38 protein-coding genes are annotated in these 46,166 nt (G+C 53.2%); 11 read left to right on the forward strand and 27 right to left on the reverse strand.

Features of this window, described 5'->3' with window-relative positions; genetic code table 11:
• From ACI2I2_RS22040 to gss, 15 genes are all read right to left on the reverse strand, one after another.
• On the reverse strand, positions 1 to 662 hold a 662-nt coding region (locus ACI2I2_RS22040), incomplete at its 3' end, for a DUF6708 domain-containing protein (protein WP_404659904.1).
• 83 nt (positions 663 to 745) lie between these two features.
• The gene (locus ACI2I2_RS22045) at positions 746 to 1,795 is read right to left on the reverse strand and encodes a DUF6708 domain-containing protein (protein WP_404659905.1); all 1,050 of its coding nucleotides are present in this window, start codon (positions 1,793 to 1,795) and stop codon (positions 746 to 748) included.
• A gap of 89 nt (positions 1,796 to 1,884) precedes the next feature.
• The gene (locus ACI2I2_RS22050) at positions 1,885 to 2,934 is read right to left on the reverse strand and encodes a DUF6708 domain-containing protein (protein ID WP_404659906.1); all 1,050 of its coding nucleotides are present in this window, start codon (positions 2,932 to 2,934) and stop codon (positions 1,885 to 1,887) included.
• On the reverse strand, positions 2,931 to 5,504 hold the full coding sequence (locus ACI2I2_RS22055) for a T6SS effector BTH_I2691 family protein (protein ID WP_404659907.1): 2,574 nt from the start codon (positions 5,502 to 5,504) through the stop codon (positions 2,931 to 2,933). The genes ACI2I2_RS22050 and ACI2I2_RS22055 overlap by 4 nt, the downstream gene beginning before the upstream one ends.
• Positions 5,482 to 6,372, reverse strand: a complete 891-nt coding sequence (locus ACI2I2_RS22060; protein WP_404659908.1) for a DUF4123 domain-containing protein — start codon at positions 6,370 to 6,372, stop codon at positions 5,482 to 5,484. The genes ACI2I2_RS22055 and ACI2I2_RS22060 overlap by 23 nt, the downstream gene beginning before the upstream one ends.
• Before the next feature lie 10 nt (positions 6,373 to 6,382).
• Positions 6,383 to 8,755, reverse strand: coding sequence for a type VI secretion system Vgr family protein (locus ACI2I2_RS22065; protein ID WP_404659909.1), 2,373 nt, complete (start codon positions 8,753 to 8,755; stop codon positions 6,383 to 6,385).
• Positions 8,755 to 11,418, reverse strand: coding sequence for a type VI secretion system ATPase TssH (gene tssH / locus ACI2I2_RS22070; RefSeq protein ID WP_404659910.1), 2,664 nt, complete (start codon positions 11,416 to 11,418; stop codon positions 8,755 to 8,757). The genes ACI2I2_RS22065 and tssH overlap by 1 nt, the downstream gene beginning before the upstream one ends.
• 163 nt (positions 11,419 to 11,581) lie before the next feature.
• Positions 11,582 to 12,073, reverse strand: coding sequence for a type VI secretion system effector Hcp (gene hcp, locus ACI2I2_RS22075; protein ID WP_404659911.1), 492 nt, complete (start codon positions 12,071 to 12,073; stop codon positions 11,582 to 11,584).
• Positions 12,074 to 12,086: 13 nt separating this feature from the next.
• On the reverse strand, positions 12,087 to 13,790 hold the full coding sequence (locus tag ACI2I2_RS22080) for an OmpA family protein (RefSeq protein WP_404659912.1): 1,704 nt from the start codon (positions 13,788 to 13,790) through the stop codon (positions 12,087 to 12,089).
• A complete protein-coding gene (gene tssL / locus ACI2I2_RS22085) occupies positions 13,787 to 14,476 on the reverse strand; it encodes a type VI secretion system protein TssL, short form (protein ID WP_404659913.1) in 690 nt (229 codons plus the stop codon). The genes ACI2I2_RS22080 and tssL overlap by 4 nt, the downstream gene beginning before the upstream one ends.
• The gene (tssK, locus tag ACI2I2_RS22090; RefSeq protein ID WP_404659914.1) at positions 14,473 to 15,813 is read right to left on the reverse strand and encodes a type VI secretion system baseplate subunit TssK; all 1,341 of its coding nucleotides are present in this window, start codon (positions 15,811 to 15,813) and stop codon (positions 14,473 to 14,475) included. Before tssK ends, tssL begins: the two co-directional genes overlap by 4 nt.
• A 17-nt stretch (positions 15,814 to 15,830) precedes the next feature.
• Complete coding sequence (tssC, locus tag ACI2I2_RS22095; protein WP_404659915.1) at positions 15,831 to 17,381, reverse strand: type VI secretion system contractile sheath large subunit; 1,551 nt, start codon at positions 17,379 to 17,381, stop codon at positions 15,831 to 15,833.
• Between the two features lie 36 nt (positions 17,382 to 17,417).
• A complete protein-coding gene (gene tssB / locus ACI2I2_RS22100) occupies positions 17,418 to 17,915 on the reverse strand; it encodes a type VI secretion system contractile sheath small subunit (protein WP_404659916.1) in 498 nt (165 codons plus the stop codon).
• Between the two features lie 574 nt (positions 17,916 to 18,489).
• Positions 18,490 to 19,359 carry a flagellin gene (locus ACI2I2_RS22105; RefSeq protein ID WP_404659917.1) on the reverse strand — a complete coding sequence of 290 codons (870 nt, stop codon included), beginning with the start codon at positions 19,357 to 19,359 and terminating at the stop codon, positions 18,490 to 18,492.
• A gap of 181 nt (positions 19,360 to 19,540) precedes the next feature.
• A complete protein-coding gene (gene gss, locus ACI2I2_RS22110) occupies positions 19,541 to 21,403 on the reverse strand; it encodes a bifunctional glutathionylspermidine amidase/synthase (RefSeq protein ID WP_404659918.1) in 1,863 nt (620 codons plus the stop codon).
• 153 nt (positions 21,404 to 21,556) lie between these two features.
• Here gss and ACI2I2_RS22115 point away from each other — a divergent pair, with 153 nt between their 5' ends.
• Positions 21,557 to 22,105, forward strand: coding sequence for a DsbA family protein (locus ACI2I2_RS22115; RefSeq protein WP_404659919.1), 549 nt, complete (start codon positions 21,557 to 21,559; stop codon positions 22,103 to 22,105).
• A gap of 49 nt (positions 22,106 to 22,154) precedes the next feature.
• On the opposite strand, the gene ACI2I2_RS22120 is transcribed toward ACI2I2_RS22115, so the two are convergent.
• Positions 22,155 to 23,570, reverse strand: coding sequence for an aldehyde dehydrogenase family protein (locus ACI2I2_RS22120; protein WP_404659920.1), 1,416 nt, complete (start codon positions 23,568 to 23,570; stop codon positions 22,155 to 22,157).
• A 107-nt stretch (positions 23,571 to 23,677) separates the two neighbouring features.
• On the opposite strand from ACI2I2_RS22120, the gene ACI2I2_RS22125 reads away from it, so the two are divergent.
• On the forward strand, positions 23,678 to 24,592 hold the full coding sequence (locus ACI2I2_RS22125; protein ID WP_404659921.1) for a LysR family transcriptional regulator: 915 nt from the start codon (positions 23,678 to 23,680) through the stop codon (positions 24,590 to 24,592).
• A gap of 62 nt (positions 24,593 to 24,654) precedes the next feature.
• On the opposite strand, the gene ACI2I2_RS22130 is transcribed toward ACI2I2_RS22125, so the two are convergent.
• From ACI2I2_RS22130 to ACI2I2_RS22150, 5 genes are all read right to left on the reverse strand, one after another.
• Positions 24,655 to 25,626 carry an ABC transporter ATP-binding protein gene (locus ACI2I2_RS22130; RefSeq protein WP_404659922.1) on the reverse strand — a complete coding sequence of 324 codons (972 nt, stop codon included), beginning with the start codon at positions 25,624 to 25,626 and terminating at the stop codon, positions 24,655 to 24,657.
• A complete protein-coding gene (locus tag ACI2I2_RS22135) occupies positions 25,623 to 26,600 on the reverse strand; it encodes an ABC transporter ATP-binding protein (protein ID WP_404659923.1) in 978 nt (325 codons plus the stop codon). The genes ACI2I2_RS22130 and ACI2I2_RS22135 overlap by 4 nt, the downstream gene beginning before the upstream one ends.
• On the reverse strand, positions 26,593 to 27,438 hold the full coding sequence (locus ACI2I2_RS22140) for an ABC transporter permease (RefSeq protein WP_404659924.1): 846 nt from the start codon (positions 27,436 to 27,438) through the stop codon (positions 26,593 to 26,595). The genes ACI2I2_RS22135 and ACI2I2_RS22140 overlap by 8 nt, the downstream gene beginning before the upstream one ends.
• A gap of 6 nt (positions 27,439 to 27,444) precedes the next feature.
• Positions 27,445 to 28,389, reverse strand: coding sequence for an ABC transporter permease (locus ACI2I2_RS22145; protein ID WP_330984964.1), 945 nt, complete (start codon positions 28,387 to 28,389; stop codon positions 27,445 to 27,447).
• Positions 28,390 to 28,545: 156 nt separating this feature from the next.
• Entirely contained in the window at positions 28,546 to 30,138 is a 1,593-nt protein-coding gene (locus ACI2I2_RS22150) for an ABC transporter substrate-binding protein (RefSeq protein WP_404659925.1), read from the reverse strand.
• Between the two features lie 251 nt (positions 30,139 to 30,389).
• On the opposite strand from ACI2I2_RS22150, the gene yghU reads away from it, so the two are divergent.
• From yghU to ACI2I2_RS22165, 3 genes are all read left to right on the forward strand, one after another.
• Positions 30,390 to 31,259 (forward strand): glutathione-dependent disulfide-bond oxidoreductase, encoded by an 870-nt coding sequence (yghU, locus tag ACI2I2_RS22155; protein WP_404659926.1) that lies wholly within the window; start codon positions 30,390 to 30,392, stop codon positions 31,257 to 31,259.
• A 111-nt stretch (positions 31,260 to 31,370) separates the two neighbouring features.
• A complete protein-coding gene (locus tag ACI2I2_RS22160; RefSeq protein WP_404659927.1) occupies positions 31,371 to 32,342 on the forward strand; it encodes a diguanylate cyclase domain-containing protein in 972 nt (323 codons plus the stop codon).
• Positions 32,343 to 32,466: 124 nt separating this feature from the next.
• The gene (locus ACI2I2_RS22165; RefSeq protein ID WP_404659928.1) at positions 32,467 to 33,507 is read left to right on the forward strand and encodes an aldo/keto reductase; all 1,041 of its coding nucleotides are present in this window, start codon (positions 32,467 to 32,469) and stop codon (positions 33,505 to 33,507) included.
• Positions 33,508 to 33,594: 87 nt separating this feature from the next.
• Here the strand turns inward: ACI2I2_RS22165 and ACI2I2_RS22170 are convergent, their stop codons facing one another.
• Positions 33,595 to 34,098: an ESA_00282 family adhesion-associated protein gene (locus tag ACI2I2_RS22170; RefSeq protein ID WP_404659929.1), complete on the reverse strand. Its 504-nt coding sequence runs from the start codon at positions 34,096 to 34,098 to the stop codon at positions 33,595 to 33,597.
• Between the two features lie 102 nt (positions 34,099 to 34,200).
• On the opposite strand from ACI2I2_RS22170, the gene ACI2I2_RS22175 reads away from it, so the two are divergent.
• Both ACI2I2_RS22175 and ACI2I2_RS22180 read left to right on the forward strand, forming a co-directional pair.
• A complete protein-coding gene (locus tag ACI2I2_RS22175) occupies positions 34,201 to 34,605 on the forward strand; it encodes a hypothetical protein (protein ID WP_404659930.1) in 405 nt (134 codons plus the stop codon).
• A gap of 3 nt (positions 34,606 to 34,608) precedes the next feature.
• On the forward strand, positions 34,609 to 35,037 hold the full coding sequence (locus tag ACI2I2_RS22180; protein WP_404659931.1) for a cytoplasmic protein: 429 nt from the start codon (positions 34,609 to 34,611) through the stop codon (positions 35,035 to 35,037).
• Here ACI2I2_RS22180 and ACI2I2_RS22185 read toward each other — a convergent pair whose 3' ends face one another.
• From ACI2I2_RS22185 to exbB, 3 genes are all read right to left on the reverse strand, one after another.
• Positions 35,038 to 36,492, reverse strand: a complete 1,455-nt coding sequence (locus tag ACI2I2_RS22185; protein WP_404659932.1) for a methyl-accepting chemotaxis protein — start codon at positions 36,490 to 36,492, stop codon at positions 35,038 to 35,040.
• Positions 36,493 to 36,886: 394 nt separating this feature from the next.
• Positions 36,887 to 37,312, reverse strand: a complete 426-nt coding sequence (exbD, locus tag ACI2I2_RS22190) for a TonB system transport protein ExbD (protein WP_404659933.1) — start codon at positions 37,310 to 37,312, stop codon at positions 36,887 to 36,889.
• A 6-nt stretch (positions 37,313 to 37,318) separates the two neighbouring features.
• Entirely contained in the window at positions 37,319 to 38,050 is a 732-nt protein-coding gene (gene exbB / locus ACI2I2_RS22195; RefSeq protein WP_404659934.1) for a tol-pal system-associated acyl-CoA thioesterase, read from the reverse strand.
• A 250-nt stretch (positions 38,051 to 38,300) separates the two neighbouring features.
• Between exbB and metC the strand changes: the two genes are divergently transcribed.
• Positions 38,301 to 39,488, forward strand: a complete 1,188-nt coding sequence (gene metC, locus ACI2I2_RS22200) for a cystathionine beta-lyase (RefSeq protein ID WP_404659935.1) — start codon at positions 38,301 to 38,303, stop codon at positions 39,486 to 39,488.
• A 131-nt stretch (positions 39,489 to 39,619) separates the two neighbouring features.
• Positions 39,620 to 40,279: a DedA family general envelope maintenance protein YghB gene (gene yghB, locus ACI2I2_RS22205; protein ID WP_404659936.1), complete on the forward strand. Its 660-nt coding sequence runs from the start codon at positions 39,620 to 39,622 to the stop codon at positions 40,277 to 40,279.
• 110 nt (positions 40,280 to 40,389) lie between these two features.
• Here the strand turns inward: yghB and ACI2I2_RS22210 are convergent, their stop codons facing one another.
• Positions 40,390 to 41,289 (reverse strand): AraC family transcriptional regulator N-terminal domain-containing protein, encoded by a 900-nt coding sequence (locus tag ACI2I2_RS22210; protein WP_404659937.1) that lies wholly within the window; start codon positions 41,287 to 41,289, stop codon positions 40,390 to 40,392.
• Positions 41,290 to 41,484: 195 nt separating this feature from the next.
• On the opposite strand from ACI2I2_RS22210, the gene yqhD reads away from it, so the two are divergent.
• Both yqhD and dkgA read left to right on the forward strand, forming a co-directional pair.
• On the forward strand, positions 41,485 to 42,648 hold the full coding sequence (gene yqhD, locus ACI2I2_RS22215) for an alcohol dehydrogenase (protein ID WP_404659938.1): 1,164 nt from the start codon (positions 41,485 to 41,487) through the stop codon (positions 42,646 to 42,648).
• 107 nt (positions 42,649 to 42,755) lie between these two features.
• Positions 42,756 to 43,583, forward strand: a complete 828-nt coding sequence (dkgA, locus tag ACI2I2_RS22220) for a 2,5-didehydrogluconate reductase DkgA (protein WP_404659939.1) — start codon at positions 42,756 to 42,758, stop codon at positions 43,581 to 43,583.
• A 39-nt stretch (positions 43,584 to 43,622) separates the two neighbouring features.
• Here the strand turns inward: dkgA and ACI2I2_RS22225 are convergent, their stop codons facing one another.
• Positions 43,623 to 45,854, reverse strand: coding sequence for a YgiQ family radical SAM protein (locus ACI2I2_RS22225; RefSeq protein ID WP_404659940.1), 2,232 nt, complete (start codon positions 45,852 to 45,854; stop codon positions 43,623 to 43,625).
• Positions 45,855 to 46,166 lie beyond the last annotated feature (312 nt).

Consider the following 46,166-nt stretch of genomic DNA (forward strand, 5'->3'; position numbering starts at 1 on the left):
TCCTGCACGCAGTCTTCTTCCATATAGCAACGGATAAACTCCCAGTACTCACCCAGCAGCTTTTTACCTGCCGTTAAAGAGACGGCCAGGCTGAAAGTGTCGAGAACCGTCTCCCCATCGTCTGCCAGAATATGCCCATCAATACCCCATTCGCTCGTTCTCCCCAAAGACTTCGCAGGAGTAAAGAAAATGTCCTTCCAGGGCACACTCAGGATTTCACCGCTGACCTTATAGACATACACCCTCTGGTTAATGCGGTTGAACCTAATTGGATAATGCGTTTTTCTGAACCACTCCTTAGCTAGCAAGCGAACTAAAAAAAATTCAGCCGCCGCCGTGAACACAAAAATCAACAAACCACCAAATAATGGAAAACTTCTATTATTGTGCATAGTTTCTAAAGCTGCGAACCCAAATCCATATGCTACCATCGCAAAAATAAAAAATGACAAAATAAATAACAATGAGCTAGATACCCCAATCCCAGAATAATATTTACAAACAGTTTCCAGATAGGTTGAGTTCATCCTGATAATGGAAGCCTCATCATTAATGTTGTTGACTCTGCGCCGTTTCGCCTGGCAAAAACGCCCCTCTTTTTCTTTTTCGGTTAAAGGACGGTTCAATTTATAGGCAGCATAAAGCCCTGTATAATTCATCATGCCGTAGCGCCTCCTTGTTGCACTTGCTTATAAAGAAATCCATTTCTCTCTGACATCAGTATCGAACTGGCAGACATGCCCTTTCAGACTTTTTCGTAGCGCGCTGCCAGTTTGGCCTTGATTCTCTCATATGCTGCTTTCTGGCGGGCGTAGCGGGCTTCGTACACATCTCGTTTTTCATTGGCCAACACATAGCGCCACAGATGCTCTGGATTGTTCGCTGCGCTGACATTTACCGGGTCATCACCTTCAGGCTGGCAGGCATCCAGCACTTCCTGTGGCCACTGCGGGATTTTGCTGGTTTGCATGGCAATATAGCGAGCAAAACTGGCTAACAAGGCCAGTGGAAATTTTACCGGAAGATGAATCCATTCCAGGCGGGAATCCATTTTCATCAGATATTGCAACCCGAAAACATAGCCTTCCTTCTTATTTTCAATTGGTGGACAGAGAGTCACAATATCAGCAAGATCTTCAACACAGTCGGCCTCCATATAGCAGCGAATGAACTCCCAATACTCACTAAGAAGTACTTTCCCACCCATTACTGAAATAGCGAGGCTAAATGTATTTATAATCGTCTCAGCATCATTAGCCAGAACATGTCCATCTATACCCCATTCAGGCATAGCACCTTTGGAACTGGCTGACGTAAAGAAAATTTGTTCCCAAGGAATAACCAAGACTTCGCCACTAACTTGATAAACATACACCATCTTTTTTTTTCGGTTAAATCGGATAGGATAATGAGTAATTCTAAACCATTCCTTCCGAAGGAGTTTACTGATTAAAAATAGTGAAGCAATGGTAATTAAAATAGAAATAAGACACCCAACAAAACTAAACTGGACACCTTCCATAAAATACTTAAAAACTGACTCAATTAAAACAAACAAGGATATAGAGAGAATCCCAAAAGCTAAAATAAATATCATCGAGCTAGATATTCCAACTCCAGAGTAATACTTGCAAACAGTTTCCATATAGGTTGAGTTCATCCTGATAATGGAAGCCTCATCATTAATAATTTTGACTCTGCGCCGCTTCCCCTGGAAAAAACGCCCCTCTTTTTCTTTTTCGGTTAAAGGACGGTTCAATTTATAGGCGGTATAAAGCCCCGTATAATTCATCATGCCGTAGCGCCTCCCTGTTGCAACTGTTTATAAAGAAATCCCTTTCCAGCTTACTCCGACACCCGTATCGAACTGGCACACTTGCCCATTCAGACTTTTTCGTAGCGCGCAGCCAGTTTGGCCTTGATACGCTCATATGCTGCTTTCTGGCGGGCATAGCGGGCTTCGTAAACATCACGTTTCTCGTTAGCCAGCACATAGCGCCACAGATGCTCTGGGTTGTTCGCTGCACTGACATTTACCGGGTCATCACCTTCAGGCTGGCAGGCATCCAGCACTTCCTGTGACCACTGCGGGATTTTGCTGGTTTGCATGGCAATATAGCGGGCAAAACTGGCAAGGAGATCCAGTGGAAACATCACAGGCAGAAAAATCCATTCCAGACGGGAGTCCATTTTCATCAGATACTGCAGCCCGAAAATATACCCTTCCTTCTGCTTTTCCACCGGAGGGCACAGCGTGACCAGCTCTGAAAGCTCCTGCACGCAGTCTTCTTCCATATAACAACGGATAAATTCCCAGTACTCACCCAGCAGCTTTTTACCTGCCGTTAAAGAGACGGCCAGGCTGAAGGTGTCGAGAACTGTTTCCCCATCTTCTGCCAAAATATGCCCATCAATACCCCATTCGCTGGTTCTCCCCAAAGACTTCGCAGGAGTAAAGAAAATGTCCTTCCAGGGCACACTCAGGATTTCACCATTGACTTTATAAACATACACCATCTGGTTAATGCGGTTGAACCTCATAGGATAATGCGTTTTCCTGAACCATTCTTTTTGTAGTAATTTGCTGATAAAAAATAGTGACACGATAACAACCAAAATTGAAAGAAAAAAACCGACCATGCTGAACTGAGTACCATAAGCAATATAATCAAATATTGGTTCAAAAAACACAAAACAAAAAGATAAAAATATCCCTAAAGCCAAAATAAATATCAAAGAACTAGACACTCCGGTCCCATGATAATATTTACAAACTGTTTCCAGATAAGTTGAGTTCATCCTGATAACGGAAGCCTCATCATTAATGATGTTGACTCTGCGCCGTTTCGCCTGGCAAAAACGCCCCTCTTGTTCTTTTTCGGTTAACGGGCGGTTCAATTTATAGGCAGTATAAAGCCCTGTATAATTCATCATGCCGTAGCCCCTCCCTGCTGCATTAATTTATTAAAGGAATCCATTTCTGCTGTCTCCGGCATGATCGCGGGTATATCTTTATCATCGGCAGGAATGTGACGCCACCACATGGCCGCCAGCCACTTTTGAATCTCATCCTTCTCTTTTGATGCCAGGAAGATCGCCGCACCAAACACAAGAATCAGACAAATAATTATGCCCAACGGGCCTAACGTCAACCACCCCATCGCTGCAACCCAAAGGAAAGATCCACCAATGGCTGATGCAAGGTAAGCAATACCTGAACTAATTTCACCAGCTTCAAATGAAGTGAATACATGCGCTACATCCCACAGTACAGCAACCACCCCAGCCGCCGCACCAATTCGCATCACTCTACGTAATGTGGTTGAAATAAACCGCTCCACCCCAGCGCCGAGCTGTATACGGACAATACCCCGTAAACGAATCGACCTGAAATTTCGCCATATGTTATTCAACACTTCTGCCGAAGCCCCAATAGAGGAAACTATATTGGCGACAAATTTACTTACCCCTTCATAGCCGTCAAGCCCTCCACCGCTGATCACAGCATTCCACTGCAGCGCCATCGACAGCGTGCACCCTGCAAAGGGGATTGAAGTGGTGGCATCGCTTGCCAGCCTGTGGGTGGACATGCCTTTGGCGATCGAAAGCTTATCCCGCCAGTATTTTGGAAAGACCGACTCATTGATTTCTTCAACCGAGTGAATGGTTCTGGCTGCTGCCTGAGCCCGGCCCTCCAGCGGCGTTGAAGCCAACTGTTTTGCTTCATCGGCATCAATCATCACGATAAAGCGGCTTTGCTGTTGTCCATCAACCGCAGCCCCAGAAATGTTCATTCTCCGCATCTCAATGTCGATGTAGTGCCGCAAACGATCTTTGGCTACCCGGTCTTCCTGATCCGTCAATCCTGCCAGTTGTTCCAGCACGGCTTTCACGAAATACTTTCGTTCACCGGTCAGGCTCACTGTTTTCAGGGCATGCCCGGTAGAGGAAGCCAGCGCCACCAGAGCGGGCATCAAAACGCCGTTGACGGATTGACGCGCGACAGCAAGCAATACGCTACTGATCGTACTGAGGTAAGTTTCCATGACTAAATGGATACTTTCTTTCAGATGACCCGCGATGTCTTTGAAGCCATCCGCCAGTTTATCCCAGGGCAGATCATCGTAACGATTGCTCGACAGGGCACTGTTAATTTGCTGTGCCCAGGCTGTGTTGTTCATGACTGTGGCACGCAGCAGGATATTTGTGGCTGTTATCGACACCTGTGCCAACTGCTCAGTGAAATACTCCGATACCCCTTTTTTATCCTGCATGCCGCCCACACAATCCAGCATGGCCTGGATAAAAACGCCGCCGCTTGCGACATCTTCCGGGTCAAAATTGTGATTCAGGTAATCCAGCAAGTTCTGGCTCTTCAACCATCCCAGATACATGACCACCATCGGTGAGACAACTCTCTGATCATAAGCTTCCAGCGCTTTTTTAAAACCATCCAAAAAGGCATTCTGCTGGGCGCGATCAATGTATTTTTCGTAAGGAGACCAACGTTCTGCCACCGTTGATTTTAAAACCTGGTCATTAAGTACCTGCAGATCCTTGGCACGCGATGGCTGAGAGGGGATCATAATCCCTCCGGTGGTTTCCCAGCCGTAGCGTACCTGGTTCTCAATCTTTTCATTCTGCGCCAGCAGGTCGCGTTCGAACTGGGTACACATGGCATCATGAAGTCCTGAAAGAGCAGAGGACAGCGCCAGCCCACGCTTATACTTCGGATTGTTACCGAAGTTTTGATCTAACCGCCAGTTACACAACGAGGAAATTTCCTGGGTTATCGCGACGGGATCCTCCAGCAGGATAATCCCTCCTTTCCCCGGAGATAAAGACTCAGCCGCCATGATCAGATTTTCCCCTTCAGGGGAGAAAACGCTCTTCCAGTAAAGAGGAGTCCATTGTGGGATTTCACTACTTCCTGCACTGACGCTATATTCTGCAACCGTCGTCGATAACCCGGAAATGCTCGTTACGTTTTCCGCTTTGCCGCCGTTGACCCATCCATCCATATCGAAACGCTGCATATATTGGGCACGATACCCGGCATCTTCATGTTTCTTACGCACGGCATCCGTCCACTCAACTTCACTCCATGCGAACCAATACGCACCGTTTTTATAGGGTGGGGGTAAGACAGGCAAAGTAATTAATGACGCGCCAGCAAGTTCCGTAGGCTCAGTAATACATGGACGTGTTTTGCCACTAGCCACAGCAGGGGGAACACTGCCTTCTTCAGGCAAAGGATAATAAAACCCTTCCTGGGTTGTGAAATAATTTATCCAGCTTCCGGCTTGCTCATTCCAGATGTAGAGAAAACCCTCACGCAGAAGCCGTGTGGTGTAAGCAGTTTCCCCTTGCGCAGGCACTGTTGGCGCAGTGAAAGAGGAAGGAAAGTTCGGCGCACTGTCCTCAATGCCCTTGATACCAGCACGGACAGGCAATAGCGCAAGACCGTTGCGACGACAGAAATTACAGCCCTTGCTCTGACTCATAATGAATACCCTTTATTGATATTTTTGCTGTTTCTTCCATGACAAGTAACCACTTTTTCTGATCCCAGCTTCGGGCTATCTGGCAATAGATTCCCGGCGTGTTCTTACTGTCTTCGAGCAAGGTTTTAATAAATGTAGAGTGATAAAAGTTTTTACCATACTGAATGCCATCATAGGCAAACTCGCACAAATCAGCAGCGTGAGTCAGCCAGGTTTCTCCGGCAACTAGCAGTTGGAAAATATCTCTGCTCAGCTGCTGTCGCCGAGAAAAACCCACCGAATGAGAAGTGATGCGAGCCAGAACAACATTTATCAATCCGATTCGCTGAATATCGGAGAACAGTTGGTGTCTGTCTTGTATTACAGGCTCCGGATGCGAGTTGTCACTAAAAGAAAGCGTATGCCATTGCCTGTCGATACAAAACGTCCAGTCGGAGATATCATGTGCATTTAATAAATTAGACAGATTCCACGCATCCATAATCCAGCTAAGATGAAATAGCACTCGTGGATCATAATATCGTAGAATATGTTTTTGACGCTGCGGATCGGTAATGAACAATGCATTGGTCAGGTGATGTCTGACAACAGCTTCCGGTTGCTCACTTTTAAGTAATAGCAAACCTGATGGTTGTTCACTCACAATCGACTGTCGGAATAGATTTTCCACCCAGTCCCATTCGGTTGAAGACAGCGAATTTAATGACAGTAGCCAAGGGTACAGATGAGCCTGAGCACGAGTTAACGGAGTGACCAATTCAATAAGTGGTAAAGTAACAAGTTTATTAGCCACGCGCATCCGATCAATAACCAGATATTGGTGTTCCGTTAGCGTCAAAGCATCATCACGAAAAAAACTAGTTATCATGGTTCAATTCTCAGCTCATTGGAACGGTTGCGCTACCTTGCTCAGAAGCATCCGTTGCTGCATTCTCACAGGCAGTAAATCCAGGGTAAGTCGCATTTAGCGTTGCTGCGCCAGCATAATCAAAATTGGCACTTTTAACTTTGAAATCCCCCCCCGTTCCATTTTCTATTTTTCCGGCATCCAGAGTGATATATGAACCGCCACATTGTAACGTTATCTTCTTTTTGGCTGTGATCAATATTTCATCGTCTGTACTGGTAATTGTGATGCCTTTTTTCGCTGTTATTTCAATAGCGTCTGACTGCGCTTGTATTTCTACCTTGCCTGTTGCAGCAACCAGTTTCATACCCAGTTCGTGAACAAAAAGCACCATGCCACGTTTTGCTGCTAATACCATTCGCTTCAACGAAGAAATTTCTGTATTACCGCCAGCAGTGAGTATCTGATTCTGGTTGGCACTGAGCTGAATTTGCTGTGGGGTTGAAAGTGCAATACCGCCCGGTGCACCTGCGACAATCACTGGTTGCTGTAAAGAAGTAATGTTCTGTTTTAAGAAATTTTGTTGAGTGCTTTTATCAAGAGGATCCAGTTGCGCCGTTTGCATCAGACCAGAGAGTGATTGTGCCAGCGACAAAGCATCAGTCAGTTGCTGCTTAATCTCATCCATACTGAGCTGCTGTGCCATTGCCTTAGGCTGGGCTTGCGAAGTCAGCAAAAGCCCCTTCCCTCCACGGACGGAAACCCAATCGTCTGTGCGAAGCTCAGCCCCTTCCCCGCGCTGTTGTTTCTCGCTGTCCACTAAATGCCCGAGGTTCAGCTGGCTCTTGCCGCCGTACTCGGTGGAGACCTTGATATGCTCCTTGCCGCGCTCATCGTCGAGGCGGATTTTGTTGTTCGCCGGGGTGCGCAGCACGTTGCGTTTGTAGTTGCGGATGGTGACGTGGTCGCCGTGCGCCGAATCATGCAGCACGCCTGCAAGGTATGGCCTGTCAGGGTTACCGTCCTCGAAACCAATCGCCACTTCGGTGCCTGCCAGCAGCGGCAGGTGCAGGCCGTAAGTGTCCCCGGCATACGGGCGGGACTGGCGCACCCACAGGCTCTCGAACCCGGTTTCCCAGTTATCACGGTCAAACAACATATTAACGCGATAGCGGCCGTCCTTGTCGATGTGGCCGTAGGTGTCATTGACAGTGGTGCTCGTGACGCGGGCCGGTAAGGTGCCTGCCATCACCGGACGCTTGCCCGGCTCCGGGCGGAAACCAAAATCAGTGCTGTCCGGCAGGCCACTGAAATGGACCACAAAATCCTTGTCGCGCCTTGCATAGCTGGTCATGCCCGTGATGAGCACGCCCGCGCTGAACACGTCGGCCACTTCGAAGCCGCCGGTGACTTTCAGCACCTGGCCCGGGGACAGCGTCGGGCTACTGGTGATGCCCGCCACCTGCGTCTGACCATTCAGATAACGTTCGTGGCGGATGCGGGCATAGAAAGCCCCCGACTCGGGTGCCGGGTTGTGGTCATAAGCACTGCCCTGCGTCAGGTAGTTGTCCGCGTAATGGTAGGCTTCGCCGTAAGTGGTGCCGTCTCCCCGGGTCGCATCCACCTGGGCATTCATGTCGTCGCTGGCCTGGCGGTAGTTGTAATCGCGGGTGCTGACCTGTTTTTGCACCACATGGTGGTGGCTTTCCATCCCCCACACCGAGTCCACGCCTTTGGAATGCTGGCCTGACAGTGGCACTGACGGCAGGCTCAGGCCCTTTTCATACCCCTGCTGGCTGTCGTAAAACTCGACCACATCAATATGGAGACGAGTGTCTGTCGTGAAACGGAACCAGATACCCACTTCACCCAGCAGACGGGTAATAAAGTGCAGGTCATCTTCCCCGTACTGCATCACCTGTTCACGGCGCGGGTACTCTTTGGTCAGCGAGAAAACAAAATCCTGGCCTTTCAGGCCGTGACGCTCGCGCAGGATTTTCTCCACAATGCCGGGAACTGAAATATCCTGGTAAATCGCGTTCTGGTGCGAACGGTCCAGCAGCGCCAGGCGCGGTGTCAGCGTCAGGGCGTAACGGGTTTCATCCTCCGAGGTGCTGAGACGTTCAAATCCGCTCACCACCCCCTGAATCACCCGCACCGGTTGCTGGATTTTAATCCCGAAGCCCTGGTCTACCGGGGCCTGCAGCGTCAGGGACCCGGCTTTCATCAGCATCATTTCTTTGCTGATGGCATGGTCGGCGCTGGTGAACTCCACCCGATAGCTGAACGGTTTGCTCAGGGCTTCCTGCCCTTCAAAAGCCAGCACATCCAGTTCAGCACTGCTGCCAGAGACTTTCAGCAGATGGTGGTTATGGCTAAATCTGAGTACCGGGTTCGTGCTCATTACGCCTCTCCTGTGGCTATGAATGCTTCGACATCAAATTCAAGCTCAATCCCTTCGTCCTCACTCCAGCCTAATGTTAAAGACTTGGGTTTATTCTGTGCAGCCATGTAGCTAAGAAGTTGCTGGCTCAAAACTGGCAGGATTTGCTGATTGAGTAAGCTGTCGACGTTACGCGCTCCGGTATCAGGCAAAAGACAGGCGGATGTGAGCGCGTCATACAGACTTACGTCAACGTGTGACGTCAACCCGTAATGGCGGTGCAGGCGTTTGCTCACCTGATCGAGTTTCATTTCCACAATTGAGCGCATGGCTTGTTCAGAAAGTGGGCGATAAATCACAGTCTGGAAACGTGCTAACAGTGCTGGCTGGAAGTGATCTCGCAAAATCGGGCGCAGTAATTCGTGTAACTCGCCTTCGCTGGCTGTCGGATTTTCTTCAAGAAACTGCATTAAGTGGTCGCTGCCGAGATTCGAGGTCATCAGAATTACTGTATTTCTGAAGTCAATCTCGCGGCCTTCACCGTCGCGCATGAAGCCACGGTCGAAGACCTGGTAGAACAGGTTCATCACATCGCGGTGCGCTTTTTCCACTTCATCCAGCAGCACCACGCTGTACGGGCGCTTGCGCACGGCTTCGGTCAGAATGCCGCCCTGGCCGTAACCGACGTAGCCCGGAGGGGAACCCTTCAGCTGCGAAACGGTATGCGGCTCCTGGTATTCCGACAGGTTGATGGTAATTAAGGATTTTTCCCCGCCATACAGGGAATCTGCCAGCGCCAGTGCGCTTTCGGTTTTCCCCACGCCGCTTGGGCCAACCAGCAGGAACACGCCCTGCGGTCCGTTTTCAGACGTTAAGCCGGTTTTGGCGGCACGCAGGCGCTGGGCGATGGCTTCAAGCGCCACTTCCTGCCCAACCACGCGTTTGCCAATCTCCTGCTCCAGGCTCAGCAGTTCTGTCTGCTCATCTTTCATCAGCGAAGAAAGCGGCACGCCCGTCCAGTCGGCAATCACTGTCGCGACGGTGCGCACGTCCACATCCACAGAGAGCAGCGGGCTGTTTTGCTGCATGCCACTCAGCTGCTGTTGCAGCGCATTTGTCTCGCTCTGGCGTGAGATATCCTGGCGAGTCTCCAGTAGCTGTTCGGTGAGTTTCAGCTCTTCGCCGTACTGGGTTTCCAGCTTATCCAGCTCAACAATCAGGCTGACTTCTTCCTGCTCGATGACTGACAGGCGTTCACCGTGCGTCTGGCTGCCCAGCGCGATGTCTTCCAGCAGCGCCTGCTTCTCCATCTCAAGCGCGGTGATTTGCGCGCGGATGCGGGTCAGCTGTTCCGGCACGGTATCCAGGCTCATGCGCACGCGGGCGCTCGCGGTGTCCAGCAAATCGACGGCTTTATCCGGCAACTGGCGGCCTGTCAGATAACGACGCGAGAGCGTAACCGCTGCACGCACCGCATCATCGGTAATGTGAACATTGTGGTGCTCAGCGTAGCGGGACTTCAGGCCACGCAGCATCAGGCACGCGGTGTCGTCATCCGGCTCGTCGACTTTTACCATCTGGAAGCGGCGCTCCAGCGCGGCATCGCGTTCAAAATATTGTTTGTATTCGGACCAGGTTGTCGCGGCGATGGTACGCAGTTCTCCACGCGCCAGCGCCGGTTTCAGCAGGTTCGCGGCATCTGCGCCACCCGCCTGATTACCCGCGCCGATAATGGTGTGCGCTTCATCGATAAACAGCAAAATCGGCACTGGTGACTGCTGCACGGCATCGATAACGTTTTTCAGGCGCTGCTCGAACTCACCTTTCACGCCCGCGCCAGCCTGAAGCAGACCGAGGTCAAGCGTGCGCAGAATGACAGGTTTGAGCGATTCCGGCACGTTGCCTTCGGCAATACGCAGCGCCAGGCCTTCTACCAGCGCGGTTTTCCCCACACCCGGTTCGCCGACCAGAATCGGGTTGTTTTTACGACGGCGAGAGAGGATATCGACCATCTGGCGGATTTCGGTATCACGGCCAAAGACCGGGTCGATTTTGCCCTCTTTCGCTTTCGCCGTGACATCCAGGGTGAATTTATCCAGCGCATTTTGCAGGGCCGGGTTGAGCTCGCCCTCTTTCACTTCGCTGCCTGCCGGACGGCCGATCATTTCTACATCGCCGCCCGTCGAAGCAATCAGTTCTTCTTCCAGTTGCAGTTCCGGGCGCTCGTCAGACTGCGCATCCAGCAAAGGACGCAGACGTTCCAGCTGGCTCTGGCCCAGTGTGAACAACGGCCACAGGCCATCGCAGCGGATCAGTTTCGGGCTTTCAATCAGTGCCAGCAGTAAGTGCTGGCTGCGGATTTGCTCTTCGCCCTGCAATGAAGCCGCCATCCACGCCTGTTTCAGTAACTGATTCAGAGACTCCGCCAGTTGAGGACGACCGCGCACGGAACGCGGCAGGTTATCCAGCCAGCCCAGCAGCGCCTGCCACATGCCGTCCATATCCCACTCGTAGCGACGTGCCAGCACGGTGAGATCGCCTTCGCCCTGCTCCAGCAGCTTCAGCAGCCAGTGCTCTGGCAGGATTTCCGCATGCGCACGGGTCTGGCACAGAGAAGCTGCGCCTTCCAGCGCGCGGGCGCAGTAAGGATTGAGTCGGCGTAACAGGACGGCTGAAGTTTCCATTTTTCTCTCTCTTTATTTTTCCCGGGCACGCTACCGCCCATCGCTGTGTACTTACCAAAGCGCATAAGGTCAGGAAGGCAGAGTGTGATTTTTCGCTCAGGGCCTGCGTGGGCAGACGCTCAGCGAAAAACTGCGGACAGGCGCAAGCCTGCCCGCAACGGGATTACGCCGTGGCGCGTTCGTTCCAGGAATCGGAATGAATGATGTTGCCGTCTTTGTAGGTCCAGGTGATTTTTTCGTAACGCAGCTCGATCATTTCGAGGTGGTTGTGCTTCTCGAAAGAAGGGTCTTTGATGTCGTGCATTTTCGGCGCGACTTTCACCACTTTCACGTTCTCGAGTTTGGTGTTGAAGTACTCAACTTCCTGGCCAGCGTCGTTGATTTTGTACCACTTGAATTCCGCAGACTTGAGGGTCTGACCGGTGGTCACAGCCTTGTACAGGTACGGGCTGGAGGAGTCGATTTCCTTGGTGAACAGGAACGGGGTGTGGATACGAGTGCCAGTCAGTTTCCCGGTGTTGTTGTCGGTCGGGATGTACAGGTTGTGTTGCTGAGCGACAACTTCGATGCTGCCTTCGCGATCCTGAACGTCCACAGACCCTTTAATGTCCGCACCGCCATCGTCTTTCAGCCAAAGATAAACTGGAATTGCCATCGGATTTACTCCATTAGTGTTGAGAAACGTCATCATCCTGCGATGACGCTGGGGTTTTGCCTGGTATCTGGCAGGCGTTAGCCTGTGGCACCAGACTGATTTCGACACGGCGGTTAAGCGCTCGCCCTTCCGTGGTGTCATTTGTTGCGACAGGTCGACTTTCGCCATAGCCCTGCACGGCGAAACAGCTTTCCGGCACGTCACCGGTGTCGCGCATCCAGTCACGCACCGCTGCGGCGCGCTTCAAAGACAGCGTCTGGTTCAGTTGAGGATTGCCGGTGTTATCGGTGTGTCCGGCCACCACGATCAGCCAGCCTGGTTTGGCTTTGATGCCCACCAGCGAGTTAATCAGCAGTTTGGTGGAGCCTGATTTCAGTTCGTACTTGCCAGAATCGAACAGCGACATGCTGTCGAGGCGGACAATTTTAGGGACCACTTTCTCCTTCGGCTTTGGAGGCGGAGGCGGAGGCGGCGGGACGTAAGAACGAACGGCATCCAGAACAGGCATGCGCAGACGCTCGCCCTGGTAAAGACCCAGACTCATTCGCAACGGCTCGCCATTTCTGGCCCATTGATCCAATTGCGCGGCATCCTGACGTAACACGTTCACCGCCTCCGCTTTCGGGACGTAATCGTCCATCGAAATTCGGTCATAGTGGTGAATATCAAAGCTGAGATTGTGCAGCAGTTGACGGTTGTTCCAGCCGCTGCTGCAAAGCGCAGCAACGGCTGCCAGCGTGAACATAGACAACCCATAGCGCCAGGTTCGCTGACGTGGCGTCAGGCCTACGCCTTCGGGAAGCAACGGCAGCACAAAGTCCGGAAACAGCGACATGACTGTGCTGTCCGTCCCTACCGGGTGCCACCCTGCAACGTGCTGAATTGCCGTATGGCGTGAAAGCCAGGCTGTCCAGATTGAGGATGAAAGACTACCCGCCAGTATCGGCCCAATGCCCCACAGCACAGCCGTTGGCGCGATCGCAGGAATGTCTGGATTTTCATCCATGAACACCGTTTTGACATGGGTATGGAACCAGGTCATCAGGCTGTTCATCAGCACCTGTTGCTGCATCGCCATCGAGCCACCCGTCGTTACCCACGCGGCAATAGAGCTGGGAGCAAATGACTCACGCCAGACACTGACTCCTTCGCCAGGGATAGCGGCCTGCCAAAGCATATCGTTCATCATTCCGCTGCCAGCCTGACCATTCAGTACCAGTGGAACTGAGTGCCCCGTTTCGCGTCGGAGCTGGCTTATCTGCCAACGCAACGCCAGTAAGCGACTCGTCAGCGCTTCAGTATCCGCGTGTTTTTGGGGACAAATGCTAACCATCACCGAAAGCTGACGTCCCCAGTCGGGCCGCATCCACAGCAGTTGGCGAGCCACATGTTCGACATCCTGATGATCTTCTACACGGATCCAACAGCCCTGGGTCACGGTCAGAACCTGAGACTGTTCTGGCCATGCCTGTGGCAAATCGCCGCACACCAGCACGACCGGTTGGCGATAATTCGCCTCTGGCAGATTATCCAGACGTGCCGTGTATGCTTGCTCTGAACGGCGGCTGGCCAGATACCAGAGCGTAGCAATCCCCCCCCAGACAACAACAAGAGTCAGGACACTAACCAGACGCGAAACGGGCAGGAATCCAAGGCAGACGACACCGCTCAGTAGCGCGCCCCACAACGCTAAGAGGCGGTGTTGCGCAGAACTCATTTCACAGCCTCAGGCAACAGAGTTACCAGCATCTGATCCAGCCAGTGGCTCAGCCCCCACCACAATGCGACAAGCACCACGAGGCTAAGACCAATGCGAACGGGCCAGGAAGCTAACCAGTTCCCCATTCCACGCCCGACACGGCTTTCTGCCAGGACTGGGTGCGTCTGTGGATAGCTGAAAGGCGCGACATGCTCGCTGAGCGTTTTGATGAGTTTTTGCCTCTCCGGATCGTTCAGAGAACGAAAACTTCCAAGGAAGCCCAACATCATGACCCGCTCAAAGCAGGTCAACACTGCGCTCTCCGGAGCGGGTTCACGCAAGACATCGCGCATGCGATCACACAGCGTATCGCCTGCTTCCATCGTGCCAAGGAAATGCCCTTGCAAAGGAATGTCGTACCACTGAACACAGGCGTCATCCTGAATGCCACGGCTTTTCACCGCTTCATCCAGCAATGCGCATTGAGCCGTGAGGATGTGCTGACAGCTTGCTTCATCCAATCCCTTCTCTTTCAGGGCTTGCTGAACACGTCCCACATCTGCAACACAGCGATCCCAGAGCACTCTCCCCTCGCCCTCGTTGAACTGAGGGCCATGACGAAGACTGATAACCTGCAACCACGTGTCCTGCAAAAGCTCGTCGATATCAATGGAGGTAGTTACTTCGCGTTTGTTCTCACTCATGTTCTCAGCACCGCATAAAGTTCAAGTTCTGGCTCACCGAGCGTGCCCGGGGTGTAGAACATGCAATTGCCGCTCTCAAGCATTTCCTGTGCAGCCGGATGCGAAAGATCCAGAGAAAAATACTGATTTTCCAGTCGCAGCGGGATAGCAGCAGGAACGTGACGCAGAGGGTTGAGAGGGATCCCCTGACGCGAGGCATTGACCAGACTGGTGACATAGTCCGGACTGCCGACTTTGCACTGACGAGGAAATTGCTCTTGCAACTGAGCAACCGGAATGTGCGAACGTACGGAAAGGTAATAATCTGCCCCTTCACGCAGGCGAGGATCCTGGAGACGCGCAAGCCACTGACGCAGCCGTTTATCGTGCGCCAACTCAATGGATATCACCCTTGATGGCAAGCTTGCTTCCAGCAAATCACTTAGCAAATCGAACAACGGCGGAAAGACCACGTTCAATTGTTCGTGCTGATAGGCTGGAATTGCAGTGACCTGGTGCTCAAGGGAGAAGGTTAAAAGGCTTCCCGCCAGCCGCGCCAGTTCAGGGTATAACCGTTCAACAGCACTTTGCGGGTAGCGCTGAAAATGGCCTAAAACGGGCTCGGCGCTGTTCAGTGCATTTAACAACCAGAACAGAGAAACGTCTGCCACAGCAAAGTCAGCCATTCGTTCATTGCTTTCGCGACGCATTGCCATCAGACGTGTCAGACGAGCGCGAAGCTGGCTCATGAGCTGTTCGAGCTGAACCATCAGCCAGCGACTACTTTGTACCCTCAGCAAAGGTGGCAAAAAGGCGTCGTCTGGCGTCCAGATACCCTGTGAATCAAGCTGTAGCCGCGCGATCGGGCACGTAAGATAGTCACTGTTATTCTGATGCGCGAAACGCAACGTCAGTTCTGGCTGCATAACCGCAATCTGGCGAGTGTCATCCCCAAACTGATTACGCACATCATGCCAGCGCTGACGATAACGAACCGGACGCTCAGCCACTTCATCAGACTTCAGACAGTTGCCACCATTAGCACGCAGCAACGGCAATGCCAGTACCACTTCAATGTCTTTTGATTCGCCATCAAGTGAAAGCGCGGGAGGGAGCGCCTCGGCATTATCCGTGTCTATCAGCGTGCCATCCTGGAAACGGACATGCAGCTTACGAGCCTGCAGACGACCAAGTTTCAGCGCGTCTGGTTCAAATGCTGCCTCAATCACCCCCCAGGGATGATTGAGGCCCATCTGCGCAATGCATTCCGCAGACCAGGCCGCATAAGCGACCTGTTGCTGGAAGTGCTGAGGCGAGACCATGACGCCTCGACCCCATAACGGTTGTTCCGTTTTCATCGGCTTCCTGCCCTACGTTACGATTTCGCCTTAGGCATCTGGGAAACCAGTGACAGGTTGACGTCCATCCCTTCCACCTGGAAGTGCGGCACGGCGTACAGCTTCACGCGGAAGAAGCCCGGGTTGTCTTCGATATCTTCTACCATCACCTTCGCGTCGCGCAGCGGGTGGGAAGCCTGCAGCTCGTCGCCCGGATCGGTCATTTCAGTCACCAGACCACGCACCCAGGTGTTCAGCTCAAGTTCCAGCAGACGACGGTCTTTGGTGGTACCGATGTTTTCACGCTGGATCAGCTTCAGGTAGTGAGCGATACGGGACAGCAGGAAGATGTACGGCAGGCGCGCGTTGATACGGCTGTTCGCGGTAGCATCTGCGGTGTCATACAGAGCTGGTTTCTGCGTGGAGTTTGCCGAGAAGAAGCACGCGTAATCACGGTTTTTGTAGTACGACAGCGGGATGAAGCCGAGGTTAGCGAATTCAAATTCGCGGGTTTCCGGGATCATCACTTCGGACGGGATTTTCACCTGATTACCGGTGCCGAGGTCATACAGGTGGATGGGCAGGTCTTTCACCGCACCGCCAGCCTGTGGGCCACGAATCTGCACGCACCAGCCGTTGTTGATGAAGCTCTTCACCATGTTCGCCGCAAACGAGAACGAGGCGTTGGTCCACAGGTATTTGTCGTGATCCGGGCCTTTCACTTCTTCGACGTAGTTGAAGCTACGTACCGGTACGGTGTCCGGGCCATAGGGCAAACGAGCCAGTACGCGCGGCATCACCAGACCGATATAGCGAGAGTCATCGGTCTCGCGGAAAGATTTCCACTTGATGTACTCGGCACGGTCAAAATAGTTGCCGATGTCTTTGATGGCCGCCACTTCTTCCATGCTGTCTTTGAGGAAGAATTTCGGGCCAGCAGAGCCGATAAACGGCATGTGTGCCGCGGCAGACACTTTGGACAGGTTGCGCATCAGCGCAACGTCCTGTGCAGACGCATCGAATTCGTAAGCAGAAATAATCGCGCCAATCGGCTCACCGCCCGGGGTGTCGTATTCAGCGATGTAGGTTTGCTTGTACAGGCCGCTCTGGATGATTTCCGGGGAGTCTTCGAAGTCCTGGCGCAGTTCGTCTTTCGACAGGTCCAGAATTTCCAGTTTCACGTTCTGACGGAAGTCAGTTTTGTCGACCAGCGACTTCAGGCCACGCCAGATAGATTCCACTTTCTGGAACTCTTCATTGTGCATGACTTCATCGAGCTGACGGCTAATCTGGAAATCCAGTTCAGCGATATGGTGATCCAGCAGAGTTTTATCGAGTTTTTCGACCGCCTGACCGGATTTTTTCAGACACTGCATAAAGACCTGAACAGCGGCGGTAACACGCGCATCAGCAGAGGTTTCCGCCATCACGTTATTATCCTGGAAACCGTCCAGCTCACCCAGTTTTGATACTGGGGTTAAATTAATTTTCTCAAACAGTGAGGCATACACCCCGCCCTGCGGTAACGTTTTTTCTACGGTTGCGCCGCCAGCCTGAACCTGGGATTCATTATTAAGAGACATAAGCATTTTACTCGTATTTATTCCGTTAAAAGTTTCCAGTAATTAATCCTGGGACGGGGCGAGCGCATTAAGCTCGTTGCGCAGCTCATCGCTGAGGGAAGGGTCTTTCAGAATCTTTTCCAGCTCTTTCCGGAAAGTAACGTTATCCAGTAAGTTGGATTTTAAATCACGCAGCAAATTACGCATCGCCAGCATCGCGCGCAACTGTGGGATCTGACGGGCAACCTGTTCTGGCTCGAAGTCTTTCATCTCCTGGAACTGGAGGTGGATATTTTCTTCGGTACCGTCATTGGCGAGGGTGTTTTTCACGGTGAGGTTAACTTCCGGCGTCAGGTCGGCCAGCACGCTATTGAAGTTATTTTTGTTGATGTTGATTTTTTCACGTTCAGACAGCGTGCCTTCAGATTTTCCGTTACTGAAGTCGCCGACCGTCAGGAGCTTGAGAGGGAGTTCGACTTTCTTCTGGGCGCCGCCAGTATGCAGGTCAAGTTTAATGTTAACGCGTGCTTTAGGAATCTCAGACTGGAATGAATCCGCCATAATTCGCCTCTGTGATATATAAGTGGATACCTGGCATCGTCCATGCAGGTACAAAAATAACGAGATTGGGAGCCACAATATTTATCATTTAATGTCTGTCGAGTAAATAGACATAGAAAAAACACTCACATTTTTAAATATTTTTATTTCACTGGTGCTTAATTATTTTAGTTAAAGACTTAAGCATGGGTTAAATATTAAATATTTAAACCCGGAGTTAAATGAATTTAAAACATACGCCACTCAACTCATAACAAAAACAAATTATTGATACGTAAACAATAATCACGGTGAATGAAAATATTCTCACAGCATCCTGCTGACATTGAAAAGGCATTAACAAGGGCCTTATGCAAGTCCCGAAAAGTACAATAATGGAGTGAGCAGGAAAGAATAATAATGAGGTAAGAATGTTAAAATTGATTGTGAATATTCTTAGTCAATATCTTTTAGTGTGAAAATTCTTATCTCCCATCAGCATGCTATTAAGAATTTTCGCTTCAGATGTTTGATATTATTTCAGATGAAAAAAAACACCGCTTTACGCGGTGTTTTTCACATCAGAGCGCGGGGATTAGCCCAGCAGAGACATCACCATGCCGGACATGCTGTTGGACTGCTTCAGCATGGACATAGAGGTCTGGGCCAGCATCTGGTTGCGGCTCATGCTGGAGGCTTCAGTCGCGAAGTCCGCGTCGGTGATGTTGCCCAGCGCCATGGAGGTGTTGTCTTTCATGTTCGCCAGGTTGGCAGAGGTGTGCGCCATACGGTTGATGTTGGCACCCAGTTCAGAGCGCACTTTACCCACGCTTGCCAGGTCAGCTTCCAGACCATCCATATAACCCTGCGCATCGGCTGCGCTCTGGATGTTGATGCCGGAAGCGCCAGCTGCGCCTGCACCTTTCAGGCCGTTGAAGCCGGAAGCACCGTACGCACCAGACAGAGTGGTGGACAGGTCAACGGTCATCGCTTCATCAGAGCTTGAACCAATCTGGAAGGTCATTGGGCCTGCCAGTTTGCCGGATGCGCCGAACAGGTTGTCACCGGCGAACTTGGTGTTGCCCATGATGTTGTTCAGTTCATCGTTCAGGGAGTTCATTTCGTCGTTGATGGCGTCACGGTCATCCTGAGTGTTGGTGTCGTTCGCGCCCTGGGTGGCCAGGTCTTTCATGCGGTACATGATGTTGCTGACTTCGTCGAATGCGCCTTCAGCGGTCTGCAGCATGGAAGTGGCATCAGAGATGTTACGCTGAGCAACAGCCATACCGTTGGTCTGACCCTGCAGACGGGTGGCAATCTGCATACCAGCGGCATCGTCAGACGCAGAGTTGATACGTTTACCAGTACCCAGACGCTCCATGGAAGTGGAGAGCAGGCTGTTGGCCTGGTTCAGGGCGTTGGTGGAAGACATTGCTGCAGAGTTAGTAAAAAGGGAAAGTGCCATAGTATTTATCTCCTGAAGAAACCGGCGTATCCGGCTTTCCTGTTGTGTTCTGAGATAGAACGACACGGAGGGTAGGGAAATTAAATTTTATTTTGATAATTTTAAAAGGCGATGAGAATCAATTGGTTGTATTGCAAGTTTTGTAGGCCGGGTCAGCGTAGCGCCACCCGGCAACAGAGACTCAGCGCGTTTTTTCCACCATCAACGGCTCAATATCACTCTCTTTTTTAATCACCAGCGAGTCATCACCACGCAGGCAGGTACCGCCATAATTGCCGCCAACGGTGAAGGTACACACCTGAATGTACTTCCCGTCCACGTTCGGCAGACACCACAGCTGCTGATAGATGTTTTTACGGTCGACGAATTTACCGGAGCTTTGATCCAGCAGTTCCTCGTCGTGGCTCACCAGGTCGATATTACTGCCGCAGCGCCCGGAAATGGGTTTCACCGCATAGCCCGTTTTCGCCAGTTCCTCGTTCACTTCAAAGTCGGTATCCAGCAAATAGCGGTGGTGCGGGAAGAGCTGCCACAGGACCGGCAAAATGGCTTTGTTGCCCGGCACCACAGTCCACAGCGGCTCGAACACCATCACTTCCGGGCGCAGCAGCACGTCAATCAGGCGAACTTCATTTTGCGGATGTCCGGTACGGATCGGCACCGCTGCAAATTCGGTTTCGCTGACTTCACGCACCTGCTCAATCGCGGTTTCCCATGCCCAGGTTTTCCAGACGCAGTTGACCGCTCGCCCGTCTCCGTCAATCAGCTGCCCGGCGGCATCCCAGCGCAACTCATCCAGGCCGTACAGAATTTTGCTTTCAAAGCCCGCATCCGTCAGCGCCCGTTGCATAAAGCGAGCGTGATAGTTCTCCTCCAGATCTTTGTCCTGCATGATATGCACAAACGGACGGGCGGAGCTGTGTTTCCAGGCACCAATCAATTCACTGAGCAACTCTTCGGACGGATTAAAACCTTTCCCTTGATAACCCGTTTTCGCCCATTGCTCTAAGATCAGCCCACCTTCGGTATGACAGGAGGCAGAATCGGCGTTGTATTCGTACACCTTCAGCCCGCGCTCATCCATGCAGAAATCCATGCGCCCGGTGATCATGTCGTGACGACGACGCTGCCAGGAAAGACGCAAACGCGGCCAGAGAATTTTCGGGATATCAAACAGCGCCAGCAGATTGTCATCTCTCATGACTTTATCCGTGGCGTGCAGATACATCAGGTGCAGCTCGTTGGTGGCTTTGATCAGCTCCTGTTCGGCGCATTCCGTAATGGTGAAATACTGGCACGGATCTTTATTGATAAAGTGCCCGTTAGCACGAACATAAGCCGCCTGCAGCGGTTCCTGCTCGTTTAGCCATTTGCCATCGAACTGGCCTTTGTTTTCCAGACGTGCACCCTGAATGTTCAACGCTTTACCCGGTAAAGCTGGCTGCGGCAGGCTGTGCTCAGTGTCGTCGGTCTGGATCATCCAGCCGAGGATCGTGGTGTCATCAAAAGTGTCTTCAATGGCGTAGCAGCCATCTTTGACCACCAGCGTCAGTTCGCGCGTCCACTGCTGGCCCGGCGGCAGAGGATGATGAATCACGTTTTGCTCCGCCACACGGACTTTATTACCGATAAGCTGGGTGATCACCGCTACATGCCCGGTCTCGTTAAATTCCCCGCCTTTCTGCCAGATGAGCAGAGCACCCGCGGTCGGCTTACGTTTTGAACCGTTGGCAAAGGCCTGCAATGGCAGCAGGTTGTCGTTCACCACCTGGCGCAGAAAACGCAAAGAGAAAATTTCATACGCCATACCGACATCGGTGAAAACAAAACCGTAGGTTAAAAACAGGAAGCGGCGGGCAAACTCCACGCACTGCCATTTGTGGCCCATGTATTCATTATCGATATAGCTTCGAAAGGAGGCATCACCGTGGGAGAAGTCATCGCCCAGGCTGCTGTAATTTGAGGAGTAAATCGCCACGCCACCTGGCGCATAACCTAACAACGTTCCAAAAGGAGCATCACTGCTGGACATACCTGTACTCATTCTTCCAACCTAATTATTCAGTTCACGGAAGCAGGCGGCTGTTTGACGTGCTGTTATCGTCGTCTGCACCTTGCCATCTTTCTGGCATAAGTGGCTTAATCATACACCTCACGCTAACGATAATCGAAACGACAACACACATCAGGAGTCAACATGAGCTTACAGGCACACGCGCTGGAATGGGGCCATGGCCCGAAAACTTTCGAGGTTTTTCTGGAACCTACCTGCCCGTTCTCCGTTAAGGCGTTTAATAAACTTGACGCTTTACTGGCGAAAGTGGGCGAAGAGGCTGTCACCGTAAAAATTCGTTTGCAGTCCCAGCCGTGGCATATGTTCTCTGGCGTTATTGTCCGTTGCATCCTGGCGGCCTCCACGCTGCCGGAGGGCAAAGCGGCCGCGAAGAAGATCCTGCAGGCGGTTGCCGACCATCGCGAAGAGTTTGAATTTACCGATCACTGCACTGGCCCAAACATGCAGGCCACTCCGCAGGAGATTGTTGAACGTATTGAGCGCTACAGCGGCGTAAAAGTGTCTGAAGCGTTTGCGGTGCCGGAATTGCAAACCGTGATTAAGTGGCATTGTAAATATGCACGCCAGAACGGCATTCACGTGTCGCCAACTTTTATGGTCAACGGTCTGGTGCAGCCAGATTTGGGAAGTGGCGATGATATTGCGGTGTGGGCGGAGAGGATTTTAAGTTAGTTTATTGGTTGAGTGCCGGGCAAACAAGTGTTGCCCGGCGCGATAACGCTTATCCCACCATCAGTGTTTTGGCTTCCAGATAAGCCAGCATGCCCCACTTGCCCATCTCACGACCGAGACCGGACTGTTTAAAACCCCCAAACGGGGCTTTCGGTTCATGCGCCAGGGTGTTGACCATCACGCGGCCAGACTCAATCTGTTGCGCCAGTTGAACACCGCGTTCGCGGCTGCCACTCAGCACCAGCGCACTCAGGCCATAAGTCGTGTCGTTGGCAATCGCCAGCGCCTCGGCTTCATCGTCATAAGGGATCACCACCAGTACCGGGCCAAAGATTTCCTCCCGCGCAATACGCATCTGATTGTGGCCGACAAACACAGTCGGTTTCACGAACCAGCCTTGTTCCAGCCCAGCCGGGCGGCCTTCGCCTCCCACCAGCAATGTGGCCCCTTCTTCGCGACCAAGACGAATGTAGTCCTGCACTCGCTGCCACTGTTTCTGGCTGACCATCGGGCCAATGTCGGTACTGGAATCACGCGGATCGCCTGACTGCACATGGCCTACCGCTTCCACAATCGCCTGCTCAAACTCGGCCTGACGGCTACGCGGAATCAAAATACGGGTTCCTGCGACACAAGCCTGCCCGCTGTTCATGAAGCCTGCACCCAACACCAGCGGCATCACTTGTGCGAAATCCGCGTCGTCCAGAATCACCGTCGGTGACTTACCGCCCAACTCCAGAGTCACGCGTTTTAACGACTGCGCACCGCTGGCAACAATGTGCTTGCCCACAGCCGTTGAGCCTGTGAACGAGATTTTAGCGATATCAGGATGGTGATTAATCACATCGCCCACCACCTCGCCACGGCCGGTGACAATGTTAAACACGCCCGCCGAAATGCCCGCTTCGTGCAGCGCTTCGGTAATAACTTTTGTCTGGATGGCGCTCATTTCGCTCGGTTTAATCACCGCAGTGCAGCCCGCCGCCATGGCGGTCGCCAGTTTATTACAGATAAAACCGGCATCGCTGTTCCACGGCGTAATCAGCCCCGCTACGCCAACAGGCGTCATGATCACCTGCGCGGCGCCTGCCTGCTCAACGAACTCAAAGTTTTCCAGCGCTTCAATCGCCTGAGCAATCACATCGGCAGGATATTGCGCCATCCAGCGCCCACGAACCTGTGGCGCACCGTATTCCGTGACAATTGCTTCCAGCAGCTCGTCTTCACGCGCGGCCACCGCCTTGTGCATCCGTTTCAATACAGCGATACGCTCTTCTTTGCTGGTTTTCGACCAGGCCGGAAATGCCGCTTTCGCCGCAGCTATCGCACGTTCAGCGTCGACTTCATCAGCCAGGCGCACCGTCCCAATCACACCTTCCGTCGCGGGGTTATAAAGCTCGAAAAGCTGATCGCCGTGCGGGGTAACGAATTCGCCGTTGATATAAATTTTGTCGATCTGTTGCATGGTGTTGTGCTCCACATAGTCGGTTAGTGAAGTGAGTATAGAAACGGATGACCGCCACGATAAGAGGGTCTATTCTGTACGGACTGTACCGAAAATCGGGATAATCTATGCATCGCAGTGGCCTTACCGAACTGGAAGTGGTGTTAGCCGTGGCGCACCGACAGAGTTTTCGCGCGGCAGCACGGGAGCTGGGGATGTCTGCTACCGCGGTGAGTAATGCCGTGGCTGGCCTGGAAAGCCGCCTGAACGTGCGTTTGTTTAACCGTTCAACGCGCAGCGTAGCCCTGACGCCAGCGGGCGAACGCTATGTCGAGCGTATAGCTCCGGCGCTGGCAGAAATTCAGCGTGCATCGGAAGAAATCACCACCGTGCCCGACACGCCTACCGGCACGCTGCGCATTAACGCGCCGCAGGAGTGTGTTTCCCTGCTCTACGATCCGCTGATTGAAGAATATCTTCGCCGCTATCCGCAGATGCGCCTCGACATCACCAGCGAATCGCGGCTGGTCGATATTGTGGCGGAAGGCTATGACGCGGGTATCCGGCTTGCGGAATCTGTCCCACAGGACATGATTGCGGTGTCGCTGACACCGGACATTCGTATGCAGGTTGTCGCCACGCCAGGCTATTTTGCTGAACACGGTAAACCGCAAACGCCGGACGATCTCCTGCAACATAAAAGCGTCGGCATGCGCATGTCGCACGGCGGTATTTATCACTGGGAGCTGGAACGTCACCAGCAGAAACTTGCGGTGAACGTGCCGCCACGGATTGTCCTGAACGAGATGCGCGCTATCCATCGCGCCGCCATCAGCGGCATCGGTATCGCATTTATTTCCAATTGGTTTGTGGAAGAGGATCTCAAAGCCGGGCGTTTGGTTAGCGTCCTCGATGAATGGTGTCCGTCTTTTGGGGGCTTGCGTCTGTACTATCCCGGCCGTCGGCATGTGCCCCCGGGCCTGAAAGCCTTTATTGAGTTAGTACGAGAACTGCGAAAAGAGAGCCGGATGGCGCTGCGCTAACCCGGCCTGCGCGATCATCGCAGGCACGGTAAGGCGCAAGCCGCCACCGGGCAGATTTACCCTTACACCTTATACAACCAGCAAGCGGCAAAATGACGCGGGGCAATCTCCTGCATCGGCGGCTCCTGCTGCTGACAAACCGGCATCGCGTGTGGGCAACGGCTGCAAAAACGACAGCCGCTCATGTCTGCCGTTGGCCCCGGAATATCCCCTTTCAGGCCGCCAACGTCCAGATGACGGACACGCGGATCAGGCTGTGGCACGGAAGCCAGAAGCGCTCTGGTATAAGGATGCGCAGGATGCGTGTACAGCTCACCTGCCTCGGCAACTTCCACCAGCTTACCGAGATACATCACCCCGATACGGCTGGAGATATGCCGCACCATCGACAGATCATGGGCGATAAACAGGTAAGTCAGCCCCAGCTCCTGCTGCAAATCTTGCAGTATATTCACCACCTGAGCCTGAACTGACACGTCCAGCGCCGACAGCGGTTCGTCGCACAACACAAACTCCGGACGAACCGACAACGCACGCGCAATGCTGATGCGCTGGCGCTGACCGCCGCTGAATTCATGCGGGAAGCGCTGCAAATGCTCCTGCTTCAACCCCACTTTATAAAGCAGTTCTTCGGCCCGTTCGCGCTGTGCCTGTGCGCTATAGCCGTGAATGTTCATCGGCTCGGCGACCAGTTGCTGTACCGTCATTCCAGGATTGAGCGAGGAATACGGGTCCTGGAAAATCGCCTGCATCCGGCGACGCAGCGGCTTGAGCGTTTTCTCTGACGCATGAGCAATCTCTTGCCCGTCAAACGTAATCTCACCAGAAGTCACATCGAACAGACGCAAAATGGCGCGACCGAGCGTTGATTTCCCACAGCCGGATTCACCGACCAGGCCGAAAGTCTCGCCCGGTAAAATATCGAAGCTGACGCCATCTACCGCTTTGACGGCTTTACCTTTGCGTAGCCAGCCGCCGTTCAGGGCGTAATGCTTTCGCAGCTCGCGAACGCTGATTAACGGTGCATTGCTCATGCCTGATGCTCCTTATCCTGCCATAGCCAGCAAGCCGTTCGATGGCCTTCGCCACGTGAGTAAAAAGGAGGTTGTTTGTCGCATTGCGGCATCCGCTGCGGGCAGCGTTCGGCAAACGGACAACCGACTGGCGGGTTCAGCAACCCCGGCGGCGCACCTTCAATCGGTGAAAGGCGATGATCCGGATCGTCCGCGCGTGGCAGCGAAGCCAATAATCCACGCGTATAAGGATGTGCAGGCCGCCAGAAAATATCTTCGACACTGCCCTCTTCCATCACCAGGCCGCCGTACATTACCACCACCCTACTGCAAACCTGCGCCACCACGCCGAGGTCATGGGTGATAAGCAGAATGGCGGTGCCGGTTTCCTGCTGTAAGGTTTTCAGCAAACGCAAGATTTGCGCCTGAATGGTGACATCCAGCGCCGTGGTTGGCTCATCGGCAATTAGCAGTTCAGGGTCGCACGACAGCGCGATCGCAATCATCACGCGCTGGCGCATCCCGCCACTGAATTCATGCGGATACTGGCTGAAGCGACGTTCCGCATCGGCAATGCCCACGCGACCAAGCATCTCGATGGCTTTGGTTTTGGCCTCGCGCTTACTCAGCCCTTTATTACGGATCAGGATTTCAGTCATCTGACGACCAATGGTCAGCACCGGATTCAGCGCCGTCATCGGGTCCTGGAAAATCATCGCGATGTCGTTGCCGCGAATACGGCGCATCTGCTCCGGCGTTTTCCGGGCCAGATCTTCCCCGCGAAACTGCACGCGCCCGCCAGTGATTTTGCCGTTGTTGCCCAGCAGTTGAATCACCGATTTGCAGGTCACGCTTTTGCCGCAGCCCGATTCCCCGACGATGCCGACCAGCTCACCCGCTTGCAGCGCGAAGCTGACGCCGCGCACCGAATGCACTTCGCCTTCGCGGGTAAAGAAGGACGTTTTCAGGTCCTCAAGTTCCAGTAAGTTATGCATCGCGATTCGCTCCCGGCTCAAAGGCGGTACGGAACACATCGCCCAGCACGTTAAAACTGAACACCGTCAGCAGGATAAGAATGCCCGGGAACATCGCCAGCCATGAGGCTTCGCCGATGTACGACTGAGCGTTGTTGAGCATACTTCCCCAGGAAGCGGCAGGTTGCTGCACACCAAGCCCGAGGAAGCTGAGCGTAGACTCCATCAAAATGGCCGAAGCGATGTTCAGCGTAGCGGCCACGATGATAGTGGGCAGCACGCCAGGAATGATGTGCCGCACGATGATCCGCAAAGGATGCTCACCGGATGCGCGAGCGTACAGCACGTATTCGCGCTCTTTCACTGTCAACGTTTCAGCGCGGATCATGCGCGACATGTTCATCCATGTCAGCAGGCTGATGATCAGGATGATGCTTTCCACACCCGGCTTGAGGTACGCGTTGAGCACCAGCAGCAGGAAGAAAGCCGGGATCGCCAGCAGGATATCCACCAGGCGCATCATCAGGTTGTCGATCCAGCCGCCAAAATAGCCGCTGAGCGTACCGACCAGCGTGCCAATCAGGGTGGAAAACAGCATCACCAAAAACCCAACCATCAATGAAATCTGCCCGCCGTACAGCGCGCGGGTTAAATAATCGCGCCCGTATTCATCGGTGCCAAACCAGTGCGCGGCATCAGGCGGCAGCATGCGAGCGGTAAGCGACATTTGGTCAGGATCGTAAGGGCTCAATCCCGCGGATAACGCCGCGAGAATAAAAATAAACAACACCAGAAGCGAGAACTGCGCCGGACGATTACGGCGTAGCTGGTGGCGAACGTTTTGCCAGCGTCTGCTCATCGTCGGTTACCTCAAAGTACGAATACGGGGATCGGCGAAGCGATACAGCAGATCCGCCACTAAATTGCCGACGATCAGCATCAGCGACGACAGCAGAATGATCGCCATGATCAGCGGGTAATCCAGCGAGGTGATCGCCTGGATGCCCAGCAAGCCCATACCCGGCCAGGAAAACACGCTTTCGGTCACATACGCCCCGACAATCAGCTCGCCAAAGGACAAACCAAACAGCGTGATCACCGGCAACAGCACGTTTTTCAGCACATGGCGAAACAGGATGGTGCGGTACGTCGCGCCATAGGCGAGCTGCGTCTGCACGTAATCCGCGGAAAGCTGGCTAATGGTGTTTGAGCGCACATAACGCACATAGTTGGAGAGGTTGTAAAAGGTTAACGCGATGCACGGCAGAATGCCGTGGCGCACCACGTCCAGCCAGTTATCTTCCACCCCAATGGTGCGCATCCCCATGCTCGGCAGCCAGTTTAACTGCACAGCAAAGACGGTTATCAGCAGGATGCCAAACCAGAAAATCGGCACCGATATCCCGATGTAGGCAAACAGATTAAGGAAGTGATCGAGCCAGCGGTGCTTAAACGCGCCCGCCAGCAGACCCAGCGGCACGGCGAGAAGGATCGCCAGAATCAACGATGCGCCCATCAAGCCAAGCGTGGCCGGAATGCGTTCGGCGATCATCTCCAGCACCGGGCGATGATAGATAAGCGAATAGCCGAGATCACCACGAAAGACATTTTTCAGCCATAAGAAATACTGGGTGGTGAGCGGCTGATCGAGCCCGAGGCTGTGGCGGATACGCTCGATATCCTCCGGCGCCATACGCGGCGTGACATACGCCTGCACCGGATCGCCGGGCGCAAGTTTCACCAGCAGAAACGCCACCAGCGAGATAAAGAAAAGCATCGGCAACAGTTGCAGCAGCCGACGCAGGAGCATTGGATTCACGACATTCCCTTTACAAAATGCACGGTGTGTTTTCCCCCTCTCCCCTGCCCTCTCCCCGAGGGAGAGGGAGAAAACCAGGTCCGCTCCAAACGGTTCCCTCTCCCTTTGGGAGAGGGTTAGGGAGAGGGGATTTCCCGGCACAGATTTTTATTTTTGGTAGATTTTCGACAAGTCCTGGAACATATAAACCGGTTTCGGTTCTGCTTCCTGAGTGCCGCCAAAACGCTTGTCGACCGCAACGGTCGCGTTGGTGTAGGCAATCGGGTAATAGGTCATGTCGGTCGCCACGGTTTGCTGGATTTGTTTGTAGATTGCCGCGCGTTTGGTCGCATCGGTTTCCACAGCACCTTGATCCCACAGGGCATCGAACTGCGGATTTTTATAGTGCGCATAGTTATAAGCTTCGTTGCTCATAAACAGCGACTTATAGCCATCCGGCTCCGGGCCCATGATGTAACCCCCGAGGTTCAGATCCCAGGCGGTGTTTTTCATGTCGAGGCTACGCTGTGACATCGCGTTAGAATCCAGCGGCATCAACTCAACGTTCACCCCGAGCGCCTTCAGCTGCTGCTGAATATAGAGGCTCATGCTCTCCTGGGTTTTGTTGGTGTTGACGTACGCCAGACGCAGTTTCAGATCAGCAGGTGCGCCGGATGCTTTCAGCAGATCTTTGGCTTTTTGCAGGTCAAATTTGTACTGATCAACATCGTCAGAATGATACAGCGTGTCTGGCGTCAGGAACGAGGTTGCCGGTTTCGCGTAATCCTGCGAGGTAAACGCCGTGGTCACCAGATCGTCTTTGTTGATGGCATAAGCGATGGCCTGGCGCAGATCTTTACTCTGCATCACCGGCACGTTCTGGTTGAAGGTCATGTAAGCCAGACGCCCTTCCGGATACACCACGAAGTCGAATTTTCCGGTGTTTTTCAGGCGCGACACATCCTGCGGATCAACCATCTTCATGTTGATCTCACCGTTTTGCAGCGCAAGATTGGCAGAGTTGCTGTCTTTCGCGAAACGGTAAGTGACGGAATCCAGCTTCGGTTTGCCGTTCCAGTAATCATCAAAACGCGTCAGAGAGTAATACTGCCCCGCGCGATACTCTTTAAATTTGAACGGGCCGGATCCCACTGGCGCATCGTTTTTGCTGCTCTTTTCCAGATCGCTTTCATTAGCGAACACATGCTGTGGGATCGGATAGATCTGCACTAACGTGCCGACAAACGCGGCGCTCACCTGCGGCAGGGTAAATTTGACGGTTAAATCGTCGACTTTGCTGACCTGCACTGGCTTGCCGCCAAACATAAACATGCTGCGGAAGAAGCTGTGCTGTTTGTCATCCAGCAGTTTGTTGAAGGTAAACACTACGTCATCGGCGGTCAGCGGCTGGCCGTCCTGCCATTTGAGGTTCGGTTTCAGCTTCAGGGTGTAGCTCAGGTTATCGGCGGAAGGCGTCAGGCTTTCTGCCAGACCCCACTCAATTTTGCCGTTGTTGTAGCTAAAGAGCGGAGCGTACAGCGCCTGCATAATGGTCAGCGTGGTGCGGTCGCTGGCGTAAATGGGGTTCACCGCCAGCGGGTCGCCAGAGGTAATGCCGATAATCAGGGAACCACCGTCTTTTGGCGCGGCGTTTTGATTCGCGGCCGGGGCATTGGCGGTGTCATTATTTTTAGCGTCGTCGCAGCCTGCGAGACCGAGTGCCAGCGACATCATCGCGGCGGAAAAGACCAACTTGCGCATACTTGACCAACTCCTTGCCATCAAAGGATTTATTATTTTTTGCTCTGCGAAGGTGCGCAGGACTCAGGGCATAGTGGAGAGATTCCCGCACAAACTGAAATGCGATTTTCGTTTAAGCTTATATCCAAACTGATCTATATAAGATGTTTTTAAAATAAGCCGTTAGCCTTATCACGCCTCTGAATGTTAAAGCTGACAAGTATCACCTGCTACACTCGGTCAATACTTCAACCAACAAACCAGGTACTCATATGTCTGACTCTAGCTATCAGCCTCCGAAAGTCTGGGAGTGGAAGCAAAACAACAACGGCGGCGCGTTCGCCAACATCAACCGTCCGGTGTCTGGCCCGACGCATGACAAAGCGCTGCCGGTTGGCACGCATCCTTTGCAGCTTTATTCCCTCGGTACGCCGAACGGGCAGAAAGTGACTATCATGCTGGAAGAGCTGCTGGCGCTGGGCGTCACGGGCGCAGAATACGATGCGTGGATGATCCGCATTGGCGAAGGCGATCAGTTCTCCAGCGGCTTTGTCGACGTCAACCCCAACTCTAAGATCCCCGCGCTGAGCGATCATTCCGTCACGCCACCGCTGCGCGTGTTTGAATCCGGTTCGATCCTGCTGTATCTGGCTGAGAAATTTGGTCATTTCCTGCCAAAAGATCCGGCCGGGCGCACCGAAGCGTTGAACTGGCTGTTCTGGTTGCAGGGCGCAGCCCCGTTCCTCGGCGGCGGGTTCGGCCACTTCTATAACTATGCGCCAGTGAAGATTGAGTACGCGATTGATCGCTTCACGATGGAAGCCAAACGTCAGCTCGATGTGCTGGATAAACAACTGGCGAAAAATCGCTACGTGGCAGGCGAAGAGTACAGCATTGCAGATATGGCGATCTGGCCATGGTACGGCAATGTGGTGCTGGGCGCGGTGTATAACGCTGCTGAATTCCTCGACGCGAACAGTTATAAAAATGTTCTGCGTTGGGCGCAGGATATCGGCAACCGTCCGGCCGTCAAACGTGGCCGAATTGTTAACCGCGCACAGGGCCCACTGAACGAACAGCTGCATGAACGCCATTCGGCGAGTGACTTCGACACCAACACCGAAGATAAGCGCCAGGGATAACCCCTTCCCTTCGACCGGACGTCATCGTCCGGTCACTTTTTTCTCACACGATATTTACACGTCAATACATTATTAGTATGAATATGTCTCACCCTGACATATGGCATATAAATGTCTGAAATCGCGCTGAAACAACAGATCCAAAACCTGAAAAAGCACAATGCCCGGCTGCTGCGCATCGCCCGTGATGCAAAAAGCAAGCTGAGCGCAGCGCTGGACGGAACGGGCCTCTGTTTATGGCAACTGGACATTCCCAGCGGGAAATTAATTATTTTCAATCGCCGCTGGGGGGCGATGTTGGGTTATCAGCCGAAAGCCCTGAGTGCGAATTTCGACGTCTGGCGCGAACACCTGCACCCGGACGACAAACAGCGAGTGCTGGACGCGTTCTACGATCATCTCGACGGCAAAGCACCGTATTATGAAGCCCTGCACCGGATGCTGCACAGCAACGGCACCATCACCTGGGTGCTGGACAGAGGGCGTGTTAGCGAGTGGGATGCTGACGGAAAGCCGTTAAAAGTGACCGGCACCCATATCGACATGACCAAAGAGAAGCAGTATGAGGAACAACTCTCGCAGCTCGCCAATCACGATCCGCTGACCGGGCTGGCGAACCGCCATGCCTTGCTGAAGCACTTTACCCGCATGCAGGAAGATGAAGCCATGTGCGTGGCGTTTATCGATCTGGATGATTTCAAAGCGGTGAACGACAGATTTGGACACCGGTGTGGTGACGAACTGCTTATCCAGCTCAGCCAGCGCCTGCGTGAAGCCTGCCCGCCGGGTTCGGTGGTGGGTCGCCTTGGCGGCGATGAATTTGTCCTGCTTTTGCCTTTTTCGCTGAACAGTTTGTTGGTGTGGAGCACGGCGCATAATTGCCTGCGTGCAGCACTGACGCCGTTTGAACTCGCCAGCGGTACTGCCTCGGTGGGCGCTTCTATTGGCATCAACGAAGTGCATGAAGAGGATGATTTTGGTGGCGCACTGCTTCGCGCCGATACGTCGATGTATCAGATAAAGCACACCGGCAAGAATGGCGCGGCCATTGGGCAGACGCTGATTTCCCTCTCTGCGGAGTGATCTGCTTTCGACACGATATCCCTCCCCTTCAATCATCCGCACTGTGATCGCCCGAACTGTCGAGAACACGATCAGACGTTAATATAGAAACGTCGTTTCAAAATACAGACCAGAAGGAGTGATTATGTCCTGGCTCGCCAGTTCTGAACGTTATCATCAGATGCAGTATCGCTTTTGTGGCCGCAGCGGCTTGCAGTTACCTGCCCTGTCGCTGGGGTTGTGGCACAGTTTTGGTCATATTCAGGCGCTGGACTCACAGCGCGCACTGCTGCGAAAAGCGTTTGATTTGGGCATTACCCATTTCGACCTGGCCAACAACTATGGGCCGCCGCCAGGCAGCGCTGAAGAGAACTTTGGTCGCTTGCTGCGTGAAGATTTTTCGGCGTATCGGGATGAGCTGATTATCTCGACCAAGGCCGGATACGATATGTGGCCGGGTCCTTATGGTTCTGGTGGTTCACGCAAATATTTGCTGGCAAGCCTCGACCAAAGCCTGAAACGCATGGGCCTGGAATATGTCGATATCTTCTACTCCCACCGCGTTGATGAAAAAACGCCGATGGAAGAGACAGCCTCAGCGCTGGCACAGGCCGTGCAGAGCGGCAAAGCTCTGTATGTGGGCATTTCGTCCTACTCCAGCGAGCGCACCCAGCAGATGGTTGAGTTGCTCAAAGAATGGAAAATCCCGCTGCTCATCCACCAGCCTTCTTACAACTTGCTTAACCGTTGGGTCGATAAAACAGGCCTGCTCGACACGCTGGAAGATAACGGCGTAGGCTGCATTGCCTTCACACCACTGGCGCAAGGGTTGCTGACCGGGAAATACCTGAAGGGCATTCCGGACGGGTCACGCATGCAGACGGAAGGTAAAAAAGCGCGCGGCCTGACAGAAAACATGTTGAGCGAAAGCAACCTGAAAAGCCTGCATTTGCTGAATGAAATGGCGCAGCAGCGAGGGCAAACCATGGCACAAATGGCGCTAAGCTGGTTGTTGAAAGACAATCGCGTGACGTCGGTTCTGATCGGCGCGAGTCGTCCTGAGCAATTAGAAGAAAACGTTCAGGCGTTAAATAATCTGCAATTCAGCGAACAGGAACTGGCGCAGATTGACCAGCACGTGGCGGACGGGCAACTGAATTTATGGCAGGCGTCTTCGGATAAGTGAGTGCGAACAAATGCCCGGTGGAGCAAGCTTACCGGGCCTTCAAGGTCAATGTAGGCCGGGCAAACGCAGTGCCGCCCGGCAAAAAACTCAGACTTCCAGCGGATCCACTAGCGGACGCTGAAACTCCGGCCACACCAGAGCCACCAGCGCCGGGTAGGCATTGAGGCTAAACTCACGGAAACACTGCTGAAGGTTGAGCACATCCAAATCGCCGCGAGGCACTTTCTCCCCGTTCAGACAGCGTTTCTTTATATTGTCATAATATTTATACACCGCTGAATTGAGATCGCTGCAACGACGCTGAGCCTCAAATAACCCCTCGGTGGCATTTAAATCCGCAATATTCATGCGCTTAATTGTCGCATGCAGAAAGTCAATATATTCGTGGTTAACCCGCCAGTACCACACGGGCGTTATCGCATTCATCAGCATCGAAAAATGGTCTTCACCTTCTTCTTTACTCATGGGTTTAACTGGCTGAGGTGGCGTTTTTTCTTCCACAACCTCTTTTTTAAACAGACCAGAGATAACGAATAGAATAACAGCCGTCAGTAATAGCAGTGCTATCACAAAATAGATAATACTGTTCATGGTCGACTCCATTTTTTTTGATTTTAAAATTACGCCATGATATTGTCAACGAACCTCACACCTTTATTACCCTTATCTTCTTGAACTAAAAGGACATCAGCCATGATACCCGAATCGCTGATCCCGGCCCGCTTTCATATTGCCCATACAGAGCCGACTACCGGGGAAGCAGAAAATGATGCCAATTTAGCTCAGGGCAAGATATCGCTCGAAAATTATGAGGCCGATATATTAGCGGCACCGGGTCGTAACGGCCAGTCACGCAATATGCTGCTGGAAGAACGCGATCGTCATATAAAGGACAGGCTGTTTCGGGTTGCCAAAATCGAAGCCTATGCGCGGGTGCTTAACGATTTGCAATTGGAAGCGGAAATTGACAGTCAGGAATTAAGTCAAATTATTGCCGAGCAAACCGAAAAAATTAATGAAGCCGGAAATGAAATTTGGCTTAATTTGATTACGCGTGAAAAAACAGCATCGCTTTTTTACGATTTCCAGGCTGAGTAAAAAATGAAAGATCCCGATGATTATAACGTCAGGTTGACTTTAGATAACCAAAAAAGCGATGCCGTCATTCTGCAGCATAATCTTCAGGCACTGAAAAACGAGAAGAATGCCGTCATTGAGGAGATTGCCAGGGCACTGACCTCAATCCCGGCCTCGCTGGTTCGCATGAAGTGGCAGTATCGCCGCGAGATTTATGCCTTCCAGGTCAAAGAAGAAATTTACGGCGCGGCACTGGCGGAAATCATCGCCCGTAATCCTCTGCTAAAAGAAAAGATCCTCGCCCACATAGAGGCCAGCTACCAGCATGTGCTGGCTCGTGAAGTGGCCACATTACGCCTGTCCAGAAAGCTCGCTGACGGTAACTGTCGCACCGCCAGCGTTAACATTGTGGCGCCGGAGGAAAACCCGCCGACGCCAGAAAAACCCCGCTGATTACACCAGCCTGAAGACCGATATCGCGGTCTTCAGCTCCCCGGTTTGCCTTTGCTGCTGCTGCGCCACCTGCATGGTTTGCGCCACGTGCTGCACGTTTTCCTGCACGCTGGCATCGATGCTCGCAATGCTGCCGTTAATTTGCAGAATGCTGGCCCGTTGCTGTTCGCTCATCAGCGACAACGCTTCGACCAGGGTCAGCAGGCTGTCGATACTGCCGATCATCACCTGCATGGTTTTTCCCGCCTGCTCAACCTGAGTGGCGCCCTGCTGAGTACTTTCAACTGACGCCGCTATCAACTGGCGGATGTCTTTCGCCGCGCTCTCACAACGCAACGCCAGCGTACGAACTTCCGCGGCTACAACCGCAAATCCTTTGCCATGCACACCCGCTCGTGCCGCCTCCACTGACGCATTCAGCGACAAGATATTGGTCTGGAACGCAATCCCATCTATCAGTTCGAGAATGCCATTTATCCGCAAAGATTCATCGCGGATATGCACCATCGACGCCATCGCCGCGCGAATGCTTTCGCCACCTTGCTGGGCGACATTGCTCGCCTGAAGCGCAAGCCCACGAGCTTCATTGGCTTTCTCACTGGTTTGCACCGCAGCACCCGCCAGTTGTTCCATCGCGCATGCCGCCACTGCCAGTGACTGCGCCTGATTGTCCGTCCGTTCTGAAAGCGAGGTATTTCGCAGCAGTAATGTCTGGGCATCTTCCAGCATCTGCGACACGCTGTGACTCACTTGCATCAGGGTGCTGCGCATCGTGCCAAGCGTCAGACTGAATGTTTTGGCAAAACTTGAATGACTCGCCTGATGCGCTTCAGTCAGCGTCAGGCAGCCGGGCTCACGGTTAATCACCGAGGCCAGCTTTGCCACTTCACTGGCAGAACGTGCATCCTGCTCCATCCGCAACGCCATCAACACCAGAATAATGGTTTGCGCTACCACGAAGACCGCATGCATCAACACCATCTCAATGCCGGGCCCCATTTCAAAAACAACAATGCCGAACAGCTCCTTAGCCTGCAGATAATTGAAGGCGAGATGATGAACGGCAATCACCGCTGCACCTGCGACCAGCGGCTTCCAGTCACGCCAGGCCAGCAGTGCAGAGAGCAACACAAAAACGGAAAAGTGGTACTCCGTCCCCCCCGCCCCCAATTGAATGAGCAGCGCAGAATAGGCCATCAAAATAAAAGCCAGCAGCAGACGGGTCGCCAGTTTGCCGGGCAGCAGCAAGCAAGACGCGGTACTGAGGATGGACAACAGTGAAGCCACAATCAATGCCATCGCCGTCTGGGCGGTGAGTAGCCCAAAGACCACGGTAATCGCCCACAGGATCCAGACCAGCGCCAGAATCAGGCGGTCTGCCCGACGGCGAATGGCGGAAAGGGAAATGAGGTCACGTGAAGCTGAAGTTGAGCCGAATAACGTCGTGAGGGCCATAAGGGACTCCCATGCTGTGCAGGTAGGTAACGCCCCGTTTTCACGGTGCTTTTTTTATAATGTTCCTGACTAAGCGTAGAGAGGTTTAAGGCGGGCGCCAGTGGCGAAACGGAATATTTCGCCTGCGAAGTAAAAACCCAAAAACATGATATATCAGTAAGATAGCGGTTCTGTTTTGGGCGACGTAACGCTCGATAAAGTCGCGTTTAGACAGCGTTTTCTGTGGCGTAAAAAAACCGGCACAAGGCTAACACCGTTAGTTTAAGACCGAGATATCCGGGGCGACCACCGGGTTTGGCGTCCCTCCGGGAACCAAATCCCGGTGTTTCCCCTAATTCATTGGCTTAAGTGAACGGTGTTAGGCACAAGGCCGGTTCTTTTCACTAACGGAGCATTATTTTGCCGCAGCGTGTTCTTCACCCACCAGGCCAATCTTCAGATACCCGGCCTGATGCAGCGTATCCATCACTTTCATCATCGTTTCGTAGTTCACGGTTTTATCCGCGCGGAAGAAGATAGTGGTGTCTTTCTTGCCTTCAGTCAGCGAGTTAATGGCGTTCACCATCGTCTCGTCGCTCACCGGATCGTTGCCGAGGAACATGCTGTTATCCGCTTTGACAGTCAGGTAAACAGGTTTTTCCGGGCGCGGCTGCGGCTGACTGGAAGAGGCAGGTAAATTCACTTTCACGTCCACGGTCGCGAGCGGCGCGGCCACCATGAAAATGATCAGCAAAACCAGCATCACGTCGATAAATGGCGTCACGTTGATTTCATGCATTTCGCCGTTATCGTCCAGATTTTCGTTGAGACGCATTGCCATTGGCTATCACCCTACCCGTAATTTCTGGGCGGTACGCACCGGCTGTGAACCGCTGGTATTAAGGTCGAGGTCACGGCTTTGCAGCAGCAGAACCTGTGCGGCCACATCGCCCAGCATCGCTTTGTGGCTGCCAATCATACGAGCAAAGATGTTGTAGATAACGACCGCCGGGATAGCGGCAAACAGGCCAATCGCCGTTGCCAGCAGTGCTTCGGCGATACCCGGCGCGACAACAGCGAGGTTGGTGGTCTGGGTTTGAGCGATGCCGATGAAGCTGTTCATGATGCCCCAAACGGTACCGAACAGGCCGATAAACGGAGAAATGGCACCGATAGTTGCCAGGTAGCCATTACCGCGCCCCATGTGACGACCCGCAGCAGCAACGCGGCGTTCCAGACGGAAACCGGTACGCTCTTTAATGCCTTCGTTATCTTCGGCACCCGCGGAGAGTTCCAGCTCGTTCTGCGCTTCATTAATCAGTAACGTGCTGAGGCTTTTGGCCTGGAAAGAAGAGGCAATGTCTGACGCCTGGTTCAGTGAACGTGCTTCAGCTAACAGTTGCTGTTCGCGCTTGAGGCGGCGCTTTTGCGTTAACAGTTCGGTGCTTTTGCTGAAGAAGATGGCCCAGGTGACGACCGATGCCAGAATCAGGCCGATCATAACCACCTTCACTACGATGTCGGCATGATGATACATACCCCAAACGGAGAGATCCGCCTGCATCAAATTATTACCCACTCTGTATCTCCAGGATCTAAATCACAAAATCTGAGCGTAATAATATCAAAACGTCGTCGAATTGATAGTCGTTCTCATTACTATTTACATAGTGACGCAATCATGGCTACTTTTCATTGCGCTTACGCAGTAAAAAGAGGCTTAGCGACAAGATGACAAAATTTTCTGCTTTATCGGTGATGCGATCGCACTTTGCCTGACAATCATGCTAGTTTAGACGTCCAGACGTATAAAAACAGGTAACGCGAACATGTCCGATAAGCAACTTGATACCGTGCTGGTGAACGCCGGGCGCAGTAAAAAATACACCTTAGGCTCGGTGAACAGTGTGGTTCAGCGCGCCTCATCCCTTGTCTTTGACACGGTGGAGGCCAAAAAGCATGCCACCCGCAATCGTGCCAAAGGCGAACTCTTTTATGGCCGTCGCGGCACGCTGACCCATTTCTCTTTGCAGGAAGCGATGTGCGAACTGGAAGGCGGTGCAGGCTGTGCGCTGTTCCCCTGCGGCGCTGCGGCTGTTGCCAATACTATCCTGGCCTTTGTGGAACAGGGCGATCACGTCCTGATGACCAACACCGCATACGAGCCAAGCCAGGATTTCTGTACCAAAATTCTCGCCAAACTGGGCGTGACCACTGGCTGGTTTGATCCGCTGATTGGTGCTGATATCGAAAAGTTGATTCAGCCGAACACCAAAGTGGTGTTTCTGGAATCGCCAGGTTCGATCACCATGGAAGTACATGATGTGCCAGCGATTGTAGCTGCCGTGCGCCGCGTAGCACCCGAAGCGATCATTATGATCGACAACACCTGGGCGGCAGGCGTGCTGTTTAAAGCGCTGGATTTTGACATCGATATTTCCATTCAGGCGGCGACCAAATACCTGATTGGCCATTCTGATGGAATGATCGGCACGGCAGTTTCTAACGCTCGCTGTTGGGATCAACTGCGTGAAAATGCGTACCTGATGGGCCAGATGGTGGATGCTGACACCGCCTACATGACCAGCCGCGGTTTGAGAACGCTGGGTGTGCGTTTACGACAGCATCACGAAAGCAGCCTGAAAATTGCCGAATGGTTAGCTCAGCATCCACAGGTTGAACGCGTCAATCACCCGGCGTTACCGGGAAGTAAAGGTCATGAGTTCTGGAAACGAGACTTTACGGGTAGCAGCGGTTTGTTCTCATTCGTTCTCAAAAAACGGCTCAATGATGCCGAGCTGGCGGCTTATCTGGATAATTTTACCCTCTTCGGCATGGCCTATTCCTGGGGCGGTTACGAGTCGCTGATCCTCGCCAACCAGCCCGAGCAACTGGCGGACATCCGCCCCGAAGCGGAACTCGACTTTAGCGGGACGCTGGTACGACTGCATATCGGTTTAGAAAATGTTGACGATCTTATCCACGATTTGTCTGCGGGCTTCGAACGCATCGTGTAAAGTGGCAACCCAATGGACACAATTTCAGACAGTCCCCGCTAAAACTGCCTGCATTGTTGCGCCCGGGATCAAGGCATCTCGGGCGATTCAGGAGTACACTACACAGAAAATGTCAGTCCACAGGAAAGTCCATGGTTGTTATTCAGGAGATTGTCGCCGCGCTTTGGCAACATGATTTTACCGCGCTGGCGGACCCGCACGTTGTGGGGGTGGTTTATCTGGTCATGTTTGCGACACTGTTTTTAGAAAATGGTCTGCTGCCTGCGTCTTTCCTGCCGGGAGACAGCCTGTTGCTGCTCGCGGGAGCCCTGATTGCGAAAGGGGTAATGGGCTTTATGCCAACCCTGATTATCCTGACCGCCGCCGCCAGCCTGGGTTGTTGGCTAAGCTATATTCAAGGCCGCTGGTTGGGTAACACTAAAATGGTCAAAGGCTGGCTGGCTCAACTGCCCGTTAAATATCACGAACGTGCCACATGCATGTTTGATCGCCACGGCTTACTGGCGCTGCTGGCCGGGCGTTTCCTCGCATTTGTTCGCACCCTTCTGCCAACCATGGCGGGCATTTCCGGCCTGTCCAACCGCCGTTTCCAGTTCTTTAACTGGTTAAGCGCTGTGCTGTGGGTCGGGGTCGTCACCAGCTTCGGTTATGCGCTGAGCATGATCCCGTTCGTGAAACGCCACGAAGATCAGGTAATGACCTTCCTGATGATCCTGCCGATTTTCCTGCTGGTCTGCGGCCTGCTCGGCACGGTGATTGTGGTGATTAAGAAGAAGTACTGTAACGCCTGATTGGGTTCTCCCCCTCTCCCCTGCCCTCTCCCCAAGGGAGAGGGAGTAAAAACAGTAAATACATACGTTTATTGATCCCCTCTCCCCACGGGAGAGGGGCAACGCTCAAATCACACACCCTGCATCCCGCGAATGCGAGCCGCATCTTCCCCCGGCGTTAAACCGAAGTAGCGTTTAAACTCACGGCTAAACTGTGAAGCACTTTCATAGCCGACCTTCATCGCCGCAGTGCTGGCCTTCAAGCCATCGTGCACCATCATCATTCTCGCTTTGTGCAGGCGGTAGCTTTTCAGGTACTGCAACGGCGACGTGCTGGTCACTGACTTAAAATTATGATGGAACGCCGAGACGCTCATATTCGCTTCTGCCGCCAGTTGATCCACACTCAGGTTTTCCGTGTACTGGCTTTCAATACGTTTCAGCACCCGGCTAATCAGGCTGAAATGCGTCTGGCGGCTGACCAGCGCCAGCAGCGCCCCGCCGCGCGGCCCCATCAGCACGTGGTAGAGCATCTCGCGAATAATCTGTTTACCGAGAATTCTCGCATCCAGTGGACGTTCCATCACATCCAGCAGGCGTTCTGCTGCACAGAGAATGTCGTCAGATAAGGTCGCTGAGTTGATCCCACTCGCCGCCATCGACGGCTGAAACAGCTCATCTTCGCCGATGTCCATCAGCAGTTCTTGCAGTTGGAGGATATCCACATTCAGGCGCAATCCCGCCAACGGCACTTCCGGCGTGGCAAAGGTTTCACACTCAAACGGCAGCGGGACCGTTAATAACAGGTATTCGTTGGCATCATAACGAAACACTCGTTCGTTAATATGACCGATTTTATGGCCCGAAAAGAGAAAAACGATGCCGGGCTGGTACATCACCGGCGTGCGGGTTCCGGGCTGCGTGCCGTACAAAAGACGGATATCCGGCAACAGCGCGGTGAGCTTTTCTTCATTGTTTTTCAGCTGCTTAATTTTATCTGTCAGCAGAAGACAGGTCTCTTCGCGTTTCATTCTGGATACCATTCCGGGCAGGTTTCGATGACCACAGTGTGAACGTTACTGTTCATTTCCTCCAGCCCTCTGGAGAAATGGGCAAGACAATGGCAGGAATATGCATTGAGACTGGCCCCCTGGAAGACCACAATACACTCCATCAGGCAGCACCGCGTCTGCCCTATTTTTCACCTGCACTTAAGGGAACAAGCTATGTTTAATTTTGACCTGCACACACCAACTCGCATTTTATTTGGTCAAGGCGCTATCGCTGACCTGCGTGCGCAAATTCCTGCCGATGCACGAGTTCTGGTGACGTACGGCGGCGGCAGCGTGAAGAAAACCGGCGTGCTGGATCAGGTGCTTAGCGCCCTGAAAGGCCTGGACGTGCTGGAGTTTGGCGGTATTGAACCGAACCCGTCTTACGAAACGCTGATGAACGCTGTCAAACTCGCTCGCGAAGAGAAAATCACTTTCCTGCTGGCTGTGGGCGGCGGTTCCGTACTGGACGGCACGAAATTCATCGCGGCGGCGGCACATTACGCAGACGGCGTTGATCCATGGGAAATCCTGCAAACGGGCGGCAGCAAGATTGAAAGTGCCATCCCAATGGGTTCTGTGCTGACACTGCCAGCCACCGGGTCCGAATCCAACATGGGCGCGGTTATTTCCCGTAAAACCACTGGCGACAAGCAGGCGTTTATGAATCCGCTGGTGCGCCCAGTCTTTGCCGTGCTTGATCCGGTTTACACCTACACCCTGCCGCCGCGTCAGGTTGCCAACGGTGTGGTTGATGCGTTTGTGCATACTGTTGAGCAGTACGTCACTTACCCGGTGAATGCCAAAATTCAGGACCGTTTCGCCGAAGGCATTCTGCTGACGCTGGTTGAAGAAGGCCCGAAAGCGCTGAAAGAGCCGGAAAACTACGATGTCCGCGCCAACGTCATGTGGGCAGCCACTCAGGCACTGAACGGCCTGATTGGGGCTGGCGTACCGCAAGACTGGGCCACGCATATGTTGGGTCACGAACTGACAGCGATGCACGGCCTGGATCACGCTCAAACGCTTGCCGTTGTTCTGCCTGCGCTGTGGAATGAAAAACGCGATACTAAGCGTGCCAAACTGCTGCAATACGCAGAGCGCGTGTGGAACATCACTGAAGGGTCTGAAGATGCACGCATCGACGCAGCCATCGCGGCAACTCGCAATTTCTTCGAAGCGATGGGCGTACCGACTCGTCTGTCCGGCTACGGTCTGGACGGCAGCACTATCCCGGCGCTGCTGAAAAAACTCGAAGAGCATGGCATGACGCAAATCGGTGAACATCAGGATATTACCCTCGACGTGAGCCGTCGCATTTACGAAGCGGCACGCTAAGGGATTTCCGCTTAACCTTTCGTTTTCTCGTATTTCGACCAGACTTAGTGTTACTGATTTGCCGGAGGGGCGTATGTCCTCCGGTGATTTTATCTAAGGAGGAACGCATGACACATCCAACTGTGATTAAGCTTCAGGACGGCAACATCATGCCGCAGCTGGGCCTAGGCGTGTGGAAAGCAAGCAACGAGGAAGTCGTTTCGGCCATTCATAAAGCGCTGGAGGTCGGCTATCGGTCGATTGATACTGCCGCGGCGTACAAGAACGAAGATGGCGTAGGCAAGGCCCTGAAAAGTGCAGGCGTCGCTCGCGATGAACTGTTTATCACCACCAAGCTGTGGAACGACGACCAGAAGCGTCCGGCTCAGGCTTTGCAGGAAAGTCTCGATAAGCTGCAGCTCGATTTCGTTGATCTCTATCTGATGCACTGGCCCGTTCCCGCTATCGATCACTATGTCGAAGCCTGGAAAGGCATGATTGAACTGCAACAAAAGGGGCTGGTAAAGAGTATTGGTGTCTGTAACTTCCAGATCAATCACCTGCAACGGCTGATCGATGAAACGGGCGTCAGTCCGGTCATCAACCAGATTGAGCTTCACCCTCTGATGCAGCAGCGTCAATTGCATTCGTGGAACGCCACGCACAAGATCCAGACGGAATCCTGGAGCCCACTGGCTCAGGGCGGCGAAGGCGTGTTTGATCAAACCATCATTCGCCATTTGGCGGAAAAATACGGCAAGACCCCAGCGCAGATTGTCATTCGCTGGCATCTGGACAGCGGTCTGGTCGTTATCCCGAAATCGGTCACCCCGGCGCGTATCGCTGAGAACTACAACGTCTGGGACTTCCGTCTTGATAAGGATGAACTGGGCGAGATAGCCAAACTGGATCAGGGAAAACGGCTTGGGCCGGACCCCGATCAGTTTGGTGGTTAAGCGTAATGCAAAAGCCCGGTCTGTTGACCGGGCTTTCTTTTATGGCTTCGCTGCTCGTCTGGCGGCAGGTTTGCCGTTAGCGACAGGTTTTCCCTTCGCGACTGGCTTGCCCTTCGCGGCAGCATTCGGCTTAGCGGCACCCGGATTACGCTGATGCGATACTGGCGTGTGCTTGGTCAGCGCCGGACGTGTGTTGCGGTTCTGACGGCGCGCTTCACGCATCTCTTCAAGCGTAGGCGAAGGCACCAGACACTCACGGCGACCGCCAATCAGGTGTTTCATTCCCTTCTCTTCCAGCGCCTGACGAATCATCGGCCAGCCTGCCGGATCGTGATAACGCAGCAGGGCTTTATGCAGACGGCGCTGCTTGTCGCCTTTCGGAATGAAGACTTCTTCACTCTTATAGCCAATCTTACTCAGCGGGTTCTTGCCGGTGTAATACATGGTGGTCGAGTTCGCGAGCGGCGACGGATAGAAGTTCTGCACCTGATCGAGACGGAAGCGGTTCTTCTTCAGCCACAGCGCCAGGTTGATCATGTCTTCATCTGTTGTGCCAGGATGCGCAGAGATGAAGTAAGGGATCAGATACTGCTCTTTCCCGGCCTGTTTTGAATAGGTGTCGAACAGCTCTTTGAAGCGATCGTAGCTGCCCATACCCGGCTTCATCATTTTCGACAGCGGGCCTTCTTCGGTGTGCTCTGGTGCTATCTTCAGATAGCCGCCCACGTGGTGCGTCGCCAGCTCTTTGATATAACGCGGATCTTCTACGGCGATGTCATAACGCACGCCAGACGCGATGAGGATCTTCTTGATGCCTTTCAGATCGCGCGCGCGACGATAAAGGTTGATCGTCGGCTCATGGTTGGTGTCCATGTGCGGGCAGATGTCCGGGTAAACACAGGAGAGACGGCGGCAGGTTTGCTCCGCACGCGGCGACTTACAGCGCAGCATGTACATGTTGGCCGTTGGGCCACCCAAATCGGAGATAATACCGGTGAAACCGGGAACCGTGTCGCGAATGGCTTCGATCTCATTGATGATCGACTCTTCGGAACGGCTCTGAATAATGCGCCCTTCGTGCTCGGTGATGGAACAGAACGAGCAACCCCCGAAGCAGCCACGCATGATGTTGACCGAAAAACGGATCATTTCATAAGCAGGTATGCGGGCGTTGCCGTATGCCGGATGCGGCACACGTTTGTACGGCAGCGCAAACACGCTGTCCATCTCTTCAGTGGAAAGCGGGATAGCAGGCGGGTTCAGCCAGATGTAGCGATCGCCGTGTTTTTGCATCAGCGCGCGAGCACAACCAGGGTTGGTTTCATGATGCAGGATGCGGGAAGCGTGCGCATACAGCACCTTGTCGCCTTTGACTTTCTCATAGGACGGCAGCAGCACGTAGGTTTTTTCCCACGGCTTTGGCTTCGGCGGCTGCACGGTGATCCGTTTGGCTTCGGCTTTTTTCGGTTCAACGGGCTTGTTGTCAGCGCACGGCAGATCTTCCCCGTAAGGATGGGGGATCGGATCGATTTTACCCGGCGTATCCAGACGCGTTGAATCCACTCCGCTCCAGCCTGGCAGCGCTTCTTTCACCATGATCGCGGTGTTGCGCACATCACGAATATCAGACACCAACTCCCCCATCGACAGACGATGGGCGACTTCCACCAGCGGACGCTCGCCGTTGCCGTAAATCAGCATGTCAGCTTTGGAGTCCACCAGCACCGAACGGCGCACGGTATCAGACCAGTAGTCGTAGTGTGCAGAACGACGCAGGCTCGCTTCGATCCCGCCGAGGATCACCGGCACATCTTTCCAGGCTTCTTTACAACGCTGGGTGTACACCAGCGTCGCGCGATCAGGACGTTTACCGGCAAGGTTATCGGCGGTGTACGCATCGTCGTGACGCAGCTTACGGTCAGCCGTATAACGGTTGATCATCGAGTCCATGTTGCCCGCGGTCACACCGAAGAACAGGTTCGGTTTCCCGAGACGCATAAAGTCGTCTTTGCTGTTCCAGTCAGGCTGAGAAATGATCCCCACACGGAAGCCCTGAGCTTCAAGCATACGCCCGCAGATAGCCATGCCGAAGCTTGGATGATCGACGTAGGCATCGCCTGTGACCAGAATGATGTCGCAGCTATCCCAGCCAAGTTGGTCCATCTCTTCCCGAGACATAGGTAAAAACGGTGCCGGGCCAAAACAGGCCGCCCAGTACTGAGGCCAGGAAAAGAGATCGCGATCCGGCTGGATCAGGGAAATTGCGCTCATAGTGCTTCCGGGTGGTTAAAAAAGAACCTTCAAAGGGCGGGGATTATAAGGGAATGCGGATGAGTGTGCCAGATCGCGGGCGGAAAATTACGTTGGGAAGCCTTTATCCATGCGGAGTGTGTGGCTTACAGAGTGCGTTCACCCCTCTCCCCGGCCCTCTCCCAAAGGGAGAGGGAGAAAGAGAAAGGCATGAGCACGTGACAGTCCCCTCTCCCTTTGGGCTGAGGTATCCCCACAAAAGTGAAAAGCACGATGAAGTGTGATCTACTGGTTGCGCTAACAAAACAGAAGAGACCTCATCGTGCCTTTACA

This window comes from Scandinavium sp. NPDC088450 (assembly GCF_044900545.1).
GTDB lineage: Bacteria > Pseudomonadota > Gammaproteobacteria > Enterobacterales > Enterobacteriaceae > Scandinavium.

Coding starts and splice junctions, on each gene's coding strand:
- ACI2I2_RS22045 (WP_404659905.1), bottom strand. CDS start 1,795: ATGATGAATTATACGGGGCTTTATACCGCCTATAAATTGAACCGTCCT.
- ACI2I2_RS22050 (WP_404659906.1), bottom strand. CDS start 2,934: ATGATGAATTATACAGGGCTTTATACTGCCTATAAATTGAACCGCCCG.
- ACI2I2_RS22055 (WP_404659907.1), bottom strand. CDS start 5,504: ATGAGTCAGAGCAAGGGCTGTAATTTCTGTCGTCGCAACGGTCTTGCG.
- ACI2I2_RS22060 (WP_404659908.1), bottom strand. CDS start 6,372: ATGATAACTAGTTTTTTTCGTGATGATGCTTTGACGCTAACGGAACAC.
- ACI2I2_RS22065 (WP_404659909.1), bottom strand. CDS start 8,755: ATGAGCACGAACCCGGTACTCAGATTTAGCCATAACCACCATCTGCTG.
- tssH (WP_404659910.1), bottom strand. CDS start 11,418: ATGGAAACTTCAGCCGTCCTGTTACGCCGACTCAATCCTTACTGCGCC.
- hcp (WP_404659911.1), bottom strand. CDS start 12,073: ATGGCAATTCCAGTTTATCTTTGGCTGAAAGACGATGGCGGTGCGGAC.
- ACI2I2_RS22080 (WP_404659912.1), bottom strand. CDS start 13,790: ATGAGTTCTGCGCAACACCGCCTCTTAGCGTTGTGGGGCGCGCTACTG.
- tssL (WP_404659913.1), bottom strand. CDS start 14,476: ATGAGTGAGAACAAACGCGAAGTAACTACCTCCATTGATATCGACGAG.
- tssK (WP_404659914.1), bottom strand. CDS start 15,813: ATGAAAACGGAACAACCGTTATGGGGTCGAGGCGTCATGGTCTCGCCT.
- tssC (WP_404659915.1), bottom strand. CDS start 17,381: ATGCTTATGTCTCTTAATAATGAATCCCAGGTTCAGGCTGGCGGCGCA.
- tssB (WP_404659916.1), bottom strand. CDS start 17,915: ATGGCGGATTCATTCCAGTCTGAGATTCCTAAAGCACGCGTTAACATT.
- ACI2I2_RS22105 (WP_404659917.1), bottom strand. CDS start 19,359: ATGGCACTTTCCCTTTTTACTAACTCTGCAGCAATGTCTTCCACCAAC.
- gss (WP_404659918.1), bottom strand. CDS start 21,403: ATGAGTACAGGTATGTCCAGCAGTGATGCTCCTTTTGGAACGTTGTTA.
- ACI2I2_RS22115 (WP_404659919.1), top strand. CDS start 21,557: ATGAGCTTACAGGCACACGCGCTGGAATGGGGCCATGGCCCGAAAACT.
- ACI2I2_RS22120 (WP_404659920.1), bottom strand. CDS start 23,570: ATGCAACAGATCGACAAAATTTATATCAACGGCGAATTCGTTACCCCG.
- ACI2I2_RS22125 (WP_404659921.1), top strand. CDS start 23,678: ATGCATCGCAGTGGCCTTACCGAACTGGAAGTGGTGTTAGCCGTGGCG.
- ACI2I2_RS22130 (WP_404659922.1), bottom strand. CDS start 25,626: ATGAGCAATGCACCGTTAATCAGCGTTCGCGAGCTGCGAAAGCATTAC.
- ACI2I2_RS22135 (WP_404659923.1), bottom strand. CDS start 26,600: ATGCATAACTTACTGGAACTTGAGGACCTGAAAACGTCCTTCTTTACC.
- ACI2I2_RS22140 (WP_404659924.1), bottom strand. CDS start 27,438: ATGAGCAGACGCTGGCAAAACGTTCGCCACCAGCTACGCCGTAATCGT.
- ACI2I2_RS22145 (WP_330984964.1), bottom strand. CDS start 28,389: ATGCTCCTGCGTCGGCTGCTGCAACTGTTGCCGATGCTTTTCTTTATC.
- ACI2I2_RS22150 (WP_404659925.1), bottom strand. CDS start 30,138: ATGCGCAAGTTGGTCTTTTCCGCCGCGATGATGTCGCTGGCACTCGGT.
- yghU (WP_404659926.1), top strand. CDS start 30,390: ATGTCTGACTCTAGCTATCAGCCTCCGAAAGTCTGGGAGTGGAAGCAA.
- ACI2I2_RS22160 (WP_404659927.1), top strand. CDS start 31,371: ATGTCTGAAATCGCGCTGAAACAACAGATCCAAAACCTGAAAAAGCAC.
- ACI2I2_RS22165 (WP_404659928.1), top strand. CDS start 32,467: ATGTCCTGGCTCGCCAGTTCTGAACGTTATCATCAGATGCAGTATCGC.
- ACI2I2_RS22170 (WP_404659929.1), bottom strand. CDS start 34,098: ATGAACAGTATTATCTATTTTGTGATAGCACTGCTATTACTGACGGCT.
- ACI2I2_RS22175 (WP_404659930.1), top strand. CDS start 34,201: ATGATACCCGAATCGCTGATCCCGGCCCGCTTTCATATTGCCCATACA.
- ACI2I2_RS22180 (WP_404659931.1), top strand. CDS start 34,609: ATGAAAGATCCCGATGATTATAACGTCAGGTTGACTTTAGATAACCAA.
- ACI2I2_RS22185 (WP_404659932.1), bottom strand. CDS start 36,492: ATGGCCCTCACGACGTTATTCGGCTCAACTTCAGCTTCACGTGACCTC.
- exbD (WP_404659933.1), bottom strand. CDS start 37,312: ATGGCAATGCGTCTCAACGAAAATCTGGACGATAACGGCGAAATGCAT.
- metC (WP_404659935.1), top strand. CDS start 38,301: ATGTCCGATAAGCAACTTGATACCGTGCTGGTGAACGCCGGGCGCAGT.
- yghB (WP_404659936.1), top strand. CDS start 39,620: ATGGTTGTTATTCAGGAGATTGTCGCCGCGCTTTGGCAACATGATTTT.
- ACI2I2_RS22210 (WP_404659937.1), bottom strand. CDS start 41,289: ATGAAACGCGAAGAGACCTGTCTTCTGCTGACAGATAAAATTAAGCAG.
- yqhD (WP_404659938.1), top strand. CDS start 41,485: ATGTTTAATTTTGACCTGCACACACCAACTCGCATTTTATTTGGTCAA.
- dkgA (WP_404659939.1), top strand. CDS start 42,756: ATGACACATCCAACTGTGATTAAGCTTCAGGACGGCAACATCATGCCG.
- ACI2I2_RS22225 (WP_404659940.1), bottom strand. CDS start 45,854: ATGAGCGCAATTTCCCTGATCCAGCCGGATCGCGATCTCTTTTCCTGG.